We start from the raw sequence: 48,075 nt of genomic DNA, 5'->3' as shown, positions 1-48,075 counted from the left end.
GGGGGGGGGCCCCGGCGGGCCCCCCCCGCCGCGTGTCGTCGTGCGGCGCGTGCCGCCAGTCACCAGGATCAGGACATGAGGCTTGAGCTTCGAGGCATCACCAAGCGGTTCGGGTCGCTCGTCGCGAACGACCACATCGATCTCGTCGTCGAACCGGGCGAGATCCACTGTCTCCTCGGGGAGAACGGCGCCGGCAAGTCGACGCTGATGAACGTGCTGTACGGCCTGTACACCGCCGACGAGGGCGAGATCCTCCTGGACGACGAGGTCCAGCACTTCTCGGGCCCGGGCGACGCGATGGCCGCCGGCATCGGCATGGTCCACCAGCACTTCATGCTCATCCCCGTCTTCACCGTCGCCGAGAACGTCATGCTCGGCCACGAGCAGACGCGCGGCGGCGGCAGGCTCGACCTCGAGGCGGGACGCGCGAAGGTGCGCGAGATCGCCGACCGGTTCGGGTTCCACGTCGACCCCGACGCGCTCGTCGAGGAGCTGCCCGTCGGCGTGCAGCAGCGCGTCGAGATCATCAAGGCCCTCTCGCGCGACGCCAAGGTCCTCGTCTTCGACGAGCCGACCGCGGTGCTGACGCCGCAGGAGACCGACGAGCTCATGGCGATCATGCGCCAGCTCAAGTCCGAGGGCGTCGCGATCGTCTTCATCACCCACAAGCTGCGTGAGGTCCGCGAGGTCGCGGACCGCATCACCGTCGTGCGCCGCGGGGCGATCGTCGGCGAGGCCTCGCCGGGCGCGAGCGACGCCGAGCTCGCCGCGCTCATGGTCGGCCGTGCCGTCGAGCTGACGGTGCACAAGGAGGCCCCGCAGTACGGGACCTCGGAGCTCGTCGTCAGCCACCTCGACGTCAGTGACGCGCGGGGCACCGTGCTCGTCGACGACGTGTCGTTCACGGTCCGCGGCGGCGAGGTGCTGGTCGTCGCAGGCGTGCAGGGCAACGGGCAGACCGAGCTCGCCGAGGCGCTCGCGGGTCTGCAGTCCTCCGTCAGCGGGAGCATCACGCTGGACGGCGTGGAGCTCGTCGGGCGCAGCGTGCGCCAGATCATCGACGCCGGGCTCGGGTTCGTCCCCGAGGACCGCGGCGTGGACGGGCTCGTGGGCTCGTTCACGGTCGCCGAGAACCTCATGCTGAACCGTGCCGACGAGGCGCCGTTCGCGCGCTACGGGCTGCTCCAGCTCAAGGCCCGCGACCAGTTCGCGCACGACAAGGTCGACGAGTTCGACATCCGCACGCAGGGGATCGACGTCCCGGCCGGGCGGCTCTCGGGCGGCAACCAGCAGAAGGTCGTCCTCGCGCGTGAGCTGTCGCGCAAGCTGCGCCTGCTGGTCGCGGCCCAGCCGACGCGCGGCGTCGACGTGGGCTCGATCGAGTTCATCCACAAGCGGATCGTCGAGACGCGCGACGCGGGCATCCCGGTCGTGGTCCTCGCGACCGAGCTCGACGAGGCGGTCGCCCTGGGCGACCGGATCCTCGTGATGTACCGCGGTCGTGTGGTCGGCATCGTGCCGGCGACGACCCCGCGCGACGTGATCGGCCTGATGATGGCCGGCATCGCGCCCGACGACGCAGGAGCGGCGGCATGAGCGCAGAGCAGAGCGCACCGAGCGGCGACGCCGCCGCCCGGGCGGTCGCACCCACGAGCCCGGAGTCGGGCGGCGGGGACGGCGGTCCCGACCGCCGGTGGCAGGAGGCGATCGCGCGCGCGACGTCGGGCGGCTGGGCCGTCGCCGTCGGCGCCGTGCTGCTCGCCGTGCTGGCCGGCTCGATCATGATCGCGGTCACCGACCCCGAGGTGCAGGACGCGGCGGGCTACTTCTTCTCCCGGCCCGCCGACCTGCTCAAGGCCGTGGGCGACGCGGTCGGTGGCGCGTACTCCGCACTGTTCCGCGGCGCGGTCTACAACTACAACGCGGACACGTTCGCCAAGTCGATCCGGCCGCTCACGCAGTCGCTGACGTATGCGACGCCGCTGATCCTCGCCGGGCTGGGTGTCGCCATCGGCTTCCGCTCGGGCATGTTCAACATCGGTGGCCAGGGGCAGATGCTCATGTCGGCCGCCGCGGCGGGCTGGGTCGGCTTCTCGTTCGACCTGCCGGCCGGGCTGCACATCGTCGTCGCCGTCGCCGCGGGTGTCGTGGCCGGAGCCTTGTGGGCGGGCATCGCCGGGGTGCTCAAGGCGACCACGGGCGCGCACGAGGTGATCGTCACGATCATGCTCAACTACATCGCGTTCTACCTGTTGTCCTACCTGTTGGCCACGCCCGGCCTGCTGCAGGCGCCGGGCTCCGCGAACCCGAAGACGCCGCCCATGGCGAGCACGGCGATCCTGCCGCGCATCTTCGGGCCGCAGTACCCGCTGCACCTGGGCTTCCTGCTTGCGCTCGTCGCCGTGGTGCTCGTCTGGTTCCTGCTCAACCGCTCGAGCCTCGGCTTCCGGTTCCGGATGATCGGCGAGAACCAGTTCGCCGGCCGGGTTGCGGGCGTGAACGTCTCGCGCACGATCATCGGGTCGATGCTCGTGGGTGGCGCGCTCATCGGCGCGGCCGGTTCGACGCAGGTGCTCGGGCTCATCACCAACGGCTTCGGCTCCGACATCGACGCGGGCGTCGGCTTCGACGCGATCACCGTGGCGCTGCTCGGCAGCTCGCAGCCCGTCGGCGTGTTCTTCGCGAGCCTGCTGTTCGGCGCGTTCAAGGCGGGCGGCTCGGCCATGCAGGCGGGCGAGGGCATCCCGATCGAGATCGTGCTCGTCGTCCAGTCCCTCATCGTGCTGTTCATCGCGGCCCCGCCGCTGGTCCGCGCGATCTTCCGGCTGCCCCAGCCCGAGAAGCACCGCACGGGCAAGAAGAAGCCGCGTGAGCCCAAGGCGGCCGCGGCGATGGCCGCACCCACCACCCCGACGGCGGACGGAGCAGCTCGATGACCGCCCTGGCACCCGCACCCGCGGCAGTCCCGGACGCCGGCGAGCACCGCCGCGTCCAGGTGATCAGCCGCAAGGCCCCGATCGCGTTCGCGATCGTCACGGGGCTGTTCGCGATCCTCCTGCTCGCGGTCCCTCGTGAGGGTGACGCGACGTTCCGGTTCGCGACGGTCGGTGACCTGTTCACCATCCCGAACGCGACCGTGCCCGGGATGGCGACCGCGTGGACCGCGGTCGTCATCATGGGCCTCGCGACGGTCGCCGCGTTCGTCCTGGTCGCCCGGCGCCGCCGGGTCCCGGGGTGGATCTCCCTGGTGTTCGCCTTCGTCTTCCTGGTCGGGTTCCTGGCCTGGGCGGCGGCGGGCAGCCCGAGCGACATCCCCGCCGTCCGCCTGATCGGCGGTTCGGTGCTGCTCTCGGTGCCGATCGTGTTCGGCGCGCTCGGCGGCGTGATCGGTGAGCGCGCGGGCGTCGTCAACATCGCGATCGAGGGCCAGCTGCTCGCGGGCGCGTTCACGGGCGCCTTCGTCGGCTCGGTCACGGGCAGCCCGTGGGCCGGACTGGTCGCCGCGATCGTCTCGGGCGTGCTCGTCGCGCTCGTGCTCGGCGTCTTCGCGATCACCTACAAGGTCAACCAGGTCATCGTCGGTGTCGTGCTCAACGTGCTCGTGATCGGCATGACGAGCTTCCTGTACTCGCAGGTGCTCGTGCCGAACGCCGAGCGGTTCAACGACACCGAGCGGTTCTCCCGCATCGCGATCCCGCTCCTGTCGAAGATCCCGGTCATCGGCCCGGCGCTGTTCAACCAGACGATCGTCGTCTACGTCATGTACCTGACGGTCCCCGCCGTGTGGTTCGCGCTCATGCGCACCCGCTGGGGACTGCGGGTCCGGGCCGTGGGCGAGCACCCGAGCGCGGCCGACACCGTCGGCATCAAGGTCGAGCGCACGCGGTACCGCGCCCTCGTGATCGCGGGTGCGATCGCGGGCGTCGGCGGGGCGTTCTACACGGTCGTCTCGGTCTCGAGCTTCGGCAAGGAGATGACCGCGGGTGCGGGCTTCATCGCCCTGGCCGCCGTCATCTTCGGCAAGTGGGACCCGATCCGCGCCGCGCTCGCGGCGCTGCTGTTCGGGTTCGCCTCGAACCTCGAGGGTGCGCTGTCGATCGTCGGTGCGCCCGTGCCCAGCCAGTTCATGCTCATGCTCCCGTACGTCGTGACGATCCTGGCGGTCGCCGGGCTCGTCGGACGGTCGCGGGCCCCGGCCGCCGACGGCGTGCCGTACATCAAGGAGTGAGTCGGGTGCAGGTGGACTGGGACGCGCTGCGCGCGGTCGCCACGGAAGCGATGGCCAAGGCGTACGTGCCGTACTCGACGTTCCCCGTGGGGGCCGCCGCGATCGTCGACGACGGTCGCGTGGTGTCGGGCTGCAACGTCGAGAACGCGAGCTACGGCGTCACGTTGTGCGCCGAGTGCTCGCTCGTCTCGGCGCTGGTGATGTCGGGCGGTGGGCGCCTCGTGGCGTTCACGTGCGTGGACGGGCACGGCAACGTGCTCATGCCGTGCGGCCGGTGCCGGCAGCTCCTGTGGGAGCACGGCGGCGCGGGCCTCGTGCTGGAGACCGTCAGCGGCATCCGGCCGATGACGGAGGTCCTGCCCGACGCCTTCGGCCCGGACGACCTCACCGAACGAGCAGCAGGAGCATCATGAGCGAGTCCTTCGACGCCGTCGACGTCATCGTCGCCAAGCGCGACGGGCGGCGGCTGAGCGACGCCCAGATCGACTGGGTGATCGACGCGTACACGCGCGGTGTCGTCGCCGACGAGCAGATGTCCGCGCTCAACATGGCGATCCTGCTCAACGGCATGGACCGCGCCGAGATCGCGCGCTGGACCGCGGCGATGATCGCGTCCGGCGAGCGCATGTCGTTCGCCGACCTCGGCCGCCCGACCGCCGACAAGCACTCGACGGGCGGTGTCGGCGACAAGATCACGCTGCCGCTCGCGCCGCTCGTGGCGGTGTTCGGCGTCGCCGTGCCGCAGCTCTCGGGCCGCGGGCTGGGCCACACCGGGGGCACGCTCGACAAGCTCGAGTCGATCCCCGGCTGGCGCGCCGCCCTCAGCAACGACGAGATGATGCGCCAGCTCGCCGACGTGGGCGCGGTCATCTGCCAGGCGGGATCGGGCCTGGCGCCCGCCGACCGCAAGCTGTACGCGCTGCGTGACGTCACCGGCACGGTCGAGGCCATCCCGCTGATCGCGAGCTCGATCATGAGCAAGAAGATCGCGGAGGGCACCGACTCGCTCGTGCTCGACGTCAAGGTCGGCTCGGGGGCGTTCATGAAGGACCTCGACCGGGCGCGCGAGCTCGCGCGGACCATGGTCGAGCTGGGGACCGACGCGGGCGTCACGACCGTCGCGCTGCTCACCGACATGTCGACCCCGCTCGGCCTGACCGCCGGTAACGCGCTCGAGGTCCGGGAGTCGGTCGAGGTGCTCGCGGGCGGTGGCCCGGCGGACGTCGTCGAGCTCACGATCGCGCTCGCGCGCGAGATGCTCGACGCCGCCGGACGCCCCGACGCGGACCCCGCGGCGGCTCTCGCCGACGGTCGCGCGATGGACGCGTGGCGCGCCATGATCCGCGCGCAGGACGGCGACCCCGACGCCCCGCTGCCGTACGCGCGCGAGACCGAGCAGGTGCTCGCGGAGTCCGACGGCGTCCTGACCACGCTCGACGCGTACGCGGTGGGCGTCGCGGCGTGGCGTCTCGGCGCGGGCCGTGCGCGCAAGGAGGACCCGGTGCAGGCCGGGGCGGGTGTCCAGATCCACGTGCGCCCCGGCGAGCGGGTCACCGCGGGTCAGCCCGTCCTCACGCTGCACACCGACACCCCGGAACGGTTCGGGAGGGCGCGTGAGGCCCTCGCCGGTGGGATCGTCGTCGATGCGGCCGCTGCACCCGGCGCGGGTCCGCTCGTGCTCGACCGGATCACGGCCTGAGCTCGGCGGCAGTCGCCCGCGGCCTCGTCGGGGCCGCGGGCCGTCGGACCGGTCCGACCGCGGGCTGACCTGCGACGACGGCCCGATGGCGCGGGTCGGTCGCGGGGAGAAGGATGGGTGGACGACCGTCGATGAGGAGGACGCGATGAGCACGCTGCCCGGACCGGACGCGTGGCGCGACGCGGGGATCGAACCCGTCGACCCCGACGTCCCGGCACGCCTGACCGACGACGACGCACCCGCGTCCGACCCCGAGGAGTACACGCCGGGGTTCGCACGACCCGACCGTGACGGCACCGCCGACGAGGCGGACGTCGTGGAGCAGGACACCGAGGTTCCGGCGGACGACGAGGACGACGCGTGAGCACGAACGAGGAGAGCAGCCCGGCGAGCACCGAGCCCGTCGGCACCGACGAGGTCGCCGAGAGTGTCGCCGACGAGCAGACCTCCGACGCCCAGGAACCCGACGACACCGGGTCGGTCGAGGCGCTCGTCGCGCTGATCCCGTCGCTGCCCAAGGTGCTGCTGCACGACCACCTCGACGGCGGCCTGCGGCCCGCGACCATCGTCGAGCTCGCGGCCGAGATCGGGCACGAGCTGCCCACGACCGACGCCGACGAGCTCGGCCGCTGGTTCGTCGAGGCCGCGTCGACGGGCTCGCTCGAGCGCTACCTCGAGACCTTCGTCCACACGGTCGCCGTGCTGCAGGCGGCGCCCGCGTTGCAGCGGGTCGCGCGCGAGGCCGTGCTCGACCTGGCAGCCGACGGCGTGGTCTACGCCGAGATCCGGTTCGCGCCCGAGCAGCACGTCGAGCAGGGGCTGACGCTGCAGGAGGTCGTCGACGCGGTGCGCGCGGGGTTCGACGAGGGCGTCGCGCAGGCGCGCGCCGATGGTCACCCGATCCGCGTCCTGGCCATCCTGTGCGCGATGCGCCACCTGGACCGGTGGCAGGAGGTCGCCGAGCTGGCGGTCGCGAACCGTGACGCGGGCGTCGTCGCGTTCGACCTGGCGGGGCCGGAGGACGGGTACCCGCCGTCGGCGCACCCCGAGGTGTTCGACGCGCTGCGCCACGCGCACTTCCCGTGCACGTTGCACGCGGGTGAGGCCGCAGGCACCGACTCGGTCGCGGACGCGGTCGCGCAGGGCGCGCTGCGCCTGGGGCACGGCGTGCGCCTGGCGGACGACGTGGGCGTCGACGAGCTCGGCGACCGGCTGGGCCTGCTCGCGCACTGGGTCCGCGACCGTCGGCTCGCGCTCGAGGTCTGCCCGTCGTCGAACGTGCAGACCGGCGGAGCGCCGTCGATCGCGGAGCACCCCGTGACGCGCCTGCACGAGCTCGGCTTCGCGGTGACCGTCAACACCGACAACCGGCTGCAGTCCGGCACGTCGCTCGGACGCGAGCTCGCGCTCCTCGTCGAGCAGGCGGGCTGGACGTTGCACGACCTCGAAGACGTGGCCGTCACCGCGGCCGCTCACGCGTTCGTCCACGACGACGAGCGCGCCGCCCTGATCGACACCGTGATCCGGCCTGCGTACGCCGCGGCCCGGGGAGGAAGGCACCGCGCATGACCCACGAACCGTTGGACGCCGCCGCGCTCGCGCAGCTCGTCGACCACACGCTGCTCAAGCCCGAGGCGACCCGCGCCGACATCGACGCGCTCGTCGCGGAGGCCGGCACGCTGGGCGTCTACTCGATCTGCATCTCGCCCTCGTTCCTGCCGGTGGACGTCTCGTCGGTGCCGGGCCTCAAGGTCGCGACCGTGTGCGGGTTCCCCTCGGGCAAGCACCACAGCGAGATCAAGGCGGCCGAGGCGGCCCGGTCGGTCGCGGACGGCGCCGACGAGGTCGACATGGTGATCGACGTGGGGGCGGCCAAGGAGGGCCGGTTCGACGACGTGCAGGCCGACATCGCCGCCGTGCGCGCCGCCGTGCCCGCCCCCACGGTGCTCAAGGTCATCATCGAGTCCGCGGCGCTGACCGACGACGAGATCGTGCGGGCCTGCCAGGCCGCCGAGGCGGCGGGCGCCGACTTCGTCAAGACCTCGACCGGCTTCCACCCCACGGGCGGAGCGACCGTGCACGCGGTGCGGCTCATGGCGCAGACCGTGGGTGGTCGCCTCGGGGTCAAGGCCTCGGGCGGTGTCCGGACGGCGGCCGACGCGCTCGCGATGGTCGAGGCCGGGGCCACGCGGCTCGGGCTGTCGGGCACGGCGAAGGTCGTCGGGGGCCTGGAGGCCGACGCGGGCTACTGAGCCCCGCTGCTGAGCCCTGCTGAGCGACCGCGAGGGCCGCGACGACGAACGGTGTCGTCGCGGCCCTCGCGCGTCCGGGCACTCAGGCGATGCCGAGCGCCGCGCGCATGTCGGCGGCGACCGCGTCCAGCCGGGCGCGGGCCTGGCGCCGCGCGACGCCCACGGCCTCGTCGTCGGCGTCGGGCAGGACCGGCTCGACGACCTCGAGGTAGCACTTGACCTTCGGCTCGGTGCCCGAGGGGCGCACGATGACGCGCGTGCCGTCGGCGGCGTCGAGCCGCAGCCCTTCGGTGGGCGGCAGGCCGCCGCGCTCCTCCTCGGTGCCCCGCGCGAGGTCGACGACGCGCGTCACGGACGCGCCAGCGAGCGTGGTCGGCGGGTGCTCGCGCAGCCGCCCGACGGTCGCGGGGATCTGCGCGAGGTCGTCGTACCGCGCCGAGACCTGGCCCGTGAGGTAGAGGCCGTGCGTGCGCGCGAGGTCGTCGAGCGCGTCGATCAGCGTGCTGCCGCCGGCCTTGAGGCGCGCCGCGAGGCCTGCGACCAGGAGCGCGGCGGAGATGCCGTCCTTGTCGCGCACGTTGCCCGGCGCCACGCAGTAGCCGAGCGCCTCCTCGTAGGCGTAGACCAGACCGTCCACGCGTGAGAGCCACTTGAAGCCGGTGAGCGTCTGCACGTGCCGCACCCCCGCTGCTGCCGCGATCTCCGCGAGCTGGCGCGAGGAGACGATCGAGCTCGCGAACGTGGCCTCCGGGTCGACGGGACCGAGGTCGTCGCGGATCCGCTCGGCGGCGACCTGGCCGAGCAGCGCGCCGGTCTCGTCGCCGTGCAGCATGCGCCAGCCCTCGGCGCCGGCGGTGTCCGGGCCGCGGTAGGCGCGGGCACGCGGGTCGCGGACGGCGACCGCGCACCGGTCCGCGTCCGGGTCGAGCGCGATGACGAGGTCCGCGCCGCGGTCGGACGCGAGACCCAGGGCGAGGTCGATCGCGCCGGGCTCCTCGGGGTTCGGGAACGCGACCGAGGGGAAGTCGGGGTCGGGCGCCTCCTGCTCGGGGACGACGAGCACATCGGTGAAGCCCGCGGCGCGCAGCACGCGCTCCGCGACCGCGCCGCCCACGCCGTGCAGCGGCGTCAGGACGATCGAGAGGTCGGCGGCGGCGAACCGGGCGGTCGGGTCGGCGAGCGCGAGCGTCGCCTCGACGTACGCGTCCACGACGTCCTCGCCCAGCACGGTCCAGCCGTGGTCCGCGCGCGGCACGGACGCGACCGAGGGCACGCGCGCGATCTCCGCCGCGATGGCCGCGTCGGCGGGCGGCACGATCTGCGCGCCCTGGCCGCCGTCGGTCACGACGCGCCCGCCGAGGTAGACCTTGTAGCCGTTGTCCTGCGGGGGGTTGTGCGACGCGGTGACCATGACGCCCGCGTCCGCCTCGAAGCGCAGCACGCTGAACGCGAGCAGCGGTGTGGGCAGCGGGCGGGGGAGCAGCAGCACCTCGATCCCGACGGCCGTCAGCACGGCCGCGGTGTCGAGCGCGAACGCGTGCGAGTTGTGCCGAGCGTCGTAGCCGACGACGACGCGCGGGCGCGGCGTGAGCCCGTCGAGCTCGCCCAGCAGGTAGTCGGCCAGGCCCGCGGCCGCACGGATCACCACGGCACGGTTCATGCGGTGCGGGCCGCCCGCGATCGCACCGCGCAGGCCCGCGGTACCGAACTGCAGCAGACCCTGGAAGCGATCGGCGAGCTCGGCGCGCGCGATCGCCGCCGCGCGCAGCACGGCGTCCTGCTCGGGGTCGGGCGCGACACCGCTGACGAGGCCGGGCGGCCGTTCGTCCGCGACCCGCACGAGCTCGCGGAGCTCGTCGGCCGTCTGCGGGTCCGGGTCGTCGTCGATCCACGCCTCGACCTGCGCTCGCAGGTCCTCCCACGGCTCGTCGCGGCTCATGGCCCCAAGGTACTGACCGGTAGGGCGACGCACGAACCGAACGTCCCGGCCCGTGCGCCGCCCCGCAGGTTACGGGCGGGTCAGCGGCGGGTCACACGCGCCGGATGATGTCCGCGAGCAGGGCACTGATGCGCGGTCCGGCGGCCTGCCCGGCCTCGAGCACCTCCGCGTGCGACAGCGGCACCGGGCTGATGCCCGCCGCCAGGTTGGTGACCAGGGAGATGCCGAGGACCTCCATGCCGGCCTGGCGCGCGGCGATCGCCTCGAGCGTCGTCGACATGCCGACCAGGTCGCCACCGATGCGCCCGGCCATCCGCACCTCCGCGGGGGTCTCGTAGTGCGGCCCGCGGAACTGGACGTACACGCCCTCGTCGAGGGTCGCGTCGACCTCACGAGCGAGCGTCCGCAGGCGCGTGGAGTACAGGTCCGTGAGGTCGACGAACGTCGCGCCCTCGAGCGGCGAGGTCGCGGTGAGGTTGATGTGGTCGCTGATGAGCACAGGCGTGCCCGGGCCCCACGCGGGGTTCAGCCCGCCGCAGCCGTTCGTCAGGACGACGACCGAGGCGCCGGCCGCGGCCGCGGTCCGCATGCCGTGCACGACACGGCGCACGCCCTTGCCCTCGTAGAGGTGGGTGCGTGAGCCGAGGACCATCGCGTGCTTGCCGGTCTCCCCGATGCGGACCGAGCGGATGGTCCCGACGTGGCCGTGCACGGCCGCCGCCGAGAAGCCGGGGACGTCGGTGCTCGCGACCTCGGCGACGGTCTCGCCCAGGAGGTCCGCCGCGCCGCCCCAGCCTGAGCCGAGGACGAGCGCCACGTCGTGCTGCGTCACCCCCGTGGCCTGCGCCAGGTGCGCGGCGGCCGCACGGGCCACCTCGAACGGATCGGTCGTCGGGTCGTCGAGGTCGAGGTCGTCGCTCATGACTCGCAGGTTAGCCGGGCCCGACGGGAGCAGCAGTCCGCCAGACGGCAGAATGCAGGTCGTGAGCACACCTCCCGGCACCCCCGCCCTGCCCGAGACCCGTGTCGTCGTCGTCGGGGGCGGGCCCGGCGGGTACGAGGCCGCGCTGGTCGCGCGGCGGCTCGGCGCCGACGTGACCGTCGTGGAGACCCAGGGGCTCGGCGGCGCCGCGGTGCTCACGGACGTCGTGCCCTCCAAGACGCTCATCGCCACCGCCGAGTGGATGACGATCGCCGACCGCGCGCCCGAGCTCGGCATCCGCAGCGGGTTCGGCGCGGACCACCGCCACCACATCGACCTCGCCGCCGTGAACACGCGCGTCAAGGCGCTCGCCGCCGCGCAGTCCGCGGACATCCGGGCGCGGCTCGAGAAGGAGGGCGTGCACGTCGTGCTCGGGCACGGCCGGCTCGACGGCCCGCAGCGCGTGGTGGTGACCTCGACCGACGGCGCCCCCGAGCGCACCCTCGAGGCCGACGTGGTGCTCGTCGCGACCGGTGCGCGCCCGCGCGAGCTGCCCGAGGCGCGGCCGGACGGCGAGCGCATCCTCACGTGGACGCAGCTCTACGACCTGCCGGCGCTGCCGGAGAAGCTGATCGTCGTGGGGTCGGGCGTCACCGGGGCCGAGTTCGCGGGCGCGTACACGTCGCTCGGGGCCGACGTCACCCTCGTCTCGTCGCGCGACCGCGTGCTCCCGGGCGAGGACGGCGACGCCGCCGAGCTGATCGAGGACGTGTTCAAACGACGCGGCATGACCGTGCTCTCGCGCTCGCGCGCGGCGGGCGCGCGGCGTACCGCCGACGGGGTCGTCGTGACGCTGGCCGACGGTCGTGAGGTCGAGGGCTCGCACGTGCTGTTCGCGGTCGGGTCCATCCCGACGACGAGCGGGCTCGGGCTCGAGGAGGCCGGCGTGCGCCTGTCGCCGTCGGGGCACATCGAGGTCGACAAGGTCTCGCGGACCAGCGCGCGCGGCGTGTACGCGGCCGGTGACGTCACGGGCGTCCTGCCGCTCGCGTCGGTCGCCGCGACGCAGGGCCGCATCGCGATGTCCCACGCGCTCGGGGACGCGGTCACGCCGCTGTCGCTGCGCGCGGTCGCGGCGAACATCTTCACCGCACCCGAGATCGCGACGGTCGGCTTCTCCGAGAAGCGCCTGGCCGACGAGGGTCTGCCCTACGAGGTCAGCACGCTGCCGATCACGCGCAACCCGCGCGCCAAGATGCTCGGCGTGCGGGAGGGGTTCGTCAAGATCTTCGCGAGCCCCGGCGCGGGCACGGTCCTGGGCGCGGTGCTCGTCGGGCCGCGCGCGTCGGAGTCGGTGTTCCCGCTCGCGCTCGCGATCACGCACCGGCTCTCGGTCGACCAGATCGCCGAGGTCATCACGGTCTACCCGTCGATGTCCGGCTCGCTCGCCGAGGTCGCCCGGACCCTGCACCACCCCGCGGCCGACTGACCGGTCCCGCGGGGCCGACCACGACGGACCCGCGGGTGCCTGCGGTCAGGGGAGCGTCAGGTGCGCGACCACCGGAAGGTGGTCGGACGCGGTCACGCCCGTCACGACCGTCGCCTGGGTGAACGTCACCTGCTGACCGAACACCCAGTCGATGCGCTGCTCGGGGTCCACCGACGGCGACGTCAGGGCGTCCGGGTCGCCCACGGCGTCGACCGCGCTGACCCAGCCCGCGTCCTCGAGCAGGGTGATCTCGGGCCAGCCCGGCTCGGCGTTGAGGTCGCCGGCCAGCACCGACGGTCCCGTCACGGGCTCGGCGGCCAGCAGTGCGTCGAGCTGGTCGAGGCGCGTGGGCGTGTTCTCCGCGCGGTGCTGCAGGTGCACGCTCGTCACGCGCACGGGCTCGCCGGCCGCGGTCGTGACGGTCGCGGACAGCGCCGACCGCCCCTGCGGCCCCGCGCCGTACGGCAGCGGGTGTATCGCGACGTCGGTCAGCGCCGACCGGGCCAGGATCGCGTTGCCGAACTGGTGGTCGGCCGCGGGCGCGAACTCGACCGTCATGCCGAGCCGGTGCCCGAGCCACGTCGCCATGTCCGCGCCGCCGCCGAACACCCAGCCACGCTCGACCTCCTGCAGCAGCACGACGTCCGGGTCGGCCGCCTCGATCGTCGCGGCGACGACGTCGAGGTCGACGCCACCGAGCGGCGAGACCCCGTAGTGCAGGTTCCAGCCGACCACGGTGAGCTCGTCACCCGCGGCACGGTCCGGGACGTCCGAGCCGTGCGTGCTCGTCGTGGACGGCGCCAGGCCGACGAGCGCGAGGGCGGCGGCGGGGACGAGGAGCAGCCGCACCGAGCGCACGCGCGCGGGCTGGCGCTCGTCGGGCGTCCGCTCCGCCGGCTCGCCGGGTGCCCGGTGGCGCAGCCCCGTGGACGCGACGACGACCGCGGCGAGGATCGGCACGATCGCGTTGTCGACCGGCAGCGGGACGTCGTAGTCGATCATGTAGACGAGCACGGGCAGGATCACGCCCAGGCCCGCGAGCGTCGCGGCTCCCGCGGCGCGCCACGTGCCGAGCGGCGCGGGCCGGCGGATCGACAGCGTCCCGACCAGCACGATCCCGACGACGACGTCGAGCACGACCACCGCGGCGAGTGCCGCCCACCCGGTCGTGAGCATCGCCGCCGCGACGGCCCCGACCAGCAGCACCGCGGCACCCACGCGCACGGACCCCGACCAGCGGTCCGGGCGCAGCAGCAGCCACCCGCCGGCTCCCGTCGCGACGACGATCGCGAGCCCGGCCCAGCCGAGCGCGACGCCCGACTGCGAGGCCAGGAACGCGGGGTTCGCCCCGATCATCGCGGCGAGCCCCACGTACAGCCCGAGCGCCCACAGGCGTCGCGGGCGGACCGTCGCGGGCTCGCCGGCCCCGGTGCCGGGACGGGCCACGCGGAACGCGGCGAGCGGTGCGAGCGCCACGAGCAGCGCGACCGCCCAGCCCACCCACGACGAGCGCCACAGCGCGTCCCACGAGCCCAGGAGCACCTGCACACCCACCGACAGCCCGGCACCCAGCACGAGCCCGAGCGCGGCCTGACGCGGCCCCTGGACCCGCCCGGCGACGAACGCGACCGCGAGCACCAGGACGCCGCACGCCCACGCGACGGTGGCCAGGCCGAGCCAGTAGCGCGCGTCCCCGTCGAGGCCCTGCAGGACGAGCCGGAGCACCGCGAGGACGGCCGCGCCCACGACGACCGTGCGGCCCGACGGCACGCCGCCGCGCGCCCCGGTCGCGAGCAGCAGCACCGCGACGACGACACCCGTCGCGCCGTAGGTCACGAGCGCGGAGACGCCCGCGGTCACCACGCCCGACGCGAACGCGTGGTCGAGCAGCGGGCCGCTCGCGCGCACGAGCTCGAGCGTCGCGGTGGCGAGTGCCGCGAGCAGCCAGACGCGCGTCGGGGTCCCGTCGTCGGGCGGCCTCGTCGTGGCGGGGGCGCGGTCGTCGGTGCTGATCGTCACGGCCGAAGGCTACGCGCCGGGGCGGCCAGGGACGCACGTCCCGGGCCGCGGCGCCCCGCGGGGTGCAGCATGCCCACCATGCGCCCGCACGGACCCGTCGTCCGCACCGTCCGCCACGACCCGGCCGACCGGCCGCTGCTCGTGATCTGGGAGGCGACGCGCGCGTGCGCGCTGTCGTGCGTGCACTGCCGCGCCGAGGCCGCACCCCGGCGCGACCCGCGCGAGCTCGACACCGACGAGGCGACCGAGCTCATGCGCCAGGTCGCGTCGTTCGGCCGGCCCGCGCCGATCTTCGTCATCACCGGGGGCGACTGCTTCGAGCGCGAGGACCTGACTGAGCTGGTCCGCCGCGGTCGCGCGCTGGGGCTCGCGGTCGCGGTCTCGCCGTCCGGCACCGACAAGCTCGACCGTGCGGCACTCGTCGCGCTGCAGGACGCCGGGGTGACCGCGATGTCGCTCTCGCTCGACGGCGCGACCGCCGCGGTGCACGACGGCTTCCGTCGCGTCCCGGGTACGTTCGACCGGACGGTCGAGGCGTGGGCGGTGGCGCGCGAGCTCGGGATGAAGGTGCAGGTCAACTCGACCATGTCGAGCCGGACCGTGCACGAGCTGCCGGACCTCGCCGCCCTGGTGCGGGCGCAGGGCGCGATGACGTGGAGCGCGTTCATGCTGGTCCCGATGGGCCGCGGCGTGGACCTCGGCGCGCTCAGCGCGCAGCAGGCCGAGGACGTCATGAACTACCTGTACGACCTGGGCCCGCACGTCCCGGTCAAGACGACCGAGGGCCACCACTTCCGCCGCGTCGCGCTGCAGCGCGCGGTGCTCGCGGACCGCGGTGTCGACCACGTGGCCGCCCTCGGTCTCGGCGACCTGTACGCCGAGCTGACGGAGCGCACCGCGGCGTTCGGGTGGGGTGACGGTGAGCGCACGCGCCGGCCACCGCTCAACGTCAACGCGGGGTACGGGTTCGTGTTCGTGTCGCACGTCGGGACCGTGCACCCGTCGGGGTTCCTGCCGGTCGCCGCCGGGGACGTGCGCGAGCAGACCCTGCCCGACATCTACCGGTCGTCGCCGCTGTTCACCGGGCTGCGCGACTCGTCGCGCCTGACGGGGCGGTGCGGCACGTGCGAGTTCGCGCGCGTGTGCGGCGGCTCGCGCTCGCGGGCGTACGCCGCGACGGGCGACGCGTTCGCCGCGGACCCGCTGTGCGCCTACGAGCCCGGCTCGTTCCCGTACCCGCAGGACGTGGCGGCGCTGCTCGCGTCGTGAGTGCCGTGACCGCCGTGACGGTCAGGCGAACAGCGCCTGGCCGACGAACGGGCTCGCGCTCGTCGTGATCGGCGTGCCGTCCTCGCCGACGACGAGCGAGCCGTCGGGCAGCCCGGGCGGAACCGCGAACAGGCCCGAGCCCGTGTGCTGCAGGTACTCCATGAGGCCGTCGTCGCGCGAGAGCGTGTTCTGCATCGGGATGTAGTGCGTGCGCGGGTCGGTGACGAACGCGAGGAAGAACAGGCCCGCGTCGAGCCGGCCGAGCGCGTCGTTCCCGTCGGTGAAGTTGTAGCCGCGGCGCAGCATCCGCACGCCGCCGTTGTGCGTCGGGTGAGCGAGCCGCACGTGGCTGTTCATGGCGACGAGCGGCTGGTCGTCGCGTCCGGTCACCGCGAAGTCCGGCTCGGTGAACTCGGTCCCGCCCGACAACGGCGCGCCCTCACCCTTGGTCCGCCCGACGAGCGCCTCCTGCTCGCGCAGCGACGTGCGGTCCCACGTCTCGATCGTCATGCGGATGCGCCGTGCGACGAGGTACGACCCGCCCGTGAGCCACGCCGAGTCGCGGCTGTCCGCGGCGGCCGCCGCAGCCGGGACCCAGACGTGCTCGGCCACGTGCGCGGGGTCCTCGGCCTTGAGGTTGGCGGTGCCGTCCTTGAAGCCGAACAGGTTGCGCGGCGTGCGCTGCGCGGTCGACGTCGACGACGTGCGCCCGTACCCGAGCTGCGTCCAGCGGATCGTCGCGGCGCCGAACGCCGCGCGCGACAGGTTGCGGATCGCGTGCACCGCGACCTGCGGGTCGTCCGCGCACGCCTGGACCACGAGGTCGCCGTCGCACCGCGCCGGGTCCAGGTTGTCGGCGGGGAAGTGGGGGAGCTCGACGAGCGCGTCGGGCAGCCGGTCGGCGAGCCCGAACCGGTCGGTGCCGTCGGGCGTGACGAACAGGGACCGGCCGAAGCCGAACGTGATCGTCAGTCCCGCGGGGGGCAGGTCGGCGGCCTCGCCCGTGTCGTCCGGCGGCGCGTCGTAGGGTCCCGACGACGGGCCGTACGAGCCCGCCGCGAGGCCTTGCGTGAGCCGCGCGGCGATCGTCGTCCAGCGCTGCAGCAGCGCGACGAGGTCGTCGCGGTCGTTCGTCGTGACGTCGAACGCCGCGAGGTAGAGCCGGTCCTGCGCGGGCGTGACGATGCCGGCCTGGTGCTCGCCGGTGAACGCGAACGTGCCGGGTGTGGCGGCCCCTGCTGAGGCCTCGCCGGTGGTCGCGCGGCCCAGGCCGAAGCCCGCGGCGCCGACGGCTGCGGCGCCGAGCAGGCCGCCGCCGATCAGCGCGCGGCGCGAGATGCCGCGCGGCTCGGCCGCGGAGGTCTCCTCGGTCACGTCAGGCGCCCGTGACGACCGCGGTGAGCTCGGAGAGCGGCTCCGAGAGCGCGTCGACGGCCGTCGAGAGCGCCTTGACCTCCTGCTCGGTGAGCTCGTCGTACGGCGTGAAGCCGGCCTCGACCGAGCCCTGCTCGGCGAGCAGCGCGTCGAGCGCGGCGAACCGCTCGAGGAGCGTGGCCGCGAGGTCGGGGTCCTGCGCCTCGACCACGTCGGCGAGGACCTCGTACGCGACGCGCGCGCCGTCGACGTTGGCCTGGAAGTCCCACAGGTCGGTGTGCGACCAGATCTCCTCCTCGCCCGTGACCTTGCCCGTCGCGACCTCGTCGAGCAGCTCCTTGGCGCCGTTGGAGATCTGGAACGCCTCGAACGTGAAGTCCGGGTCGTTGACCTGGTCGACGAGGTCCTGCGTCCAGCCGACGAGGTCGTCGGCGGCCTTGGTGCGCTCGGCGTCGGTGAGCGGGACGTACTCCTGGCCGCCGTTGTCGGCTGCGAGCGGGGGCCACAGGTCCTTCTCGAGGTAGTGCCACCCGCTCCAGGTCTGGCCGTCCTCGAGGTCGGCCTCACGCGCGTCGGTCAGCGGGTCGAGGTCGCCGAACGACTCCGCGACGGGCTCGACCCGCTCCCAGTGCACGCGTGTCGCGGCGTACAGCGCGCGCGCCTGCTCGTCGTCGCCGGCCTTGTACGCGGCGGCGAACTCCTGCGTGCCCGCGATCAGCGCGCCCACCTGGTCCTTCACGTACGCGACGTACTGCGCCTCGGCGGTCGTCAGCTGCTCGGCCACGTCGCCAGACGGGCCCACGTCGTCGCCCGAGTCCGTCACGGTGAACTCCGCGCGGATGCCGTCGCCGACCATGCCGGGCTTGCACGCCGTGAAGTACGTGCCGGGCCGCACCTGCACGACGAGGTCGCGCGTGATGCCCGGGCCGATGTTCTCGACCTCGGACACCACGCGCAGGCCGTCCTCGCCGAGCAGGTAGAACTCGGTGACGTCCGACCCGTCGTTGGTGACCTGGAACGTCAGCGTCCCGGACTCGGCCGTGGCCGACGAGACCGTGCACGCGTCGGCCGTGCTGCTCACCGTGAGCGCTGCGGTGGACGCACCCGCGGCGGGGTCGTTGTCGACGCAGGCGGCGAGCGGAAGGACCAGGGCGGCGAGCGCGAGCGCGCCGACGGTGGTGCGGGACATGGATCTCCTCAGGTGCGGCGGGTCGCGGCGCGTCAGGCCGCGACGCGGGCCGTCGTGGACGCAGCGGTGGGACGAGCAGCGGCTGCGGGGCGGTGGCCCCACGTGGTGCGGATGAACAGCGTGAGGACGACCGCGACGTAGCTGGTCCAGGCGACGAGCTGCAGCCACGTGGTCGCGGGCGTGAAGTTGAAGACGCCCTTGAGCAGCGTCCCGTACCAGGACGAGGGCGGGACGGTCGCGGAGACGTCGAACGCGAGCCGGTCGAGGCCCGGCAGGATCGCGGCCTCCTGCAGGTCGTGCACGCCGTAGGACAGCACGCCCGCCGCGACGAGGATGAGGAACAGGCCCGTCCACGCGAAGAACCGGCGCAGGTCGAGCCGGACCGCGCCGCGGTACATCAGCCACGCGATCGCGACCGCGACCGCGATGCCGAGCGCGGCGCCGACGAGGGGGGCCGCGCTGCCCGAGGACGTCGCCTGCGCGCCGGCCCACAGGAACAGCGCGGTCTCGAGGCCCTCGCGGCCCACCGCGAGCAGCGCCATGACGACGACCGCGCCCTTGCCGGCCGCGATCGCGTCGTCGAGCCGGTGCTGCAGGTCCGCCTTGAGGTGGCGGGCCGTCTTGGCCATCCAGAAGATCATCCAGGTGATGAGCCCGACCGCGACGATCGACAGCGACCCGCCGATCGCCTCCTGCGCCTCGAACGACAGCCCCTGGGGCCCGAACGTCAGCAGCGCCCCGAACAGCAGCGACGCGCCGACGGCGACCGCGACCCCGGACCACAGGGCCGGGAGCAGGTCGCGCCTACCGGTCCGGACGAGGTAGGCGACGAGGATGCTCACGACGAGCGCGGCCTCGAGGCCCTCGCGCAGACCGATGAGGAAGTTGGCGACCATGGGGGACCGTTCAGGAGCGACGTCCGTGCCGGGTGCCCGGTACGGGGGTGAGGCAAGGCTTCCCTCACACGTCGGGCGACGCTACTCCTCGGATCGCCCTTGCGGGAGTGGGTGACCACCCTGCGTCGTGTGTCGCGCATCACCTCGGACGGTGGCGGCGCCGGGACCAGGGACGTCGCTCGTGGCAGGTCGGTCGTCGAGCGCGGCGCGCAGCGCGGGCCACGCCTCCGCGAACGCCGGCAGGAGGTCGAGCGCCGCGACGTCCGCGACCGGGACCCAGGCGATCTCGAGGGACTCGGCGTCCGTCGCGCGCGCGTCGAACGCGTGGACCTCGTCGGCCAGGACCGTCGTGTACGACCAGTTCGGGTGGGTCAGGACGCGCGTCGCGAACGGGCGGACGGCGTCGGCCGGGACCCCGGCCTCCTCGCCGGCCTCACGCAGCGCGGCGGCGGTCGCGTCCTCGTCCGGGTGCCGGGCTCCACCAGGGATGCCCCACGTCCCGCCGTGGTGGCTCCACGGCGCGCGGTGCTGCAGCAGGACGTCCGTGGCGGCGCCGCCCGGCGTGCGTCGCGCGACCAGCAGCCCTGCGGCGCCGTGCAGCCCCCAGTGCCGCGAGCCGCACGCGCACTGCACCCAGCCGTCGCCCGGCGCTGGCGCGTGACGAGGCGGTTCAGTCACCGTGCGGCTCGGGCGCGTGCGGCTCGGTCATGAGTCGGTGGCTCCGTCGGTCAGTCGACGATCTCGCAGATCGCGGTCCCGGCGCTCACGCTCGCCCCCACGCCGGCGGCCAGGCCAGTCACGGTCCCGGCGCGGTGGGCGACCAGCGGCTGCTCCATCTTCATGGCCTCGAGCACGACGACAAGGTCACCCTCGGCGACCGTCGCGCCGTCGGCCACGGCGACCTTGACGATCGTGCCCTGCATCGGCGAGGTGAGCGTGGTGCCGTTGGCCGACGCCTTGGGCGCGCTGGTGCGTCGCGCGGGGCGGCGGGGCGCACCAGCCGACCGGGCGCCGGCGGCCCGGCCGAGCGCGAGCGCCGCGGGCAGGACGACCTCGAGCCGCTTGCCGCCGACCTCGACGACGACGCGCTCCAGGACGGGTGCCTCGTCGGCCTCCTCGACCGATGCCGCGGCGGGGGGCTTGCCGAGCGTGGCGAGGGTGTCCGCGAACTGCGTCTCGATCCAGCGCGTGTGGACCGTGAACGGCGTCTCGGGATCGGCCGGCGCGAACGCCTCGTCTTCGAGCACCGCGCGGTGGAACGGCACGACCGTGGGGATGCCCACGACCTCCAGCTCGGCGAGTGCGCGCTTGGCGCGCGCGATCGCCTGCTGCCGGTCCGCCCCCGTCACGACGAGCTTCGCGATCATCGAGTCGAACGCGCCCGAGACGGTGTCGCCCTCGACGACGCCCGAGTCGACCCGCACGCCGGGGCCGGACGGGAAGCGCAGCGTGGAGATGCGCCCGGGGGCGGGCAGGAAGTTCGCGGCGGGGTCCTCGCCGTTGATGCGGAACTCGAGCGAGTGCCCGCGCGTGACGACCTCGTCGTACCCGAGCGGCTCACCCGCCGCGATCCGCAGCTGCTCGCGCACGAGGTCGATCCCGGAGATCTCCTCCGTGACCGGGTGCTCGACCTGCAGCCGCGTGTTGACCTCGAGGAACGAGACCGTGCCGTCGGCGCCGACCAGGAACTCGCACGTCCCGGCGCCCTGGTAGCGGGCCTCGCGCAGGATCGCCTTGCTCGACTCGACGAGCTGCGTGCGCTGCGCCTCGGTGAGGAACGGCGCGGGCGCCTCCTCGACGAGCTTCTGGTGGCGGCGCTGCAGCGAGCAGTCACGCGTGCTGACGACGACGACCGTGCCGTACGCGTCCGCGAGGCACTGGGTCTCGACGTGGCGGGGCTTGTCCAGGTACCGCTCGACGAAGCACTCGCCGCGGCCGAACGCCGCGACGGCCTCGCGCACCGCGGACTCGTACATCTCGTCGATCTCGTCGGACGTGCGCGCCACCTTCAACCCGCGCCCGCCGCCACCGAACGCGGCCTTGATCGCGATCGGCAGGCCGTGCTCCGCGACGAACGCGTGGATCTCGTCGGCGCCCGAGACCGGATCGGCGGTGCCCGCGACGAGGGGCGCGCCCGCACGCTGCGCGATGTGCCGCGCGCTGACCTTGTCGCCGAGCGCCTCGATCGCGTCCGGCGACGGGCCGATCCACGTGAGACCCGCGCCGATCACCGCACGCGCGAAGTCGGCGTTCTCCGCGAGGAAGCCGTAGCCGGGGTGCACCGAGTCGGCGCCGGAGCGGGCCGCGACGTCGAGCAGCTTGTCGATCGAGAGGTAGGTGTCCGCCGCGCGGGCCCCGTCGAGCGCGTACGCCTCGTCGGCGAGCGTGACGTGCAGCGCGGTGCGGTCCTGGTCGGCGTACACGGCGACCGACGCGACACCGGCGTCGCGGCACGCACGGACGATGCGGACGGCGATCTCGCCGCGGTTGGCGACGAGGACCTTGCGCAGGCCGGAGGGAGGCAGGCTGGAGGGCACGGCTCACCGTAACGCCCCGACCGCGACCCGGACCTCGTCGTCGCCGCACGCGGGACAAGATTGGCGAACCGCCCCACCGCGACGGCCCCCCGTTTGTAGGAACCCGACGAGGCAGCGCGCCCACCCCGGTCCCACCCGCACGCCCGCTGCACGATCCCCACAACCACACCAGCTCTCTGGCCCCCACCGCCACCCCCGCCCAGCCGCAGCCCGCCAACCCCGCCCCCCGCGACCCAGCGCCTGCTCCGGCTCTCCGCGGCTGAGGCCGGAGTGATCGCTGGGTGGCCGTGGGGGTCGTCCGCGACCCAGGGTCTGCTCCGGCCGATCGCGGGTGAGCCCGGAGCAGGTGCTGGGTCGGTGGAGGGTCAGGCGTTCCAGAGGGTGTGGAGGGGGAGGTCGATCTGGGCCAGGAGGGTGCGCAGCAGCGGGAGCGAGAGGCCGACGACGCCGTGGTGGTCGCCCTCGATGCGCTCGACGAACGGCCCGCCGAGACCGTCGATCGTGAACGCCCCGGCGACCGCGAGCGGCTCGCGGGTCGCCACATAGGCCGCGATCTCGTCGTCGCTCAGGTCCGCGAAGTGCACGACGGTCGACGACGTGTCGCCCAGCACGGCGCCGCGGCCGGCGCCCAGCATCCCGGGCCGGGGCGCGGGTGCGCTCTCGTCGGGCTCGCGCAGGTCGACGAGCCAGTGGCCCGTGTGCAGCGTCCCCGCGCGTCCGCGCATGGCCCGCCAGCGGTCGGTCGCGTCGGCCTCGTCGCGCGGCTTGCCCAGGATCTCGCCGTCGAGCTCGAGCATCGAGTCGCAGCCCAGCACGACGAGGTCGTCGGCCTCGGCGAGCTCGTCGGGCAGGTGCGCGGCCACGTCGTGCGCCTTGGCCTGTGCGAGCACCAGCACCGCGTCCGCGGGGTCGAGCACGCCCTGCGGCCCCGCGAACCGCTCGCGCGCGGCGGCGAGCGCCGCGTCCTCGTCGACCGACGACGTCGCGACGAGCGGCTCGATCCCCGCCGCGCGCAGGGTGGCCCGACGAGCGGGCGAGGCAGAGGCGAGCAGCAACCGGGTCACGCCCGCGAGCGTAACGGCGGGCGCTCCGTCGACGGGCCGGCACCGGGTGCGCAAGCGGGACGAGGAGGACGATCGTCGTATCGGGGGCACAGGATCGTGAGCCACAATGGCGTGGCGCTGCGGCGCGGGCAGGGCGCATGCGGGCAGGGCGCATGGCGGTCGAGTCGTGGCGGGACGCCTCAAGGAGGGCACGTGAGCAAGCAGCACCCGGTCGCCGAGCTGGACGACGACCTCGACCTGGACGACGTCGTCCTCGACGAGGACCCCGACCTGCTCGGCCCGCCCGACCCGGCCTGGCGTCGCCGCACCGCGATCGAGATGGTGATCTCCGGGCTCCTGGGCCTGTTCGCGTCGTTCGTCCTGTCGATCGAGGCGCTCACGCTCGCGGCCGACAAGAACGCGTCGGCCAGCTGTGACCTCAACGAGGTGATCAGCTGCAGCACGGTCGCGAAGCACTGGGCTGCGAGCCTGTTCGGCTTCCCCAACGCGTACCTCGGGATCGCCGCGGAGTCGGTCGTCCTGACCGTCGCGGTCGCGCTGGTCGGCGGCGTCGTGTTCCCGCGCTGGTTCATGCAGGTCGCGCAGGTCATCTACACGCTCGGCCTGGTCTTCGCGTGGTGGCTGTTCGGCATGGCGTACTTCGTGATCGGCGCGCTGTGCCCCTGGTGCCTGCTCATCACCGTGACGACGACGCTCGTCTGGGTGGGCCTGACCCGGATCAACGTCCGTGAACGCAACGTCTCGCTGCCGGGCCGCGCGGGCCCGTGGGGGCGCCGGTTCGTCCAGGGTGGCAACGACTGGTTCGTGACGATCGCGCTCCTCGTCGTGCTCGCCGGCCTGGTGATGGTCAAGTACGGCTACACGCTGTTCTGAGCCCACTCACGACGAAGGCCCGGCCCCGTGGGGGACCGGGCCTTCGTCGTAGGCGGGTCAGAACGCAAGCTTGAGCACGTCCAGGGGGAGCGAGCCGAGGTTCAGGGCCTTGGCGTGGAACGCGCGCAGGTCGAACGCGTCGCCCTGGGCGGCGCGGGCCGCGTCACGCGTCTGCTCCCACAGACGCTGGCCGACCTTGTAGGACGGCGCCTGCCCGGGCCAGCCCAGGTAGCGCATCCACTCGAACTTCACGAACGACTCGGGCATGTTCACGTTGGCGAGCAGGAACGCGAGCGCCTTGTCCGCGTCCCAGCGGCCGCCGCCCCACTGCTCGGGCGCCGGCAGGCCCAGGTGCACGCCCAGGTCGAACACGACGCGCGCGGCACGCATGCGCTGGCCGTCGAGCATGCCGAGGCGGTCGCCCGGGTCGTCGAGGAAGCCGAGGTCGGCCATGAGGCGCTCGGCGTACAGCGCCCAGCCCTCGCCGTGGCCCGACGTCCAGCACGCCAGACGGCGCCACGTGTTGAGCTCGGCGCGGTTGTGGACCGCGGCGCCGACCTGCAGGTGGTGCCCGGGGACGCCCTCGTGGTAGACGGTCGTCTTCTCGCGCCAGGTGTTGAACGTCGAGACGTCGGCAGGCACGGACCACCACATGCGGCCGGGACGCGTGAAGTCGTCCGACGGGCCGGTGTAGTAGATGCCGCCGCTCTGCGTCGGGGCGATGCGGCACTCGAGCGTGTGCAGCGGCGTCGGGATGTCGAAGTGCGTGCCGTCGAGCGCGGCGATCGCCGCGTCCGACGTCTCCTGCATCCAGCGACGCAGGTCGTCGGTGCCGGTCAGGGTCCGGGCCGGGTCGGCGTCGAGCGCCGCGACGGCCTGCTCGACGGTCGCGCCGGGGCCGGCGATCTGCGCGGCGACGGCCTCCTGCTCGGCGACGACGCGCGCGAGCTCCTCGAGGCCCCACTGGTAGGTCTCGTCGAGGTCGATCGTCGCGCCCAAGAACGCGCGCGAGTACAGCGAGTAGCGGTCGCGTCCCGCGGCGTCCTCGTGGGGCGCCTGCGGCGCCAGCTCGTCGCGCAGGAACTCGGCCAGGCGCCCGTAGGCCTCGCGGGCCCCGGCGGCACCGCGCTCGAGCTCGGCGCGGACGAGAGCGCACGACGACGAGTCGTCGAGAGCGGCCGCGGCGGCCTCGCCGTGCACGAACGAGGTGAAGAACGAGTCGGCGGCCGCGAGCTCGGCCGCCTGGTCGGCGCCCTCGGCGACCTGACGCGCGGCGGGGACCAGGCCGCGTGCGGCGCCCGCGCGCAGCGACTCGACGTAGCCGTCGATCGTCGCGGGCAGGGCAGTCAGGCGCGACGCGATGTTCTCCCACGCCTCGATGTCGCCCGTCGGCATGATGTCGAACACGTCACGCAGGCCCTGCACGGGCGACGCGATGTTGTTCAGGTCGCGCAGGTGCTCGCCCGCGTCGTGCAGCTCGACGTACAGGCCCAGGCGCTCGCGCATCGCCGCGAGCGTGATGCGGTCGACGTCGTCCGCGGGCTCGAGCGCGTCGAGCTCGCGCAGCGTCGCGCGCGTGTGGGCGTCCCGCTCGTCGTGGCCGGCGGGGGACAGGTCGGTCATCTCGTGGTCGTGGCCGGGCAGGCCCATCTCGGTCGCGGCGAGCGGATCGAGAGCGGCGAGGGTGGCGACGTACTTCTCGGCGACGGCGTCGACGGCTGTGGTTTCACGCATGCGCTCGACCCTACTGCTCAGTAGCCCGCCGCAACCACGGAGAAACTTGCGCGGCGGACCCAACCAAACGGGCCGCTCGGACGTCTAGGGGATGACAGGTCGCGCGCGTGCGGCGCGCAGGGGGCGCCGCACGCGTCAACCCCGCAGGCTCCAGCGCCAGGAGTCCGGTCCCGGAGGGGGGCCCGGCTCCGGGCGGAGCTGGCGGCGCCGGTCCGACCACGCCGACGAGTGCGTCTGGTGGTCGGCCGGTGCCGCGGTCGCGGCGGCCATCAGTCCCGCGACGAGCGCGGCGAGCTCGACGTCGTCGGGCGCGCCGCGCACCACCTGGAGCTGGGTGTCGTCGCTCACTCGTCGTCCTCGTCGTCGTCCTCGTCGCCCAGGACGACGTGCGCGCCGCGCGCGACACCCCACTCGACCACCGAGAAGCCCGCCTCGACGAGCGTCTGGGTGATGTCCGCGGCGCCTGCCTCGACGACGTCGAGCGCGGAGTCGAGCGTGCGGTCGCCCGCGGCCGGGGTGCGCACCACGACGAGTCCGACGTGGAACGCGTCGCTCTCCTCGTCGTCGCCGAGGGTGTCCTCGTCGTCCTCGTCGTCGTCCTGCCAGGTCATGCCCGTGAGGTCGCTGTGCATGCCGAGCCGGTCGTGGATCGCGTCGTACAGGCCGGCGTTGAGGGTGCCCACGCGCGCCTCGAGCGCCAGGATGCGGGGGTCCTCGTCGGCCTCGGACGAGCCGAACTCGGCGCGCACCCCGATCGCCGTGTCGACGTACTCGTGCAGGGTCGCGGCGAGCGCGTCGACCGCGGCGTGCAGGCCGGCGGGGTCGACGGCGGTGAGCGGCGCCGACCCGTGCGACGCCGAGTCGTGCCCGTGGTCGTCGTGCTCGTGCTGGTCGTCGTGCTCGTGCGTCATCGTGGGTCCTGTCCTAGAGCGGGATGTTGCCGTGCTTCTTGGGCGGCAGGCTCGCACGCTTGGTGCGCAGCAGCCGCAGAGCCTTGGTGATCTCGGCGCGGGTCGCCGACGGCTCGATCACGGCGTCGACGTACCCCCGGTCCGCAGCGTCCCACGGGTTGACGATCGCGTCCTCGTACTCGCTCGTCAGCCGCTTGCGCTCGGCCTCGACGTCGCCTCCCTCGTCGGCGACCTTCTTCAGCGCGCCGCGCTGCAGGATGTTGACCGCACCGCTCGCGCCCATGACCGCGATCTGCGCGGTCGGCCACGCGAGGTTCACGTCGGCGCCCAGCTGCTTGGAGCCCATGACGATGTACGCGCCGCCGTACGCCTTGCGGGTGATGACGGTGACGAGCGGGACGGTCGCCTCGGCGTACGCGAAGATCAGCTTCGCACCGCGGCGGATGATGCCGTTCCACTCCTGGTCGGTCCCGGGCAGGAAGCCGGGGACGTCGACGAACGTGAGCACCGGGAGGTTGAACGCGTCGCACGTACGCACGAACCGTGCGGCCTTCTCAGCCGCGTTGATGTCGAGCGTGCCGGCCATCTGCTGCGGCTGGTTCGCGACGATGCCGACGGGATGACCCTCGACGTGCCCGAACCCGATGAGGACGTTGCCCGCGTACAACGGCTGCACCTCGAGAAGTACGCCGTCGTCGAGCACCGCCTCGACGACTGTGCGCATGTCGTACGGCTGGTTGTCCGAGTCCGGGACGAGGGTGTCGAGCGCGAGGTCGTGCTCGCCCGGCGCCAGGTCCGTCTCGTGCGGGTAGAGCGGCGGGTCCGTGAGGTTGTTCTGCGGCAGGTACGACAGCAGCGAGCGCACGTAGTCGATCGCGTCGTCCTCGTCGGACGCCAGGTAGTGCGCGACGCCCGAGCGCGTGTTGTGCGTGGTCGCGCCGCCGAGCTCCTCGAAGCCCACGTCCTCACCGGTGACCGTGCGGATGACGTCCGGGCCGGTGATGAACATGTTCGACGTGCCGTCGGCCATGATGATGAAGTCGGTCAGCGCGGGGGAGTACACCGCGCCGCCCGCCGACGGGCCCAGGATCAGGCTGATCTGCGGGATGACCCCGCTCGCGGCCACGTTCCGGCGGAAGATCTCCGCGAACTGCGTGAGGCCCGCGACACCCTCCTGGATGCGCGCGCCACCGCCGTCGCTGATCCCGATCAGTGGGACGCCCGTGCGCAGCGCGAGGTCCATGACCTTGGTGATCTTCTGGCCGTGCACCTCGCCGAGGCTCCCGCCGAAGACCGTGAAGTCCTGCGAGTACACCGCGACCGGGCGGCCGTCGACCGTGCCGTGCCCGACGACGACGCCGTCCCCGGGCAGGCGCTTCTTGTCGAGGCCGAAGTTCGTCGACCGGTGACGCACGAACGCGTCGATCTCGGTGAACGAGCCCGGGTCGAGGAGCTGGTCGATGCGCTCGCGGGCGGTCTTCTTGCCCCGTGCGTGCTGCTTGTCGACGGCGGTCGACTCGGCGGCACGCTGCGCGGCGTGGCGGTCGGCGAGGTCGGCGAGCTTGCCGGCGGTGGTGCGGGGGGGCTCCCGGGTCGCGTCCTGGGCGGCTTCGGTCTGCGTCACCCGACCGAGGCTAGTTGTCGAAAGGCTCCAGGCGCGTGCGTGGCGCGGACGGGTTTGCGCGCGCCGCGTCGTCGTCATCCCACAACCGACCGCCCGGACGGGTGGCCGCGCGAGGATGGCGGGAGGATGGCGCCATGACGACCGACGCGCGACCCACGCTCGACCCCGACGAGGTGCGCGGGCTGCTGCAACGGCCCGCGGGGCCGCTCGCGCGCGTCGAGGTCGTGCCGCGGACCGGGTCGACCAACCTCGACGTCACGTGCGACCTGCGTGCCGACGCGACGTCGTGGCCGGACCGCAGCCTGCTGGTGGCCGACCACCAGGCCTCGGGGCGCGGCCGACGGGACCGGGTCTGGGAGACACCGCCCGGGACCGCGGTGACCTGCTCGTTCGTCGTCCGGCTGCGCATGCCGCCCGAGCTCTACGGCTGGCTGCCGCTGCTCGCCGGGCTCGGCGCCGTGACGGCCGTGCGCGCGACCGCGGGCGTGGCGGCCACGCTCAAGTGGCCCAACGACGTGCTCGTCCCCGCGACGACCCCCGTCGACGGCTGGGGGCCGTACCGCAAGGTCGGCGGGATCCTGACCGAGCTCGTGACGCTCGCCGACGGGAGCACCGCGGCGGTCGTCGGGATCGGTCTCAACGTGCTGCAGACGGTCGACGAGCTCCCCGTGCCGTCGGCGGGCTCGCTCGAGCTCGCCGGCGCGCGGCACGTGGACCGGCTCGGGCTGCTCGTCGGGCTCGTGGAGGCGCTCGAGGCGATCGAGACGCGCTGGGACCAGGCGGGCGGGTCCGCACGGGAGTCCGGCCTGGCCGACGAGGTCGCCGCGGTGACCTCGACGCTCGGGACGCAGGTCGCCGTCGACCTGCCGGGCGGCACGGTCCTCACCGGGGTCGCCGAACGCCTGGACGACGACGGCGCGCTCGTCGTGCGGCCCGCCGCGGGCGACCCCGTTCGGGTGCTCGCCGGTGACGTGCGTCACCTGCGCACCACCCCGTGAACTACCCTCGACCCGTGCCCGACCCCCTCGACGACGTCCCTCTCGACGACGAATCCGGCGGCGACGCGTCCGGCGACGACGTGCCGGGCGACGACGCGACCGCGCGGCACCCCGTGCTCGAGACCACGGTCGAGGAGATCGACTCCACCCTGCTCGGCGGTGGCCGCACGCACAGCGCGCGCGAGCTCGCCGAGCGCGCCGGGATCGGGCTCGACTTCGTCACCAGGTTCTGGACGACGCTCGGCCTGCCGCACGCGGACCCCGACGACCAGTACTTCTCCGAGAACGACGCCGACGCGGTCGAGCGCGCCGCGTCGCTCGTGCGGGACCACGGGCTCGACCTCACCACCGTCATCACCCTGACTCGCGCGCTCGGGCACACGTCGGACCGCCTCGCGCTGTGGCAGGTCGAGGCGCTCGTCGAGGACATGGCCTCGCGCTACGAGCTCGACGACGCGACCGCGCGCCTGCTCGTCCTGGACCGGCTCGCGGACCTCGCCCCCGTGCTCGAGGCCCAGCTGGTGCACTCCTACCGTCGGCAGCTCGCCGCGATCGCCGGCCGCTACGCGGCCGAGTTCGGCGAGATCGGCCGGACCGGTGAGGAACCCGGTGCGCTGCCGCTCGCGCGTGCCGTGGGGTTCGCCGACATGGTCTCGTTCACGCGGCGCACCGCCGGGCTCGGGTCGACCGACCTGTCGCACTTCGTGCAGCGCTTCGAGGCCGCCGCGCGTGACGTCGTGACCGCCGGCGGTGGCCGGGTCGTCAAGACGATCGGCGACGCGGTGCTGTTCGTCGCCGACACCCCGCAGTCGGGTGCGCTGGTGGCCCTCGGGCTCGCCGAGCGGCTCGGTCGCGAGCTCGACGTGACGTCCGCGCAGGGCACCGGCGGACTGGCCGAGGGCGCACGCGGCGTGACGCCCGTGCGCGTCGGGCTCGTGTGGGGCCGTGTGCTGTCGCGGTTCGGGGACGTGTTCGGGCCGTCGGTGAACCTCGCGGCGCGCCTGACCGACATCGCGGACCCGTCGAGCGTGCTGACCGACGTCGCGACGGCCGCGGCGCTGCGCGGCGACCCGCGGTTCTCGCTCGTCGAGCAGCCGCCACGCGAGCTTCAGGGCCTGGGCTCCGTGACCCCGGTCCAGCTCCTCGCCACCCCGCCTGACGTCTATCGCTGATCGGACACACCCGACCGGCCGTGCGCAGGGCGCGCGTCGACCTCAGGTGCTCTCGTCGTCCGGCGACGGGTCGGGGACGAGCAGGTCGGGGCCGTTGTTGCGGACCGCGTTGACCAGGGGGCGCACTGGCGTGGGTTCGAGCGCGGGAGGGTCGGCGGCGAGCAGGTCGCGTGCGCCCGCCGCGTCCACGGCGGGGTCCAGCCATGCGTCCCACGCGGCGTGCGGGAGCATCACCGGCTGACGGTCGTGGATGAATGCGAGGGGCTCGCTCGCGGGCCGCGTGAGGATCGTGGTCGAGACGAGCCAGCGGTCCGGGTCGTCGTCGGCCTTGCTCGGGTCCCGCCAGAACTCGTAGAGCCCGGCCAGCGCGACGAGTGAGCCGTCGGACGGGTGGATGTAGTACGGCTGCTTGCGGCCCGCGGCGGCGTCCGGGCTGGGCTTGCGCCACTCGTAGTAGCCGTCGGCGGGGATGAGGGCGCGGCGCTGCGCGAACGGGCGTGCGAACGCGGGCTTGTCCGCGACGCTCTCGACGCGCGCGTTGATCATCCGGTTGCCGACCGACGGGTCCTTGGCCCACGACGGCACCAGGCCCCACCGCGCGAGGCGCAGCTGGCGGGTGATCTCGCCGGTCTCGCGGTCGGCGCGCTCGACGACCATGCGCACGCCGTCGGTCGGGGCGACGTTCCACGACGGCGGCAGCAGCCGCACGTCGTCGGCGACGACGGCGACCGCGAACTCGTCGGCCAGGGCCTGGTCCTCCCGGAAGGAGGCGTAGCGACCACACATGCGTCCCACCCTGCCAGGTGGCTCCGACACGGGCTCGCGAGGCCCGCAGGGCCCGGGAACGCGCGCGTCGTGGTCAAGCCGTGGTCATGGGCGACACGCGTTCGGGTCACGAGGTCGAATCGATTCGCGCGGGCGCGGTCGGCGATGTCACCATGGGCGGGCGACAGCCGACGACGGACCGCCGGCGACGGTCGACGGGATGCTCCGGCGGCCCTCCGACCCCGACACCGAGACGCCACGTGACCGACACCGCCCAGCGCACCCAGCCCCCGAGCGTGCCCACCGACGCCGCACCCGCGCGCACCTACCGCCCCGACGCCCGGTACGTGCTGCTGCTGGGCATGATGTGCGCGCTGCCCGCGATCTCCAACGACATCTACCTGCCGTCACTGCCCGAGGTCGCCCGCGACCTGGGCACGTCCGCGACCGCGGCCCAGCTCACCATGAGCGCGATGATGCTGGGCGGTGCGGTCGGCCAGCTCGTCATCGGTCCGCTCTCGGACAGGTTCGGCCGTCGGCTGCCCGTGCTGGTCGGTGTCGCGCTGCACATCGTCACGTCGCTGCTGTGCGCGGTCGTCACGGGCGTCGAGATGCTCATCGCGCTGCGCGTGCTGCAGGGCTTCTTCAACGCGTCCGCCACGGTCGTGGCGATGGCGGTCATCCGCGACCGGTTCGTCGGCGCCGACGCGTCGCGGCTGATCTCGCGGCTCATGCTCGTCATCGGGATCGCGCCGCTGTTCGCACCGTCGGTCGGCGGGCTGATCGCCGGGGAGTTCGGCTGGCGCGCGGTGTTCGTCGCGCTCGGGCTGTTCGGCGCGGCGCTGTGGGTCGTGTGCTGGCGGCGGCTGCCGGAGACGCTCCCGGCGGAGCGTCGTCGCGACGGCGGTCTGCGCGCCGCCCTGCGGGGCTACGGCACGCTGCTGCGCGACCGGCACTTCGTCGCGCTCGCGATCATGCCCGGGCTCGGCAACGCCGTGCTGATGAGCTACGTCGTCGGCTCGCCGTTCGTCCTGCAGGAGGGGTTCGGCCTCACGTCGCACCAGTTCTCGTTGCTGTTCGCGCTCAACGGGATCGGGCTCGTCGCGGGTGCGCAGGTCAACGCCGCGCTCGTGCGGCGGGTCGCGCCCATCCGGATCATCCGCGTGGTGCTGCCCGTCTCGCTGGCGCTCACGCTCGGCCTGCTGGGCATCGCGATCACCGGCGTCGGCGGCCTGCCCGTGCTCCTCGTCATGCTGTGGCTCGTCCTGGCGATGGTGAACTTCGCGCCGCCCAACGCGTCCGCGCTCGCGCTCAGCCGGCACGGCGAGATCGCCGGGACCGCCGCGGCCGTCATCGGCGCGACGCAGGCCACGATCTCCGGTGTCGTCTCGCCCTTGTCGGGGCTGCTGGGCGGCGACGCGGTCGCGATGGCCGCGGTCATGGTCGGCGCCGCGGCGGCCGCGCTGCTCGTCCTGGCCCTGGCCACCCCCGCCTACCGCCGCGGCGGCGGCTGGACGGGCTGAGCCCGCACGGCGCGTCCTCGTCCGACGAGGGTGGCGGCGCCGGCTCGACGAGCGGGCTCAGCTGCCCAGTCGCGCCAGACGGTCGACCGCCTCGGCCAGCACCTCGTCGCGCTTGACGAACGTGAAGCGCACCCACGAGCGCAGCGCCTCGTCGGCCGACGAGCCCGGGCGCGTGAACGCGCTCACGGGCACGCCCACCACGCCGCAGAGCCGCGGCAGGTCCCGGCACAGCGCCGCGCCGTCGTCGTAGCCGAGCGGCGCGGCGTCCGCCAGGACGAAGTACGTGCCGTGCGCCGGTGCGACCGTGAACCCGGCGGTGCGCAGCCCGTCGGACAGCAGGTCGCGGCGCCGCGCGAGCGAGGCCGCCAGCTCGTCGACCCACGCGGCCACGCCCTCGTCGGACAGGGCGAACGCGACCGCCGGCTGGAACGGCGCGCCGTTGACGTACGTCAGGAACTGCTTGACGGTGCGCACCGCCGCCACGAGCGCCGCGGGGCCGCTGATCCAGCCGATCTTCCAGCCGGTGAACGAGAACGTCTTGCCGGCCGACGAGATCGTCAGCGTCCGCTCCGCCATGCCCGGCAGAGTCGCGACCGGCACGTGCGCCGGACGCGTCCCGTCCGGCCCGGCGAGCGTGAGGTGCTCGTACACCTCGTCGGTCACGACGAGCGCGTCGTGCTCGCGTGCGAGCCGCGCGACGAGCTCGAGCTCGGCCCGTGTGAGCACGGCACCCGTCGGGTTGTGCGGCGTGTTGACGACGACGAGGCGCGTGCGCGGCGTGAACGCGGCGACGAGCGCCTGCTCGTCGAGCCGGAAGCCGTCGGGAGTCGCGCGCAGGGGAGCGGTCGTGTGCGTGGCGCCCGCGAGCGCGACGACCGCCGCGTACGCGTCGTAGAACGGTTCGAGCGTCAGCACCTCGTCGCCCGGCCCCGCGAGCGCGAGGACCGTGGCCGCGAGCGCCTCGGTGGCTCCCGCCGTGACGAGCACCTCGGTGTCGGGGTCCAGCCCGATGCCGTACCGCCGCGCCTGGTGCGCGGCGATCGCCTGGCGCAGCTCCGGGATGCCGGGGCCCGGCGGGTACTGGTTGACGCCCGCGGCGATCGCGTCGGCGGCGACGCGAGCGACCGACTCCGGCCCGTCGACGTCAGGGAACCCCTGCCCGAGGTTCACCGCACCCGTGGCCTGCGCCAGGGCGGACATCTCCGCGAAGATCGTCGCGCGTGGTTGGCCGTCCGCGCCGAGCAGGTTGGCGGCGCGGGCGACGTCGACCCATCGAGATCCGTGCATGGGACCCGAGAGTAGGGGGCGGTCCTGCGACGTGCGTCCGGGTGTCTGCCTCCGCGGCCCCGTGGCGGCGCCCGGACTCGGAGCTCGGGTCAGAACGTGCCGGCGGCGGCGGCGAGGCCCGCGACGACGACGAGCGCGAGCGACGACCACGCGGCAACGACCCACCACTCGACGTGGTGGCGACGGATCGCTCGACGGACTGCCATGTCCATCAAGATCGGCACCGAGCGGCGCAGGTACAACATCCCGCACCGAGCGGCTGCGAAATCACCCGTTCGGGCGCCATCCCCGGGCGACGGTCGTCAGGAGCCCGACGCCGCTCGCAGGTCCTCGGCGACGCCCTGGAGCTCGTCGGCCAGGCTGCTCAGCCCGTCGGCGGCCGACCCTCCGGCGTTCGCGGCCGCGTCGTCGAGAGCCTTCTTGGCGTCGTCGACGCGCGCGCGGGCGTCCTCGAGCGCCTTCTTCGCCTCCGCGGACGCGTCGTCGCCGCTCTTCGCGACCGCTGCCTTCGCGTCCTCGAGCGCGGCGCTGGCCTCGTCGACGGCGGCCTGGGCGTCCTTCTTCTTCTCCGGCGCGAGCTCGGCGATCTGCTGGCGGACGTCGTCGGCCTTCTCGCGCGCGTCCGCGACCGACCCCTGCAGGTCGTCGATCGCCGCGCGGGCCTTGTCGAGCTGTGTCTGGGCCTGCGACTTCGCGTCGTCCAACCCCTGGCGTGCGTCGTCCGCCGCGTCGCACCCCGACACGGCCAGGGCGACGCCCACGGCGGCGCTGACAGCGGCGACGAGCGCGCGGGGGCGACGGTCAGGGTGCGTCGAGGTCATCGGCAAACCGTCCCCGACCTGGGCCGCCGACGCAACCTCGGCCACCACTCCTCCATGGACAGGTCGACGACCTGGCTGGGCGGTCGTCCGGTACGGGTCATCGGACGAGGCGCCCGCGCAGCTCGACGATCTCGAAGTCGGGTGTGGCGGACGTGGTGAACGCGTGGCCGTCGATCTCGCGCCACTTGTGCAGCGGGTCGATGTCCACCCGGTAGCGACCGGTCCACGTCGTCGTCAGGGTGATCCGGGCCGTGCCGGGACGGAAGTACGTGCTGAACACGTCGTGGTCGGGGAAGGGGTGCCCCTGTGACGTCGTGACCACGGGTGGCTGCCCGTCGGCGAAGTCCCACGCGTACGACACGGGAGTCGCCTCGATGTCGACGCCGTAGCCCAGCAGATCGGTGCGGAGCGTCTGCACCCCGGTCTCGGTGTAGACGATCGTCTTCTTGTTCACCAGCACCGGACCGCTGTCGGGCTGCATGCGCGCGGGCGCGGCGGGGATCGTCATCCGCCTGAAGTCCTCCTGCGTCATGCGCGGGATCAGGTCCTCCGGGCAGTGCCACCCGACCTGGAGGTACCACGTCTCCTCCGTGCGCAGCCGGCGCCAGATCGGCAGCAGGGGCGTGCCGTCCTCGCACACGGGCGGGTCGTGCTGGATCGCCGAACCGCCCCAGCACGCCTCGTTCGAGTCCCGGTCGATCTCGGGGTACCGGCTCCAGCACGGAAGGTCCCGCTTCCACACGTAAGCGCCGGCGTCAGGATCTGCCTCGTAGGCGCTGATGCCAGCCGTCGCGTCGCTGGCCCGGACGAACATGCCGGTGTCCCTGGCCTCCCCGATCGTGCTCAGAGCCTGTGCCGGGAGCGCAAACGGACTCGCCGCTGCGGCGAGGACCGCGACTGCAACCGACTGACGAGCGAAAGTCCGAAGCCTCACGCGTCGAGCACCGCCATCACGCGCCAGGCGCTGTCGCTCCACAGCACCTGGATCTTGTGCACGCGGCCTCGTGCGCCGGGATCCGAAGCAAGGACGGAACCGGTGGACTCGACCTCCCTCGACGCCTGCTGATCGAACGTGACGGCGACCGTGAACGATCCGCGGCGGCCTTCTTCAACGGCGGTCTCGTGCACGATGATCGCGCCGCCCTCCGTCGTGACCCCGGTTGCCTCGTACTCGCCCAGCGTCTCCAGCACCCGGTTGCAGTAGCCGCAGTCGTTGTACGAGAGCTCCCTGAACGCCGTGAGATCGTGCGTTGCCGCTGCGTACGAGAACAGCAGCAGGAAGTACTCGGCGATCTCGGCGGCGGCTTCCTTGCTCGGGGGTGCGTCGAGGGCGTCCGGGCGCGGCGGGGGCACGGTGAGGTCGATCGAGGAGAAGTCGTCCGACGCGCTCGGGAGCGAGGTGGGCGTGGGTGTCGCCGACGGCGTCGGTGCGGCGCTCGCGGTCGGGGCGCTCGTGGCCGTGGCCGTGGCGGACGCGGACGGAGGGGCAGGGGTGTCGCCCGTGCAGGCGGCCAGCACCGCGACCAGAGCGAGCGCGGTCGTGCCGGTCCAGAGCGCGCGGCGGCGAGACTGCCCGGGTCTGCGGCGAACCGGGTGCTCGGCGAGGGTCACGTTCGTCGGCGTCATGTGCACGGCCGCGAACTTACCCAAATCGGACGGCCCGCCGGGGCGGGTTCCACGAGGCTGTGGACGAACGTCCGAGCCGCGCTGCGCAGCCGGGCCGGGCTGCCGCGACCCGCACCCCGGGCGCAAGGAGCGCGCCCGGGGTGCGGGGGAAAAGGTCGACGCCCCGTCCGGCGAGGGATGAGCCGGACGGGGCGTCGCGAGCGGGCGGGGCTCTACCAGTGGCTCAGAGCCGTGGGAGCCCGCCGGAGGTGGTCAGCCCTCCTGCCCGCTCTTGCGGCCTCGGACGTCCTCCAGCGACGTGCCGTAATAGGCCGCGGTCATGATGTCCTTCATGTCGTCGATCATCGGCATCCGCGGGTTGGCGGGGGCGCACTGGTCCTCGTAGGCACCCATGGCGACCTCGTCGAGCCGCGAGAGGAACTCCTGCTCGTCGACGCCCTGGGCCTGGAACGAGGCCGGGATGCCGACCTTCGACCGCAGGGACTCCACCGCCATCGCGTAGGACTCGACACCCTGGGCCGGCGTGGAGGCCGGCAGGCCGAGCATCTGCGCGATCGCCTGGAACCGCTCCGGCGCGACGTAGCTCTCGTACTTGGGCCAGCTCGTGAGCTTCGTCGGGACGGTGCCGTTGTAGCGGATGACGTGGGGGAGCAGCGTGGCGTTCGTGCGGCCGTGGACCAGGTGGTAGGTCGAGCCGACGACGTGCGCCATCGCGTGCACGATGCCCAGGAACGCGTTGCCGAACGCCATGCCGGCGATCGTGCCCGCGTTGTGCATCTTCTCCCGCGCGTCCTGCGTGGCCGGGTCGGCCGGGTCGCCGTTCACGGACTGCGCGAGGTTCTCGAAGATGAGGCGGATCGCCTGCAGCGCCATGCCGTCGGTGAAGTCGTTCGCGTAGACCGACACGTACGCCTCGGTGGCGTGCGTCAGGGCGTCGAAGCCCGAGTCGGCGGCGAGCGAGCGCGGCATCTTCGAGGTCAGGACCGGGTCGATGATCGCGACGGTCGGCGTCAGCGCGTAGTCCGCGAGCGGGTACTTCTTGCCCGCGTCGGGGTCGGAGATGACGGCGAACGGCGTGACCTCGGCGCCGGTGCCCGACGTCGTCGGGATGCAGACGAGCTTGGCCAGGTCACCCAGGACGGGGAACTTGAACGCGCGCTTGCGGACGTCGAAGAACTTCTGCTTGAGGTCGGAGAAGTTGATCTCCGGGTGCTCGTACAGCAGCCACATGACCTTCGCAGCGTCCATGGGCGAGCCGCCACCGAGCGCGATGATCGTGTCCGGCTGGAAGTGCCGCATGTTCGCGGCGCCCTTCTGCACGGTGCGCACGGACGGCTCGGGCTCGACCTCGTCGATGATCTGGACGGCCACGTTGTTGCCACGGCGGTGCAGGACGTCGAGGACCTTGTCGACGAAGCCGAGGGTCGTCATCGTCGTGTCGGTGACGATGGTGACGCGCTCGACGTCGGCCATGTCGGCGAGGTACCGGATCGCGTTGGGCTCGAAGTAGGTCTTCGCCGGAACCTTGAACCACTGCAGGTTGTTGTTGCGACGACCGACGCGCTTGACGTTGATGAGGTTCACCGCCGAGACGTTGTTCGAGACCGAGTTGTGGCCGTAGGAGCCGCAACCGAGGGTCAGCGAGGGGATGAAGGCGTTGTAGATGTCGCCGATGCCGCCGAGCGACGAGGGCGCGTTGCAGATGACGCGGATGGCCTTGACCCGCTTGCCGAACTCGACCGTCAGCGCGTCGTCCCGCGTGTGGATCGCGGCCGAGTGACCGAGGCCGTCGAACTCGACCATCTTCTCGGCGAGGGCGAAGCCCTCCTCCGTGGAGGCGGCGTGCAGCACGGCCAGGACGGGGCACAGCTTCTCGCGCGTCAGCGGCTCGTGCGGGCCGACGCCGGAGACCTCGGCGAGGATGATCGAGGTGTCCGCGGGGACGGTGAAGCCCGCCTGCTCCGCGATCCAGACCGGCGACTTGCCGACGACGGTCGGGTTGAGCTTGGCACCGGCGCAGTTCTCGCCACCGGCCTCGACGCCGAAGATGAAGCGCTCGAGCTTGGCCTTCTCCTCGGGCGTGGTGCGGTAGGCGTGCAGCTTGGCGAACTCGGCCATCGCGGCGTCGTAGATCTCGTCGTCGATGATCGCGGCCTGCTCCGACGCGCAGATCACGCCGTTGTCGAACGCCTTGCTCAGGACGATGTCGTTGATCGCCCGCGCGAGCTTCGCGCTCTTCTCGACGTACGCGGGGACGTTGCCCGCGCCGACGCCGAGGGCCGGCTTGCCGCACGAGTAGGCGGCCTTGACCATGGCGTTGCCGCCGGTCGCCAGGATCGTCGCGACACCGGAGTGGTTCATCAGCACGCTCGTCGCGGTCAGCGACGGGGCCTCGACCCACTGGATGCAGTGCTCGGGGGCGCCGGCGGCGACCGCGGCGTCGCGCACGGTCCGGGCCGCGGCGATCGAGGACTGCTGCGCGTTCGGGTGGAACGCGAAGATGATCGGGTTGCGCGTCTTGAGCGAGATCAGCGACTTGAAGATCGCGGTCGACGTCGGGTTCGTCACCGGGGTGATGCCGGCGATGACACCGACGGGCTCGGCGATCTCGGTGATCCCGTTCAGGTCGTCGACGTTGATGACGCCGACCGTCTTGAGGTTCGCCATCGAGTTCGTGACGTGCTCGCACGCAAAGATGTTCTTCACGGCCTTGTCCTCGAACACGCCGCGCCCGGTCTCGTCGACCGCGAGCTTCGCGAGGTGGCCGTGCTGGTCGAGCGCAGCGACCGCGCCCTTCTTCACGAAGCGGTCGACGTCTTCCTGCGTCATCGACTCGAACTGCGCGAGCGCCTTGGTCGCGTTCGCGACGAGCTCGTCGATCGCGGCGTGGACCTGCTCGTCGGACTGCACCGCGAGCGCCGGCGCCGGGGCGTCGGCCTTGCGGTTCTTGGAGGGGCGGGGCGTGCTGGTGGTGGTCACGGAAGCTCCCAGGTCGGGTGGAATCGGTGGACCGGGCGGGGTGCTGGAGCTCCGTCCGAACCGACACCTCGACGCTAGGGACGCGTCCCCGACAAGTGGTGGGATGAAAGTCCTTCCGGGTCGTGCAGGACGAATCACCTGGCCACGCGCGGCCCTCAGCAGGGACCTGGGTCCTGCCTGACGGGGCCCTCAGCCGCCGGGGAAGCCCGGGACCTCAGTCGCGCAGGCGTGAGACCCACGACGACGCGAGCGACTCCTCCTCGAGGTCCAGCTCGCGCATCATGCGCCGCATCACGACCTCGTCCAGGTCGCCCGCGTCGCGGTGGTGCATGAGCACCTCGCGCTGCGCCGCGATCACGGAACGGCGGACGGACTGCATGCGGCGACCGGCGTCGGCCGACGACTTGCCACGGGCCGCGAGCACGTCGAGCCCGCGGGCGGGGCCCCGTACAGCCTCCGGGTCGAGCCCCAGGTCGTCGGCGCTGTCCGGGTCGAGCATCACGGCGGCGGCCGCCGCCCGCGCACGCCAGCCCGCCGAGAGCCGCTCCACGACCTGCTGCGCGCGCTCGTCGCCCATGGTCGCCGCGAGCTGGGGGCGCTGCTCCTCGAAGTAGCGCTGCACGGCCTCGGCGGTCGCGACGCGCATCGCGGCCTCCTGCTTGGCGTCCGCGGCATCTTCCTGCGCGGAGCCGACCCCGAGCCGCGTGATCACCCACGGCAGCGTGAGGCCCTGCAGCAGGAGCGTGCCGAGCGCGACGGTGTAGGCGGCCAGCTGGATGGTCGCGCGGTGCTCGAACGGCGCTCCGTCCATGGTCGCGGGGATGGCTGCGGCGGCGGCGAGCGTCACCACGCCGCGCATGCCGGCCCACGAGACCACGGCCGACTCGCGTGCGCTCAGCGAGTCGCGTTCCGGTCGGTGGGAGCCGGGCAGGCGGATGTCGTCGAACCACGTGGTCGCGAAGATGTAGACGGGCCGCACGAGCAGCGCGACGACGAGGACGACGAGCGAGACGGTCAGCCCGTGCGCGAACCCCTGGTCGGAGTCGACGACGTCGCGGACGACCCAGGGCAGCTGCATGCCGATCAGCGCGAACGTGAACGACTCGAGCACCAGGTCGAGCGTCGACCAGATGGGCTCCTCGAACAGTCGGGTCGCGTAACCCGCGCGCGGCGACGTGTGGCCGAGGTACAGGCCCGCGGCGACGACGGCGAGCACGCCCGACCCGGCGAGGGCCTCGGCACCCCAGTACGCGGCGAACGGGGTCATGAGGCCGACCGCGGAGGCGACGACCGGGTCGTCGAGCCGCATGCGGACCTGGTGCACGACGAAGGCGAGGACGAGCCCCGTGCCCACGCCCGCGACCACCGCCATCGCGAACGTCGCCAGCCCGGCACCGAGCGCCCACGCGCCGCTCGCGACGCCCGCCAGCGCCACCTTGTAGAGCGTGAGCGAGGTCGCGTCGTTGATGAGGCTCTCGCCGGACAGCAGCGTCATCACGCGCCGGGGGAGGCCGAGGCGCCGGCCGACGGCGGCCGCGGCGACGGCGTCCGGCGGGGCGACGACCGCGCCGAGCACGAGCGCGGCGGCGACCGACACGTCGTCGAGCAGCGAGAACGTGAGCGCGACCGCGAGTGCCGTGACGATCACGAGCCCGACGCCGAGGCGGGTGATCGAGTTCAGCGACGCGCGGAAGTCGCGGTACGACGAGGACAGCGCGGCGGAGTAGAGCAGCGGCGGCAGGACGAACTCGAGCAGCAGCTCCGGCTCGACCTCGTACCGCGGGACGCCGGGGATGAGCGAGACGAGCAGCGCGACCGCCACGACGACCAGCGGAGCCGGCCAGCCGCGGCGCCGGCACACCGCCGCGACCAGGACGGCGCCGACTGCGAGCGCGAACACCGCGACGTGGTGCACCTGACCTCCGTCGTCGTCGAACCCTGCCGTACGGACCGGGCCGTGCACGGACCGTGCGGTCACGGTACCCGCGGCGGGGCCCCGTCGGCAGGGGCAGGCGCACGCGCGGGTGCGGCGACGCCGCGGCATTCGACCACCTCGACGCCGGTCGGCTGCAGGTCGGCGAGCTGTGCTCCACTCTCGCTGAGACAGCCGTGAACCGCCGTGCTGACGGGGCCGTGGAGACGACGAAGGCCGCGCTGCTGCTGCAGCACGGCCTCGCGTGGTGCGCCCGAAAGGATTCGAACCTTCGACCTTCTGCTCCGGAGGCAGACGCTCTATCCACTGAGCTACGGGCGCCGAGATGCACGGATGCATCGGCCAGCGAGCCTACCAGCCCGAACCCGACCCCTCTCCACCCCGCCCCTCTCCACCCTGCACCTCGCCACCCCACCCACCTCGCCGACCCAGCGCCTGCTCAGTCCCGCGCGCGCGTTGGCCTGAGCAGCCCCTGGTTCGCCGAGGAGGAGAGACAGCGACCCAGCGCGTCAGGGGGACTCGCCCAGGAGGGCCGAGAGGTAGGCCGTGGTCTCCAGGACCGCCTTGGCCGCGTCTCCCGCGACGATCGCCTCGATGAGCGTGTCGTGCGCGGTCTGCCCGTGGTAGTCGGTGACGAAGTTGAACCGGATGTTCTCGCCGATCGCGTCGATGAGGTTCTCGTACAGCGAGAGCAGCACCGGGTTGCCCGCTGCCCGCACGATCGTGCGGTGCAGCGCGAGGTCGGTCTCGACCATCGCGTCGAGGTCGCCCGAGACGTAGGCCACCGCGCGCTCGTCGCGGCGCTCGAGGAGCGTGCTCGCGTCGAGCGCGGTGCGGCGGCGTGCGGCCAGGCGCGCGGCCTCGATCTCGAGCGCGCGGCGCACCTCGACGACGTCGCGCTGGCGGGCGTCGGCGATCTGGCGGCCCATCGACGCGGCGAGCTCGGACGACGACAGCACGTACGTGCCCGAGCCCTGGCGTCGCTCGAGCAGGCCGGCGTGGACCAGGGACTGCACGGCCTCGCGCACCGTGTTGCGCCCGACGCCGAGCAGCTCGACGAGCTGTGGCTCGGGCGGGATGCGGGCGCCCACGGCCCACTCACCGCTCGCGATCCGCGCGTGCAGCTCCTGTACGGTCGAATCGATCAGACCGGTCCGACGCGTGATCGCCGAAGGGCCTCCGTGTGCGGGCATGCCGTGCAGTCAACACGAGCGAGCCGTCCGCCCGCCAGACCTGCCCGTCGCCCTCGTCCTTCCTTCACCCCGCGGAGTGCTGTGCCGTCCCGTCCTGCCGAGCCCGCGCCCTGGCGCGGCCGCCTCGTCGTCCTGGCCGGCATCGTCCTGGTGGGTCTGAACCTGCGGATCGCGGTCGCCGCCGTCTCGCCGCTGATCGACGTCATGCGCGAGGACGTGGCGCTGACGTCGGCGCAGATCGGCCTGCTGGGGACCATCCCGGTCCTGTCCTTCGCCCTCTTCGGCTCGCTGGCCACGCCCGTGGCACGGCACCTCGGGCTCGAGCCGACGATGGTCGCGGCGCTGCTGCTGTCGGCGACCGGCGAGGTGCTGCGGGCGAACGCGACGACCGCGCCCGCGTTCCTCGCGTGGTCGATGCTCGCGCTCGCGGGCATGGGCATGGGCAACGTGCTGCTCCCGCCGCTCGTCAAGCGCTACTTCCCCGACCGCATCGGGGTGGTGACCGCGGCGTACTCGGTCGCGCTCTCGGTGAGCACCGCGGTGCCGCCGCTGGTCGCGCTGCCGCTCGCGCAGGCCGCGGGGTGGCGGTGGTCGGTCGGGGTGTGGGCGGCGGTCGGCGTCGCGGCGGCGGTGCCGTGGGTCGTGGTGATCGTGCGGTCCGTCGCGGCGCGTGCGCACCTGCGCGAGCTCGTCCGACGATCGCCGGGTCCGGCCGCGAGTGCGCTGACGGCCCGCGCGGGCGACGGTGCGACGCGCCTGGTCTGGCGCTCGTCGCTCGCCTGGGCGATGGCGGTCACGTTCGGCATGAACTCGCTCGGCACGTACACGGTGTTCGCGTGGCTCCCGGAGATCCTCGCCGACGCGGGCCTGGGCACGGAGGTCGGCGGCCGGTGGCTCGCGCTGTTCGCGATCCTCGGCCTGCCCGCGTCGCTCGTCGCACCGGTGCTGGCCGGGCGCATGCGCTCGCCGTTCCCGCTCGTCGTCGCCTTCGTGGCGTGCTGGGCCGTCGGGTATCTCGGTCTGCTGCTCGCCCCCGCGCACGGCACCGTGGTGTGGATGGTGCTGCTCGGCCTCGGCCCCAGCACGTTCCCGATCCTGCTCGCGCTGATCGGGCTGCGCACCGCGACCCCCGCGCTCGCGGTCGTGCTCTCGGGCATGGTGCAGGGCGTCGGGTACGCGCTCGCGGCGCTCGGGCCGATCGGCATCGGGCTGCTGTACGACGCGACGGGCAGCTGGGACGCCGCGCTGCTGGTGCTGCTGGCCCTGCTCGTCGTGCTGCTCGTCGCGGCGCGGCGCGCGTGCCGGCCCGAGGTCCTCGGGGAGCCGGACGCCGCGGCGGAGAGGGCCGGGCGTTCCCCTACGCTTGACCGGTGACTCCCGACCAGCTCTCCCAGGCCCTCGCGGACGCCCTCGCGGCGGCCGTCGCCGACGGTACGTTCGCTCTCGCCCCCGCCGATCTCCCGGCGCACGTGCACATCGAGCGACCCCGCCAGCGCGAGCACGGGGACTGGGCGACGAACGTCGCGCTGCAGCTCGCGAAGAAGGCGGGCATGAACCCGCGTGCGTTCGCCGAGGAGCTCGCGCGGCGCCTGGGCGCCACGGCCGGCATCGCGGCCGTCGAGATCGCCGGCCCCGGCTTCCTCAACATCCGGCTCGACACCGCCGCCGCGGGCGAGCTCGCGCGCACGGTCGTCGAGGCGGGCCCGGCCTACGGCCGCAACGAGGCCGAGGCGGGGCACACCGTCAACCTCGAGTTCGTCTCGGCGAACCCGACGGGTCCGCTGCACATCGGCGGCGTGCGCTGGGCGGCGGTCGGGGACTCGCTCGCGCGCGTCCTGCAGGCCGCGGGTGCGCAGGTCACGCGGGAGTACTACTTCAACGACCACGGTGCGCAGATCGACCGGTTCGCGCGCTCGCTCGTCGCGCGGGCCCGGGGCGAGGAGGCCCCCGAGGACGGTTACGGCGGCCAGTACATCTCCGAGATCGCCGACCAGGTGGTCGCGGACGCGCTCGCGGCAGGCGAGCCGGACCCGACCACGCTCGGCGACGACGAGGCCCTCGAAGCGTTCCGCGCGCGTGGCGTCGAGCTGATGTTCACCGAGATCAAGAAGTCGCTGCACGAGTTCGGCGTGGACTTCGACGTGTACTTCCACGAGGACTCGCTGCACGAGTCCGGTGCGGTCGAGCGGGCCGTCGCGCGCCTGCGCGAGCTGGGCCACGTGTTCGACGCCGACGGCGCGACGTGGCTGCGCACCACGGACTTCGGCGACGACAAGGACCGCGTCGTCATCAAGTCCGACGGCGAGGCCGCGTACATCGCGGGCGACATCGCCTACTACCTCGACAAGCGCGAGCGCGGGTTCGACCGCGTCGTGATGATGCTCGGCGCGGACCACCACGGGTACGTGGGTCGCATGCGCGCGGTCGCGGCGGCGTTCGGCGACGACCCGGACGTCAACCTGGAGATCCTCATCGGCCAGCTCGTCAACCTGGTGCGCGACGGGCAGCCGGTGCGCATGTCGAAGCGTGCGGGGACGGTCGTGACGATCGACGACCTCGTCGACGCGGTCGGCGTGGACGCCGCGCGCTACTCGCTCGCGCGCTCGTCGGCCGACAGCGCGATCGACCTGGACCTCGACCTGCTGGCCAGCGCCAAGAACGAGAACCCCGTCTACTACGTCCAGTACGCGCACGCCCGGACCGTGAACGTGGGCCGCAACGCGGCCGACGCGGGGGTCCGCCGCGAGGACGGCTTCGACGCGAGCCTGCTGGACGACGAGTCCGAGTCGGTGCTGCTGGGCGAGCTCGCGCAGTTCCCGCGGGTCGTCGCGCAGGCCGCGAACCTGCGGGAGCCGCACCGCGTCGCGCGCTACCTCGAGGAGCTCGCCGGCGCGTACCACACCTGGTACGGGCGCCGCCGGGTCACGCCGTTCGGCGACGAGGAGGTCAGCGACGTGCACCGCACGCGGCTGTGGCTCAACGACGCGACGCGTCAGGTGATCGCCAACGGTCTCGGCCTGCTCGGCGTGAGCGCGCCGGAGCGGATGTGAGCACGAGCATTCCGGGTGAGCCCTGGTCGACGGGCGTCGCACGGGACGACGAGGGCGCGCTCGTCGTAGCCGGGGTCCCGGCCGCGCGGCTCGCCGCGGAGGTCGGCACGCCCGCCTACGTGCTCGACGAGGCGGACCTGCGCGCGCGTGCCGCGGGCTACCGCCGCGCGTTCGCCGCGGCGTTCGCCGAGGTCGGCGCGGGTGTCGACGTGTACTACGCGGGCAAGGCGTTCCTGTCGGTCGCGGTCGCGCGGTGGGTGCACGACGAGGGTCTGCGGGTGGACACCGCGTCCGGCGGCGAGCTCGCGGTCGCGCTGCGCGCGGGCGTGCCGGGTGCGGACCTCGGCCTGCACGGCAACAACAAGTCCGACGACGAGCTCGCCCTCGCCCTCGAGCACGGCGTGGGACGGATCATCGTCGACTCGCTCGTGGAGATCGAGCGGCTCGCGGCGCTCGTCCGGGCCCGTGGGGGAGCGCCCGCGCCCGTGATGGTGCGCGTGACGACCGGCGTGCACGCGGGAGGCCACGAGTACATCTCGACCGCGCACGAGGACCAGAAGTTCGGCCTGTCGGTCGCGGCGCACGGCGACGGCGACTCGCCCGCGATGACCGCGCTGCTCGCGGTGCTGTCCCACCCGGAGCTGCACCTGCTGGGCATCCACTCGCACATCGGCTCGCAGATCCTCGACCCGTCGGGGTTCGAGGTCGCCGCGCGCGTGGTGCTCTCTCTGCGCGCGGCGCTGGCCGAGCGCACCGGGGTGCTCGTCGACGAGGTCGACCTGGGTGGCGGGTACGGCATCGCCTACCTGCCGGGCGACGTCGCGCTCGACCCCGACCGGATCGCGAAGGACGTCGCCGCGTCGGTCGCGGCGGCCGCCGCCGAGCTCGGGACGCCGCTGCCGCGGTTCTCGATCGAGCCCGGGCGCGCGATCGTCGGTCCGGCCGGGCTCACGCTGTACACCGTCGGGACCGTCAAGCCCGTGCGCGTGGACGACGAGACCGAGCGCCTGTACGTGTCCGTGGACGGCGGGATGAGCGACAACATCCGGCCGGCGCTGTACGGCGCGCGGTACCACGCCGAGGTCGTCGGGCGGCTCTCGTCGGCGCCGTCGGTGCTGGCCCGCGTGGTCGGCAAGCACTGCGAGTCGGGCGACGTCGTCGTGCACGAGGTGCAGCTGCCGGGCGACGTGCGTGCGGGCGACCTGCTGGCCGTCGCGGCGACGGGCGCCTACGGGCGGTCGATGGCGTCGAACTACAACCTCCTGACGCGCCCGCCGGTCGTGGCGGTGCGCGGCGGCGAGGTGCGCACGTTGCTGCGGCGCGAGACCGTCGACGACCTGCTCGCCCTCGACCAGGGCTGACCTGCCGTAGCACGTCGCGCGCCGCTGGACGTGTGACCAAGGCCGCTTGCGGAAGGTAGGTGAGCCTAACCTTTGCGCGGCTAGGATGGCGGGGTCCACGGGGTCTCACCCCGTCCCTCAGCACGGAGGTCGACCAGCCATGCCTGTCGCGCGCCCGGCCCGCGCTCTCGTCGCGACGCTCGTGCTGGTCCTGGCGCTCGCCGGATGCGGCGGCGCGACGGCGGCCGACGACCACGACGTCACGGCCGGCGGCGGCACGCGCCTCGCCGACGTGGAGCCGGCGGCGGCACCCAAGACGCTCACGGGCCCCGCGACCGCGGTCGTCGCGGACGCCGCGGTCCGGCCCGTCGCGGACGACCCCGAGCCCGCGCTGCCCGTCACCGTCACCGACGTGCAAGGCACAGCGGTCACCGTGAGCGACGCGAGCCGCATCCTCGCGCTCGACGTGTACGGAACTGTCTCCCGCATCGTCTACGAGCTCGGCCTGGGGGACCGCGTCGTCGGACGCGACACCTCCTCCGCGTTCGCGGAGATCAAGGACAAGCCGCTGGTCACGGCGAACGGGCACGAGCTGTCCGCCGAGGCGATCCTCGAGCTCGCACCGACCGTGATCCTCACCGACACGAGCCTGGGCCCGTGGGACGTCGTGCTCCAGATGCGCGACGCGGGCATCCCGGTCGTCGTGGTCGACTCGCACCGGTCGGTCGACGGCGTCGGTGACCTCATCACGCAGGTCGCGGACGCGCTCGGCGTACCCGAGGCCGGTGCGGCTCTCGCGCAGCGCACCGACGACGCCGTGACGGCGAAGATCGCCGAGATCGCCGCGATCGCACCCGAGCAGGAGTCCGAGCGGCTGCGGATCGTGTTCCTCTACGTGCGCGGCCAGGCCGGCGTCTACTACCTGTTCGGCGAGGGCTCGGGCACGGACTCGCTCATCGACGCGCTCGGTGCGGTCGACGTCGCCGGGGAGATCGGCTGGCAGGGCATGAAGCCCGTGACCGACGAGGGCATCGTCAAGGCCGAGCCCGACGTCGTGCTCGTCATGTCCGACGGGCTGGCGTCGGTGGGCGGCGTCGACGGCCTGCTCGAGACGCTGCCCGCCGTCGCGAGCACGCCCGCGGGCCAGAGCCGGCGCATCATCGACATGGCCGACTCCGCGGTGCTCTCGTTCGGGCCGCGCACCGCGGACGTCCTCGACGCGCTCGCCGTCGCGCTCTACGCACCCGCGCAGTCGTGACCGTGACGCAGACCCACCCGGCAGCCGCGGAGGCGCACGAGACCGCCGCCCGCGAGGCAGCAACGCCCGCGGTCACCGCGCATGAGGCGGCCGGCCCCGCGGCCGCCGCGC

General features: G+C 73.5%; 40 protein-coding genes and 1 tRNA gene. 18 read left to right on the top strand and 23 right to left on the bottom strand.

All coding sequences use genetic code 11. The annotated features are described in order from the left end of the window. Positions 1-75 precede the first annotated feature (75 nt). The 8 genes from CWIS_RS00420 (at position 76) to deoC (ending at position 8,179) form a co-directional block, all read left to right on the top strand. Complete coding sequence (locus CWIS_RS00420; RefSeq protein ID WP_048341235.1) at positions 76-1,596, top strand: ABC transporter ATP-binding protein; 1,521 nt, start codon at positions 76-78, stop codon at positions 1,594-1,596. Beyond that, the gene (locus tag CWIS_RS00415) at positions 1,593-2,936 is read left to right on the top strand and encodes an ABC transporter permease (protein ID WP_048341234.1); all 1,344 of its coding nucleotides are present in this window, start codon (positions 1,593-1,595) and stop codon (positions 2,934-2,936) included. The genes CWIS_RS00420 and CWIS_RS00415 overlap by 4 nt, the downstream gene beginning before the upstream one ends. After that, the gene (locus CWIS_RS00410) at positions 2,933-4,228 is read left to right on the top strand and encodes an ABC transporter permease (protein ID WP_053071470.1); all 1,296 of its coding nucleotides are present in this window, start codon (positions 2,933-2,935) and stop codon (positions 4,226-4,228) included. Before CWIS_RS00415 ends, CWIS_RS00410 begins: the two co-directional genes overlap by 4 nt. A gap of 5 nt (positions 4,229-4,233) precedes the next feature. Beyond that, positions 4,234-4,641 (top strand): cytidine deaminase, encoded by a 408-nt coding sequence (locus CWIS_RS00405; RefSeq protein ID WP_048341233.1) that lies wholly within the window; start codon positions 4,234-4,236, stop codon positions 4,639-4,641. Beyond that, the gene (locus tag CWIS_RS00400) at positions 4,638-5,927 is read left to right on the top strand and encodes a thymidine phosphorylase (protein WP_048341232.1); all 1,290 of its coding nucleotides are present in this window, start codon (positions 4,638-4,640) and stop codon (positions 5,925-5,927) included. Before CWIS_RS00405 ends, CWIS_RS00400 begins: the two co-directional genes overlap by 4 nt. Before the next feature lie 145 nt (positions 5,928-6,072). Continuing rightward, positions 6,073-6,291 carry a hypothetical protein gene (locus CWIS_RS00395; RefSeq protein ID WP_048341262.1) on the top strand — a complete coding sequence of 73 codons (219 nt, stop codon included), beginning with the start codon at positions 6,073-6,075 and terminating at the stop codon, positions 6,289-6,291. A gap of 134 nt (positions 6,292-6,425) precedes the next feature. Then, positions 6,426-7,496, top strand: a complete 1,071-nt coding sequence (locus CWIS_RS00390) for an adenosine deaminase (protein ID WP_048341261.1) — start codon at positions 6,426-6,428, stop codon at positions 7,494-7,496. Then, positions 7,493-8,179 (top strand): deoxyribose-phosphate aldolase, encoded by a 687-nt coding sequence (deoC, locus tag CWIS_RS00385; RefSeq protein ID WP_048341231.1) that lies wholly within the window; start codon positions 7,493-7,495, stop codon positions 8,177-8,179. Before CWIS_RS00390 ends, deoC begins: the two co-directional genes overlap by 4 nt. Positions 8,180-8,261: 82 nt before the next feature. Here the strand turns inward: deoC and CWIS_RS00380 are convergent, their stop codons facing one another. Together CWIS_RS00380 and CWIS_RS00375 are read right to left on the bottom strand one after the other, a co-directional pair. Continuing rightward, on the bottom strand, positions 8,262-10,118 hold the full coding sequence (locus CWIS_RS00380) for a phospho-sugar mutase (RefSeq protein ID WP_048341230.1): 1,857 nt from the start codon (positions 10,116-10,118) through the stop codon (positions 8,262-8,264). A 91-nt stretch (positions 10,119-10,209) separates the two neighbouring features. Then, the gene (locus CWIS_RS00375; RefSeq protein WP_048341229.1) at positions 10,210-11,040 is read right to left on the bottom strand and encodes a purine-nucleoside phosphorylase; all 831 of its coding nucleotides are present in this window, start codon (positions 11,038-11,040) and stop codon (positions 10,210-10,212) included. A 52-nt stretch (positions 11,041-11,092) separates the two neighbouring features. On the opposite strand from CWIS_RS00375, the gene CWIS_RS00370 reads away from it, so the two are divergent. Beyond that, positions 11,093-12,529 carry an NAD(P)H-quinone dehydrogenase gene (locus tag CWIS_RS00370; protein ID WP_048341228.1) on the top strand — a complete coding sequence of 479 codons (1,437 nt, stop codon included), beginning with the start codon at positions 11,093-11,095 and terminating at the stop codon, positions 12,527-12,529. 45 nt (positions 12,530-12,574) lie between these two features. On the opposite strand, the gene CWIS_RS00365 is transcribed toward CWIS_RS00370, so the two are convergent. Beyond that, a complete protein-coding gene (locus tag CWIS_RS00365; protein WP_048341227.1) occupies positions 12,575-14,548 on the bottom strand; it encodes an endonuclease/exonuclease/phosphatase family protein in 1,974 nt (657 codons plus the stop codon). 78 nt (positions 14,549-14,626) lie between these two features. Between CWIS_RS00365 and CWIS_RS00360 the strand changes: the two genes are divergently transcribed. Then, positions 14,627-15,817: a TIGR04053 family radical SAM/SPASM domain-containing protein gene (locus CWIS_RS00360; protein WP_082156105.1), complete on the top strand. Its 1,191-nt coding sequence runs from the start codon at positions 14,627-14,629 to the stop codon at positions 15,815-15,817. Between the two features lie 21 nt (positions 15,818-15,838). On the opposite strand, the gene efeB is transcribed toward CWIS_RS00360, so the two are convergent. The 6 genes from efeB to CWIS_RS00330 all read right to left on the bottom strand — a co-directional run bounded on the left by efeB (position 15,839) and on the right by CWIS_RS00330 (position 22,877). Beyond that, entirely contained in the window at positions 15,839-17,191 is a 1,353-nt protein-coding gene (gene efeB / locus CWIS_RS00355; protein WP_048341225.1) for an iron uptake transporter deferrochelatase/peroxidase subunit, read from the bottom strand. 1 nt (position 17,192) lies between these two features. Then, positions 17,193-18,380 (bottom strand): iron uptake system protein EfeO, encoded by a 1,188-nt coding sequence (gene efeO, locus CWIS_RS00350; RefSeq protein WP_048341224.1) that lies wholly within the window; start codon positions 18,378-18,380, stop codon positions 17,193-17,195. Between the two features lie 32 nt (positions 18,381-18,412). Then, positions 18,413-19,276, bottom strand: a complete 864-nt coding sequence (gene efeU / locus CWIS_RS00345) for an iron uptake transporter permease EfeU (RefSeq protein ID WP_048341223.1) — start codon at positions 19,274-19,276, stop codon at positions 18,413-18,415. Positions 19,277-19,357: 81 nt separating this feature from the next. Further along, positions 19,358-19,954, bottom strand: coding sequence for an NUDIX domain-containing protein (locus tag CWIS_RS00340; protein ID WP_082156101.1), 597 nt, complete (start codon positions 19,952-19,954; stop codon positions 19,358-19,360). Between the two features lie 50 nt (positions 19,955-20,004). After that, a complete protein-coding gene (locus tag CWIS_RS00335; protein WP_231583618.1) occupies positions 20,005-21,813 on the bottom strand; it encodes a biotin carboxylase N-terminal domain-containing protein in 1,809 nt (602 codons plus the stop codon). A gap of 365 nt (positions 21,814-22,178) precedes the next feature. Then, positions 22,179-22,877, bottom strand: a complete 699-nt coding sequence (locus CWIS_RS00330; protein WP_048341222.1) for a nucleoside triphosphate pyrophosphatase — start codon at positions 22,875-22,877, stop codon at positions 22,179-22,181. A gap of 192 nt (positions 22,878-23,069) precedes the next feature. Here CWIS_RS00330 and CWIS_RS00325 point away from each other — a divergent pair, with 192 nt between their 5' ends. After that, positions 23,070-23,750, top strand: coding sequence for a vitamin K epoxide reductase family protein (locus tag CWIS_RS00325; RefSeq protein ID WP_082156100.1), 681 nt, complete (start codon positions 23,070-23,072; stop codon positions 23,748-23,750). 57 nt (positions 23,751-23,807) lie between these two features. On the opposite strand, the gene CWIS_RS00320 is transcribed toward CWIS_RS00325, so the two are convergent. From CWIS_RS00320 to CWIS_RS00305, 4 genes are all read right to left on the bottom strand, one after another. Further along, positions 23,808-25,484, bottom strand: a complete 1,677-nt coding sequence (locus CWIS_RS00320; RefSeq protein ID WP_048341221.1) for a DUF885 domain-containing protein — start codon at positions 25,482-25,484, stop codon at positions 23,808-23,810. A 135-nt stretch (positions 25,485-25,619) separates the two neighbouring features. Next, on the bottom strand, positions 25,620-25,832 hold the full coding sequence (locus CWIS_RS00315) for an acyl-CoA carboxylase subunit epsilon (protein WP_048341220.1): 213 nt from the start codon (positions 25,830-25,832) through the stop codon (positions 25,620-25,622). Next, the gene (locus CWIS_RS00310; RefSeq protein ID WP_048341219.1) at positions 25,829-26,395 is read right to left on the bottom strand and encodes a hypothetical protein; all 567 of its coding nucleotides are present in this window, start codon (positions 26,393-26,395) and stop codon (positions 25,829-25,831) included. Before CWIS_RS00310 ends, CWIS_RS00315 begins: the two co-directional genes overlap by 4 nt. A gap of 13 nt (positions 26,396-26,408) precedes the next feature. Next, a complete protein-coding gene (locus tag CWIS_RS00305; RefSeq protein ID WP_369796439.1) occupies positions 26,409-28,097 on the bottom strand; it encodes an acyl-CoA carboxylase subunit beta in 1,689 nt (562 codons plus the stop codon). A gap of 56 nt (positions 28,098-28,153) precedes the next feature. Between CWIS_RS00305 and CWIS_RS00300 the strand changes: the two genes are divergently transcribed. Together CWIS_RS00300 and CWIS_RS00295 are read left to right on the top strand one after the other, a co-directional pair. Then, a complete protein-coding gene (locus tag CWIS_RS00300; RefSeq protein WP_048341217.1) occupies positions 28,154-29,017 on the top strand; it encodes a biotin--[acetyl-CoA-carboxylase] ligase in 864 nt (287 codons plus the stop codon). Between the two features lie 14 nt (positions 29,018-29,031). Further along, positions 29,032-30,189 (top strand): adenylate cyclase regulatory domain-containing protein, encoded by a 1,158-nt coding sequence (locus CWIS_RS00295; protein ID WP_369796438.1) that lies wholly within the window; start codon positions 29,032-29,034, stop codon positions 30,187-30,189. Between the two features lie 42 nt (positions 30,190-30,231). Here CWIS_RS00295 and CWIS_RS00290 read toward each other — a convergent pair whose 3' ends face one another. Next, positions 30,232-30,975, bottom strand: coding sequence for an SOS response-associated peptidase (locus CWIS_RS00290; RefSeq protein ID WP_048341216.1), 744 nt, complete (start codon positions 30,973-30,975; stop codon positions 30,232-30,234). Between the two features lie 239 nt (positions 30,976-31,214). On the opposite strand from CWIS_RS00290, the gene CWIS_RS00285 reads away from it, so the two are divergent. Next, the gene (locus CWIS_RS00285) at positions 31,215-32,477 is read left to right on the top strand and encodes a multidrug effflux MFS transporter (protein ID WP_369796437.1); all 1,263 of its coding nucleotides are present in this window, start codon (positions 31,215-31,217) and stop codon (positions 32,475-32,477) included. Between the two features lie 57 nt (positions 32,478-32,534). On the opposite strand, the gene CWIS_RS00280 is transcribed toward CWIS_RS00285, so the two are convergent. The 9 genes from CWIS_RS00280 to CWIS_RS00240 form a co-directional block, all read right to left on the bottom strand. After that, on the bottom strand, positions 32,535-33,764 hold the full coding sequence (locus tag CWIS_RS00280; RefSeq protein ID WP_048341215.1) for a pyridoxal phosphate-dependent aminotransferase: 1,230 nt from the start codon (positions 33,762-33,764) through the stop codon (positions 32,535-32,537). A gap of 89 nt (positions 33,765-33,853) precedes the next feature. Then, the gene (locus CWIS_RS00275; RefSeq protein ID WP_048341255.1) at positions 33,854-33,970 is read right to left on the bottom strand and encodes a hypothetical protein; all 117 of its coding nucleotides are present in this window, start codon (positions 33,968-33,970) and stop codon (positions 33,854-33,856) included. Between the two features lie 96 nt (positions 33,971-34,066). After that, a complete protein-coding gene (locus CWIS_RS00270) occupies positions 34,067-34,585 on the bottom strand; it encodes a hypothetical protein (protein WP_048341214.1) in 519 nt (172 codons plus the stop codon). A gap of 97 nt (positions 34,586-34,682) precedes the next feature. Continuing rightward, positions 34,683-35,399 (bottom strand): hypothetical protein, encoded by a 717-nt coding sequence (locus CWIS_RS00265; RefSeq protein WP_053071469.1) that lies wholly within the window; start codon positions 35,397-35,399, stop codon positions 34,683-34,685. Between the two features lie 116 nt (positions 35,400-35,515). Continuing rightward, entirely contained in the window at positions 35,516-36,211 is a 696-nt protein-coding gene (locus CWIS_RS17335; protein ID WP_053071468.1) for a DUF6318 family protein, read from the bottom strand. A 252-nt stretch (positions 36,212-36,463) separates the two neighbouring features. Further along, positions 36,464-39,190 (bottom strand): bifunctional acetaldehyde-CoA/alcohol dehydrogenase, encoded by a 2,727-nt coding sequence (gene adhE, locus CWIS_RS00255; RefSeq protein ID WP_231583617.1) that lies wholly within the window; start codon positions 39,188-39,190, stop codon positions 36,464-36,466. 214 nt (positions 39,191-39,404) lie between these two features. Further along, a complete protein-coding gene (locus CWIS_RS00250) occupies positions 39,405-41,105 on the bottom strand; it encodes a sodium:proton antiporter (protein ID WP_048341251.1) in 1,701 nt (566 codons plus the stop codon). A 263-nt stretch (positions 41,106-41,368) separates the two neighbouring features. Further along, positions 41,369-41,444: transfer RNA gene (locus CWIS_RS00245), tRNA-Arg, on the bottom strand. A 188-nt stretch (positions 41,445-41,632) separates the two neighbouring features. After that, positions 41,633-42,316 carry a FadR/GntR family transcriptional regulator gene (locus tag CWIS_RS00240; protein ID WP_307722626.1) on the bottom strand — a complete coding sequence of 228 codons (684 nt, stop codon included), beginning with the start codon at positions 42,314-42,316 and terminating at the stop codon, positions 41,633-41,635. Positions 42,317-42,397: 81 nt separating this feature from the next. On the opposite strand from CWIS_RS00240, the gene CWIS_RS00235 reads away from it, so the two are divergent. The 4 genes from CWIS_RS00235 to CWIS_RS00220 all read left to right on the top strand — a co-directional run bounded on the left by CWIS_RS00235 (position 42,398) and on the right by CWIS_RS00220 (position 47,964). After that, positions 42,398-43,690: an MFS transporter gene (locus tag CWIS_RS00235; RefSeq protein WP_048341213.1), complete on the top strand. Its 1,293-nt coding sequence runs from the start codon at positions 42,398-42,400 to the stop codon at positions 43,688-43,690. After that, complete coding sequence (gene argS, locus CWIS_RS00230) at positions 43,687-45,366, top strand: arginine--tRNA ligase (protein WP_048341212.1); 1,680 nt, start codon at positions 43,687-43,689, stop codon at positions 45,364-45,366. The genes CWIS_RS00235 and argS overlap by 4 nt, the downstream gene beginning before the upstream one ends. Beyond that, positions 45,363-46,727: a diaminopimelate decarboxylase gene (lysA, locus tag CWIS_RS00225; protein ID WP_048341211.1), complete on the top strand. Its 1,365-nt coding sequence runs from the start codon at positions 45,363-45,365 to the stop codon at positions 46,725-46,727. The genes argS and lysA overlap by 4 nt, the downstream gene beginning before the upstream one ends. A gap of 139 nt (positions 46,728-46,866) precedes the next feature. After that, positions 46,867-47,964: a hemin ABC transporter substrate-binding protein gene (locus tag CWIS_RS00220; protein WP_048341210.1), complete on the top strand. Its 1,098-nt coding sequence runs from the start codon at positions 46,867-46,869 to the stop codon at positions 47,962-47,964. The last annotated feature ends 111 nt before the right edge of the window (positions 47,965-48,075 follow it).

The sequence above is a fragment of the Cellulomonas sp. A375-1 genome (genome assembly GCF_001040865.1).
GTDB classification, from domain to species: Bacteria; Actinomycetota; Actinomycetes; order Actinomycetales; family Cellulomonadaceae; genus Cellulomonas; species Cellulomonas gelida.
The sequence above is the reverse complement of the archived record's forward strand: the minus strand, read 5'-3'. Positions and strand labels throughout refer to the sequence as shown.

Coding starts and splice junctions, on each gene's coding strand:
- CWIS_RS00420 (WP_048341235.1), top strand. CDS start 76: ATGAGGCTTGAGCTTCGAGGCATCACCAAGCGGTTCGGGTCGCTCGTC.
- CWIS_RS00415 (WP_048341234.1), top strand. CDS start 1,593: ATGAGCGCAGAGCAGAGCGCACCGAGCGGCGACGCCGCCGCCCGGGCG.
- CWIS_RS00410 (WP_053071470.1), top strand. CDS start 2,933: ATGACCGCCCTGGCACCCGCACCCGCGGCAGTCCCGGACGCCGGCGAG.
- CWIS_RS00400 (WP_048341232.1), top strand. CDS start 4,638: ATGAGCGAGTCCTTCGACGCCGTCGACGTCATCGTCGCCAAGCGCGAC.
- CWIS_RS00395 (WP_048341262.1), top strand. CDS start 6,073: ATGAGCACGCTGCCCGGACCGGACGCGTGGCGCGACGCGGGGATCGAA.
- deoC (WP_048341231.1), top strand. CDS start 7,493: ATGACCCACGAACCGTTGGACGCCGCCGCGCTCGCGCAGCTCGTCGAC.
- CWIS_RS00380 (WP_048341230.1), bottom strand. CDS start 10,118: ATGAGCCGCGACGAGCCGTGGGAGGACCTGCGAGCGCAGGTCGAGGCG.
- CWIS_RS00375 (WP_048341229.1), bottom strand. CDS start 11,040: ATGAGCGACGACCTCGACCTCGACGACCCGACGACCGATCCGTTCGAG.
- CWIS_RS00370 (WP_048341228.1), top strand. CDS start 11,093: ATGCAGGTCGTGAGCACACCTCCCGGCACCCCCGCCCTGCCCGAGACC.
- CWIS_RS00360 (WP_082156105.1), top strand. CDS start 14,627: ATGCGCCCGCACGGACCCGTCGTCCGCACCGTCCGCCACGACCCGGCC.
- efeO (WP_048341224.1), bottom strand. CDS start 18,380: ATGTCCCGCACCACCGTCGGCGCGCTCGCGCTCGCCGCCCTGGTCCTT.
- efeU (WP_048341223.1), bottom strand. CDS start 19,276: ATGGTCGCCAACTTCCTCATCGGTCTGCGCGAGGGCCTCGAGGCCGCG.
- CWIS_RS00320 (WP_048341221.1), bottom strand. CDS start 25,484: ATGCGTGAAACCACAGCCGTCGACGCCGTCGCCGAGAAGTACGTCGCC.
- CWIS_RS00310 (WP_048341219.1), bottom strand. CDS start 26,395: ATGACGCACGAGCACGACGACCAGCACGAGCACGACGACCACGGGCAC.
- CWIS_RS00305 (WP_369796439.1), bottom strand. CDS start 28,097: ATGACGACGACGCGGCGCGCGCAAACCCGTCCGCGCCACGCACGCGCC.
- CWIS_RS00300 (WP_048341217.1), top strand. CDS start 28,154: ATGACGACCGACGCGCGACCCACGCTCGACCCCGACGAGGTGCGCGGG.
- CWIS_RS00290 (WP_048341216.1), bottom strand. CDS start 30,975: ATGTGTGGTCGCTACGCCTCCTTCCGGGAGGACCAGGCCCTGGCCGAC.
- CWIS_RS00280 (WP_048341215.1), bottom strand. CDS start 33,764: ATGCACGGATCTCGATGGGTCGACGTCGCCCGCGCCGCCAACCTGCTC.
- CWIS_RS00275 (WP_048341255.1), bottom strand. CDS start 33,970: ATGGCAGTCCGTCGAGCGATCCGTCGCCACCACGTCGAGTGGTGGGTC.
- CWIS_RS00270 (WP_048341214.1), bottom strand. CDS start 34,585: ATGACCTCGACGCACCCTGACCGTCGCCCCCGCGCGCTCGTCGCCGCT.
- CWIS_RS00265 (WP_053071469.1), bottom strand. CDS start 35,399: ATGTTCGTCCGGGCCAGCGACGCGACGGCTGGCATCAGCGCCTACGAG.
- CWIS_RS17335 (WP_053071468.1), bottom strand. CDS start 36,211: ATGACGCCGACGAACGTGACCCTCGCCGAGCACCCGGTTCGCCGCAGA.
- CWIS_RS00240 (WP_307722626.1), bottom strand. CDS start 42,316: ATGCCCGCACACGGAGGCCCTTCGGCGATCACGCGTCGGACCGGTCTG.
- CWIS_RS00220 (WP_048341210.1), top strand. CDS start 46,867: ATGCCTGTCGCGCGCCCGGCCCGCGCTCTCGTCGCGACGCTCGTGCTG.